Annotated in this window: 43 protein-coding genes and 9 pseudogenes; 26 read left to right on the forward strand and 26 right to left on the reverse strand. The window is 35.1% G+C overall.

Features of this window, described 5'->3' with window-relative positions:
* A partial coding sequence (locus DMC01_RS13250; RefSeq protein ID WP_185908704.1) for a hypothetical protein occupies positions 1-474 on the reverse strand: 474 nt, incomplete at its 3' end.
* Positions 475-502: 28 nt separating this feature from the next.
* Positions 503-1,243, reverse strand: a complete 741-nt coding sequence (locus DMC01_RS13255; protein WP_185908706.1) for a hypothetical protein — start codon at positions 1,241-1,243, stop codon at positions 503-505.
* A gap of 592 nt (positions 1,244-1,835) precedes the next feature.
* Between DMC01_RS13255 and DMC01_RS16475 the strand changes: the two are divergent.
* Both DMC01_RS16475 and DMC01_RS16480 read left to right on the forward strand, forming a co-directional pair.
* Positions 1,836-2,165, forward strand: a pseudogene (locus DMC01_RS16475) (IS1595 family transposase); the annotation flags it as partial.
* Positions 2,166-2,204: 39 nt separating this feature from the next.
* Positions 2,205-2,443 (forward strand): annotated as a pseudogene (locus DMC01_RS16480) (IS1595 family transposase); the annotation flags it as partial.
* On the opposite strand, the gene DMC01_RS04730 reads toward DMC01_RS16480, so the two are convergent.
* The 5 genes from DMC01_RS04730 to DMC01_RS04760 form a co-directional block, all read right to left on the reverse strand.
* A complete protein-coding gene (locus DMC01_RS04730) occupies positions 2,395-2,940 on the reverse strand; it encodes a hypothetical protein (RefSeq protein WP_142693144.1) in 546 nt (181 codons plus the stop codon). The pseudogene DMC01_RS16480 and the gene DMC01_RS04730 sit on opposite strands and share 49 nt — an antisense overlap.
* A gap of 8 nt (positions 2,941-2,948) precedes the next feature.
* Complete coding sequence (locus DMC01_RS14890) at positions 2,949-5,054, reverse strand: Tle-like phospholipase domain-containing protein (RefSeq protein ID WP_246059019.1); 2,106 nt, start codon at positions 5,052-5,054, stop codon at positions 2,949-2,951.
* Positions 5,055-5,068: 14 nt separating this feature from the next.
* On the reverse strand, positions 5,069-5,578 hold the full coding sequence (locus DMC01_RS04745) for a hypothetical protein (RefSeq protein ID WP_142693145.1): 510 nt from the start codon (positions 5,576-5,578) through the stop codon (positions 5,069-5,071).
* A 420-nt stretch (positions 5,579-5,998) separates the two neighbouring features.
* Positions 5,999-6,163 carry a hypothetical protein gene (locus DMC01_RS13265; protein ID WP_185908708.1) on the reverse strand — a complete coding sequence of 55 codons (165 nt, stop codon included), beginning with the start codon at positions 6,161-6,163 and terminating at the stop codon, positions 5,999-6,001.
* A gap of 569 nt (positions 6,164-6,732) precedes the next feature.
* Positions 6,733-7,188 (reverse strand): hypothetical protein, encoded by a 456-nt coding sequence (locus DMC01_RS04760; RefSeq protein WP_142693147.1) that lies wholly within the window; start codon positions 7,186-7,188, stop codon positions 6,733-6,735.
* Between the two features lie 128 nt (positions 7,189-7,316).
* Here DMC01_RS04760 and DMC01_RS13270 point away from each other — a divergent pair, with 128 nt between their 5' ends.
* Positions 7,317-7,481: a hypothetical protein gene (locus DMC01_RS13270; protein WP_185908710.1), complete on the forward strand. Its 165-nt coding sequence runs from the start codon at positions 7,317-7,319 to the stop codon at positions 7,479-7,481.
* Here DMC01_RS13270 and DMC01_RS13275 read toward each other — a convergent pair.
* The 8 genes and pseudogenes from DMC01_RS13275 to fliW form a co-directional block, all read right to left on the reverse strand.
* Positions 7,462-7,632, reverse strand: a complete 171-nt coding sequence (locus tag DMC01_RS13275; RefSeq protein ID WP_185908712.1) for a hypothetical protein — start codon at positions 7,630-7,632, stop codon at positions 7,462-7,464. The two genes, DMC01_RS13270 and DMC01_RS13275, sit on opposite strands and share 20 nt — an antisense overlap.
* Before the next feature lie 605 nt (positions 7,633-8,237).
* Positions 8,238-8,372: a hypothetical protein gene (locus tag DMC01_RS15840; RefSeq protein WP_282432253.1), complete on the reverse strand. Its 135-nt coding sequence runs from the start codon at positions 8,370-8,372 to the stop codon at positions 8,238-8,240.
* 50 nt (positions 8,373-8,422) lie between these two features.
* Positions 8,423-9,213, reverse strand: a pseudogene (locus DMC01_RS04780) (IS1595 family transposase).
* A gap of 110 nt (positions 9,214-9,323) precedes the next feature.
* Positions 9,324-9,767 carry a hypothetical protein gene (locus tag DMC01_RS04785; RefSeq protein ID WP_142693149.1) on the reverse strand — a complete coding sequence of 148 codons (444 nt, stop codon included), beginning with the start codon at positions 9,765-9,767 and terminating at the stop codon, positions 9,324-9,326.
* The gene (locus DMC01_RS04790; RefSeq protein WP_185908714.1) at positions 9,764-10,507 is read right to left on the reverse strand and encodes a type II secretion system protein; all 744 of its coding nucleotides are present in this window, start codon (positions 10,505-10,507) and stop codon (positions 9,764-9,766) included. Before DMC01_RS04790 ends, DMC01_RS04785 begins: the two co-directional genes overlap by 4 nt.
* A complete protein-coding gene (locus DMC01_RS04795) occupies positions 10,464-10,775 on the reverse strand; it encodes a type II secretion system protein (protein WP_142693151.1) in 312 nt (103 codons plus the stop codon). The genes DMC01_RS04790 and DMC01_RS04795 overlap by 44 nt, the downstream gene beginning before the upstream one ends.
* A complete protein-coding gene (locus tag DMC01_RS04800) occupies positions 10,772-11,512 on the reverse strand; it encodes a pyrroline-5-carboxylate reductase (RefSeq protein WP_142693152.1) in 741 nt (246 codons plus the stop codon). Before DMC01_RS04800 ends, DMC01_RS04795 begins: the two co-directional genes overlap by 4 nt.
* Positions 11,509-11,919 carry a flagellar assembly protein FliW gene (gene fliW, locus DMC01_RS04805; RefSeq protein WP_142693182.1) on the reverse strand — a complete coding sequence of 137 codons (411 nt, stop codon included), beginning with the start codon at positions 11,917-11,919 and terminating at the stop codon, positions 11,509-11,511. The genes DMC01_RS04800 and fliW overlap by 4 nt, the downstream gene beginning before the upstream one ends.
* 133 nt (positions 11,920-12,052) lie before the next feature.
* Between fliW and bamD the strand changes: the two genes are divergently transcribed.
* Complete coding sequence (bamD, locus tag DMC01_RS04810; protein WP_142693153.1) at positions 12,053-12,688, forward strand: outer membrane protein assembly factor BamD; 636 nt, start codon at positions 12,053-12,055, stop codon at positions 12,686-12,688.
* A gap of 796 nt (positions 12,689-13,484) precedes the next feature.
* Positions 13,485-15,857, forward strand: coding sequence for an endopeptidase La (lon, locus tag DMC01_RS04815; RefSeq protein ID WP_142693154.1), 2,373 nt, complete (start codon positions 13,485-13,487; stop codon positions 15,855-15,857).
* A gap of 17 nt (positions 15,858-15,874) precedes the next feature.
* Here the strand turns inward: lon and DMC01_RS04820 are convergent, their stop codons facing one another.
* The 6 genes from DMC01_RS04820 to aspS form a co-directional block, all read right to left on the reverse strand.
* Positions 15,875-17,338, reverse strand: coding sequence for a DASS family sodium-coupled anion symporter (locus DMC01_RS04820; RefSeq protein WP_142693155.1), 1,464 nt, complete (start codon positions 17,336-17,338; stop codon positions 15,875-15,877).
* Between the two features lie 756 nt (positions 17,339-18,094).
* Positions 18,095-19,264 (reverse strand): 4-hydroxythreonine-4-phosphate dehydrogenase, encoded by a 1,170-nt coding sequence (pdxA, locus tag DMC01_RS04825; RefSeq protein ID WP_142693156.1) that lies wholly within the window; start codon positions 19,262-19,264, stop codon positions 18,095-18,097.
* A complete protein-coding gene (locus DMC01_RS04830; protein ID WP_142693157.1) occupies positions 19,254-20,030 on the reverse strand; it encodes a pyridoxine 5'-phosphate synthase in 777 nt (258 codons plus the stop codon). The genes pdxA and DMC01_RS04830 overlap by 11 nt, the downstream gene beginning before the upstream one ends.
* Positions 20,031-20,059: 29 nt before the next feature.
* Positions 20,060-20,581, reverse strand: a complete 522-nt coding sequence (gene ppa / locus DMC01_RS04835; RefSeq protein ID WP_142693158.1) for an inorganic diphosphatase — start codon at positions 20,579-20,581, stop codon at positions 20,060-20,062.
* A gap of 11 nt (positions 20,582-20,592) precedes the next feature.
* A complete protein-coding gene (locus DMC01_RS04840) occupies positions 20,593-21,162 on the reverse strand; it encodes an adenylate kinase (RefSeq protein ID WP_142693159.1) in 570 nt (189 codons plus the stop codon).
* The gene (aspS, locus tag DMC01_RS04845; RefSeq protein WP_142693160.1) at positions 21,159-22,910 is read right to left on the reverse strand and encodes an aspartate--tRNA ligase; all 1,752 of its coding nucleotides are present in this window, start codon (positions 22,908-22,910) and stop codon (positions 21,159-21,161) included. Before aspS ends, DMC01_RS04840 begins: the two co-directional genes overlap by 4 nt.
* Positions 22,911-23,035: 125 nt before the next feature.
* On the opposite strand from aspS, the gene DMC01_RS04850 reads away from it, so the two are divergent.
* From DMC01_RS04850 to mrdA, 12 genes and pseudogenes are all read left to right on the forward strand, one after another.
* Positions 23,036-23,920 (forward strand): NAD(+) kinase, encoded by an 885-nt coding sequence (locus DMC01_RS04850; protein ID WP_142693161.1) that lies wholly within the window; start codon positions 23,036-23,038, stop codon positions 23,918-23,920.
* A 17-nt stretch (positions 23,921-23,937) separates the two neighbouring features.
* Positions 23,938-25,446 carry a DNA repair protein RecN gene (locus DMC01_RS04855; protein WP_427846094.1) on the forward strand — a complete coding sequence of 503 codons (1,509 nt, stop codon included), beginning with the start codon at positions 23,938-23,940 and terminating at the stop codon, positions 25,444-25,446.
* 47 nt (positions 25,447-25,493) lie between these two features.
* Positions 25,494-26,741: a bile resistance response regulator CbrR gene (cbrR, locus tag DMC01_RS04860; RefSeq protein ID WP_142693163.1), complete on the forward strand. Its 1,248-nt coding sequence runs from the start codon at positions 25,494-25,496 to the stop codon at positions 26,739-26,741.
* Positions 26,732-27,532, forward strand: coding sequence for a TatD family hydrolase (locus tag DMC01_RS04865; protein WP_142693164.1), 801 nt, complete (start codon positions 26,732-26,734; stop codon positions 27,530-27,532). Before cbrR ends, DMC01_RS04865 begins: the two co-directional genes overlap by 10 nt.
* Positions 27,529-28,635, forward strand: a pseudogene (locus DMC01_RS04870) (lytic transglycosylase domain-containing protein); the annotation flags it as partial. The gene DMC01_RS04865 and the pseudogene DMC01_RS04870, both read left to right, overlap by 4 nt.
* 781 nt (positions 28,636-29,416) lie before the next feature.
* The gene (locus tag DMC01_RS04875) at positions 29,417-30,241 is read left to right on the forward strand and encodes a septal ring lytic transglycosylase RlpA family protein (RefSeq protein ID WP_142693165.1); all 825 of its coding nucleotides are present in this window, start codon (positions 29,417-29,419) and stop codon (positions 30,239-30,241) included.
* A gap of 1 nt (position 30,242) precedes the next feature.
* A complete protein-coding gene (locus tag DMC01_RS04880; protein WP_142693166.1) occupies positions 30,243-30,725 on the forward strand; it encodes a KdsC family phosphatase in 483 nt (160 codons plus the stop codon).
* Positions 30,716-31,216 (forward strand): hypothetical protein, encoded by a 501-nt coding sequence (locus DMC01_RS04885; protein WP_142693167.1) that lies wholly within the window; start codon positions 30,716-30,718, stop codon positions 31,214-31,216. Before DMC01_RS04880 ends, DMC01_RS04885 begins: the two co-directional genes overlap by 10 nt.
* Positions 31,204-31,662, forward strand: coding sequence for a lipopolysaccharide transport periplasmic protein LptA (gene lptA, locus DMC01_RS04890; protein WP_142693168.1), 459 nt, complete (start codon positions 31,204-31,206; stop codon positions 31,660-31,662). The genes DMC01_RS04885 and lptA overlap by 13 nt, the downstream gene beginning before the upstream one ends.
* Positions 31,659-31,850, forward strand: a pseudogene (locus tag DMC01_RS04895) (GTPase); the annotation flags it as partial. The gene lptA and the pseudogene DMC01_RS04895, both read left to right, overlap by 4 nt.
* Before the next feature lie 930 nt (positions 31,851-32,780).
* Positions 32,781-33,287 (forward strand): hypothetical protein, encoded by a 507-nt coding sequence (locus DMC01_RS04900; protein ID WP_142693169.1) that lies wholly within the window; start codon positions 32,781-32,783, stop codon positions 33,285-33,287.
* Positions 33,284-35,071, forward strand: coding sequence for a penicillin-binding protein 2 (mrdA, locus tag DMC01_RS04905; RefSeq protein ID WP_142693170.1), 1,788 nt, complete (start codon positions 33,284-33,286; stop codon positions 35,069-35,071). Before DMC01_RS04900 ends, mrdA begins: the two co-directional genes overlap by 4 nt.
* 743 nt (positions 35,072-35,814) lie before the next feature.
* Here the strand turns inward: mrdA and DMC01_RS04910 are convergent.
* From DMC01_RS04910 to hemW, 4 genes and pseudogenes are all read right to left on the reverse strand, one after another.
* Positions 35,815-36,957 (reverse strand): S-adenosylmethionine:tRNA ribosyltransferase-isomerase, encoded by a 1,143-nt coding sequence (locus DMC01_RS04910; protein ID WP_142693171.1) that lies wholly within the window; start codon positions 36,955-36,957, stop codon positions 35,815-35,817.
* A complete protein-coding gene (gene tatC, locus DMC01_RS04915) occupies positions 36,950-37,687 on the reverse strand; it encodes a twin-arginine translocase subunit TatC (RefSeq protein ID WP_142693172.1) in 738 nt (245 codons plus the stop codon). The genes DMC01_RS04910 and tatC overlap by 8 nt, the downstream gene beginning before the upstream one ends.
* 255 nt (positions 37,688-37,942) lie before the next feature.
* Positions 37,943-38,204: pseudogene (tatB, locus tag DMC01_RS14895) on the reverse strand (Sec-independent protein translocase protein TatB); the annotation flags it as partial.
* 125 nt (positions 38,205-38,329) lie between these two features.
* Entirely contained in the window at positions 38,330-39,490 is a 1,161-nt protein-coding gene (gene hemW, locus DMC01_RS04925) for a radical SAM family heme chaperone HemW (protein ID WP_142693174.1), read from the reverse strand.
* A 519-nt stretch (positions 39,491-40,009) separates the two neighbouring features.
* Between hemW and DMC01_RS04930 the strand changes: the two genes are divergently transcribed.
* The 7 genes from DMC01_RS04930 (at position 40,010) to ligA (ending at position 47,524) form a co-directional block, all read left to right on the forward strand.
* Complete coding sequence (locus tag DMC01_RS04930; protein WP_142693175.1) at positions 40,010-40,483, forward strand: RNA pyrophosphohydrolase; 474 nt, start codon at positions 40,010-40,012, stop codon at positions 40,481-40,483.
* The gene (locus DMC01_RS04935; RefSeq protein ID WP_142693176.1) at positions 40,483-41,682 is read left to right on the forward strand and encodes an aspartate kinase; all 1,200 of its coding nucleotides are present in this window, start codon (positions 40,483-40,485) and stop codon (positions 41,680-41,682) included. Before DMC01_RS04930 ends, DMC01_RS04935 begins: the two co-directional genes overlap by 1 nt.
* Complete coding sequence (locus DMC01_RS04940; protein ID WP_142693177.1) at positions 41,682-42,212, forward strand: HobA family DNA replication regulator; 531 nt, start codon at positions 41,682-41,684, stop codon at positions 42,210-42,212. Before DMC01_RS04935 ends, DMC01_RS04940 begins: the two co-directional genes overlap by 1 nt.
* A gap of 282 nt (positions 42,213-42,494) precedes the next feature.
* Positions 42,495-43,094 (forward strand): nitroreductase family protein, encoded by a 600-nt coding sequence (locus tag DMC01_RS04945; protein ID WP_142693178.1) that lies wholly within the window; start codon positions 42,495-42,497, stop codon positions 43,092-43,094.
* A 446-nt stretch (positions 43,095-43,540) separates the two neighbouring features.
* A complete protein-coding gene (locus DMC01_RS04950) occupies positions 43,541-44,095 on the forward strand; it encodes a DNA polymerase III subunit delta' (protein WP_246059023.1) in 555 nt (184 codons plus the stop codon).
* Positions 44,092-45,237 (forward strand): dihydropteroate synthase, encoded by a 1,146-nt coding sequence (gene folP / locus DMC01_RS04955; protein ID WP_142693180.1) that lies wholly within the window; start codon positions 44,092-44,094, stop codon positions 45,235-45,237. Before DMC01_RS04950 ends, folP begins: the two co-directional genes overlap by 4 nt.
* Positions 45,230-47,524, forward strand: coding sequence for an NAD-dependent DNA ligase LigA (ligA, locus tag DMC01_RS04960; RefSeq protein ID WP_427846093.1), 2,295 nt, complete (start codon positions 45,230-45,232; stop codon positions 47,522-47,524). Before folP ends, ligA begins: the two co-directional genes overlap by 8 nt.
* 147 nt (positions 47,525-47,671) lie before the next feature.
* On the opposite strand, the pseudogene DMC01_RS04965 reads toward ligA, so the two are convergent.
* A pseudogene (locus tag DMC01_RS04965) lies at positions 47,672-48,420 on the reverse strand (IS1595 family transposase).
* Positions 48,421-48,464: 44 nt separating this feature from the next.
* On the opposite strand from DMC01_RS04965, the pseudogene DMC01_RS04970 reads away from it, so the two are divergent.
* Both DMC01_RS04970 and DMC01_RS04975 read left to right on the forward strand, forming a co-directional pair.
* Positions 48,465-49,042: pseudogene (locus tag DMC01_RS04970) on the forward strand (aspartate-semialdehyde dehydrogenase); the annotation flags it as partial.
* An 84-nt stretch (positions 49,043-49,126) separates the two neighbouring features.
* Positions 49,127-49,402: pseudogene (locus tag DMC01_RS04975) on the forward strand (IS1595 family transposase); the annotation flags it as partial.

Genomic DNA, 49,402 nt, shown 5'->3' on the forward strand with positions numbered 1-49,402 from the left:
GTAGCTACTACTCCAATATTTATCACTTTGTATTCTTGCTAATACATTTTGATAAAATTCATTTCTAGCTATTTGATATTCACTTGACACATTTCCGTAATTATATTTATGATAAAGCCTTTGTGAAAGTGTTTTATCCTTAGAGATAAAAATAAAAGGTGCAAATGTGCAAACTGAAAAATTATAAGCAGGATTGCTTAGGTCAAATGCTTTTTGAGTGTAGGCTTGATAACCGTGCTCTTTGTCTAATACTTTCTTATTTTGTGCTACTTCGTCCCAATAAACAAAAATAAAATTGCCTTTTATATTTTTAATATCAACATTTTTTAGCATTGATTGCAAAATTTTATCAAGTTGTAAATATACAAGCGAAATACTCTCTATAAGTATTACAGACCTTTTACTGTTTGGTATTCTATTTGATTGCACTTTGTTTTCAACGACAACGCAATAGCTTTGCATAAAACGATTCATACCATCTAACAGCTTCCTAGCCCATAGCCTAACCTTTTATGGATTCTAGATTCTCATCGATTGCTTGAAATTTGAGGAAGGTGGAGTGAATTTTTTGAATATGACTAAAAATATCCATCAAACTACCGGGAATTGTATAATATTCATCAATCAATTCTATGCCTATATTTGAAAGTTTTTGTATGACCCAATTAATGCAGTTGTTGTTTGTTATGTGATACCGTAAATCATAATGCACATATTTTTTTGTATTGGGCTTTACTTCCCTTGTAGCCTCAAAATCTTTTTTGATATTTCCCAAAAGAGTATTATATTGTTCTTTAGAAATTTCTAATACACAACGATTGGTTTTTGAAAAAGTATTTGTTGAGCGTAATTTTTTCACATTATATGTGTTTGTTTCTACATTATTATCAACTACATAGTGATTATTTTTAAATACTTTCCCAGCTGTATCAGTTATGTTTATAGTCCCTGTCCCAAATCCCCAAAATCCATCGTTATATTCATTTATTTCTTTTGCGTGATACCATTTTTTATCAATATCTATCCAATCTGCATTTTTAAGCTTTTCATCATTTGTTTTTTTGTCCATTTCATCTAATTCATCAGGGCTTTTACCTTTGGTAAGTCCCAAAAATGCGTGAGTTAAGTCGAGTTGCTTTTGAAATTCTTTGAATTTTAGTTTAGTAATAAGTTTGAAATCTGCATTTTTATATAGTTCTTGTTCCAATAATTTATCTATGTAAATAGTTACATAATATTTCATCTTTCACTCCTTAATTTTACCTAGCTAAGCTATACATTAGCGATATTAACCCATAGGCAACACCATAGACAATCGCACTTAACAACACATAAATGATAAGTTGTTTGTAAAAAATACAGACAAAAGATAAGGTGCATAAACATACTACAACAATATATAATTTATGTTCCAATATAAGGCAAAAAGCTATCGCAAACGCTACAATGATAGGTATTGCATTTCTAATATAAAATAAATTAAAGATGAAAATTAGCAATAAATTAAACCATATAAATTCGTAAAGATTTTCATATAAAGTTATAAAAAAAGCATTATAAAAATTGCCAATGATTATATTATAAATACAACTTATCACAAAAAATATTATTATAGGCACAACAACACTACACACAAACCACGCAATTTGTCCGCTTGTAATAGAATCTAGTCCTTTCAATTCTAGTTTTGATTTGATTTGTGTATAAATGGGAATTTTCAAAAATATGTCCTTTTATTTTCATTGCTTTCGCGAGTCTTAAGAATTATACTCAAACAAACTTTAAAATATCAAAGGCTCAAGACACTTTAATCTGATACAAGATCATTTTAAAGTATGGAGAACAAAATGAAAAATAAATATATGATTCATTCCAGAATTGTCTCAAAAGAAATTTAAGGAATTTTAAAGTATTTCTGCCTTGATTTAGAGGCGAAAAAACGCTCAAATTTGCCAAATTTCACAACAAAGTTTGTGTAAAATTTTCAAAGAAATTCGCATTTTAATTGCAAAAGAATGCGAAAAAATCTCTAAAATGAGTGGCGAGATTGAAGTTGATGAGAGTTATTTTTTACTTCGCCTTACGGCTCGTAACTGCTAGCAGAATGGGCAAAAAGGGTGCGTGGCAAGCATGGGCGTGGAGCTGGCAAGAAAACGCCTGTGTTTTTACTTCGTGCTATGCGTCTTGTAATTTTGCAAGAAGTAGCAAAGGCACATTATAGGGTAATGCAAATGAGCTGGCAAAGGGACGAAATCATATCAATGAGATAGATAATTTCTGGGGCTTTGCGAAGTTGACACTTGTCAAATTTCATGGCTAAAAAGAAAATTTTGTTCTTCACTTAAAAGAAATAGAATTTAGATATAATACGAAAAATTTAGGACAAAATCTTTATCAAATTTTATTAAAATTGATAAGAGAAAATCCTATTGGAGTATCTTGAGCCATAGTGTAAAATAGAATATGTATAGCATTATCAGATTCATCATATTCTAAATAATAAATAGGCTTTGTTTGATCTAAATCGTTGTTTGAATCTTTTGAAGTTCTTGTGCTTGAATTTAAATCATTTACAATTGGATTCTTGTTCAAATTTCTTGCATTTGAATTATTGTTTGAATTTAAATCACTTGAATTTAAAACATTAAAATTTGAATTCTCATTTAAATTCAAACTCCCAAAGAAACATTCATTATGTGGCAGTGTAGATTCTGTGCCACCTGTGAGTAAAATTGAATCTAAAAATACATAGATCTTATAACCTTGTAAATCCTCTTTTGTAATGTTTTTAAGATTATTAGATTCATCATTTATTGTATTATTTTTTATGGATTCATAGATTTGATTATGGATTGTGCGGCAATCTATGGTTGCGTTATTATTGCAAAATAGATAAACACTATTTTTGCTTACACTAATTGAAATGATAAAATTTTCCATTATAGTGCCTATGAAGCGATAAAAATTTTAGTTTTACCACCAAAATATAAGCCCTGTATGATTTTACATTTTCCGCCCAAACATTGCTCTTCCCATATTTGATTGAGGCTTGAATATGTGCTTGAATTGTAGCCGTAAATTTGTGAAATATTATCAGCATTTTCAAGGCATTTGCCATTTTTATCTACTGCTACAAATATTCTAAAATTATCTATGGCTACTTTATAGGCTATATTTTCCTTGTCGTTAATAAATGTGCAATCCTTTCTTAATTTGTTAATATCGTCTTTATTTAGAATTAAAATATATTTTTGTTTTTCTTGCATTTTTAATATAAAGTCTATGATTTGCTCATTTTGTATGCTTGTTTGCAAATAGTTTTCATTGTAATTGTTAAGCTCTCGCTTTCTTTCACTCATCATCACTGCTATTTTTGATAAAAATAATGCCAAAAAGTTAATCTCTTGTGGCCTTTGTTTTATAAGTGTCAATGGTCCATTTTTTCTAGTAAAATTTTGCGTGTTCATTTTATTTGTTTTGGTAACAAAAGCACTAAGATAAGTTTGAATATTTGACATAAAAGCATTTAGATTATTAATAGTATCTTGCGAGGTATTATTTTGTGCGATTTTATTGTAGTTGCCTTTAAGTTCTAAAAGATAAGAGTAAAAATAAAGGGTTTGAGTAAGTGGGATAATGGAATGTGTATCGGATTCCACTTGTATTTCACATCTTGTGCCTAAAGTTTTTATGCCTATATCTCCTATTGTATCAAAATTATCTTTTGAATCTTTAGATATACTATGATATATTTGATTGCTTGATAGCGTATTTGGCAAGTATATATTTTGGTTTCGTAATGCTTTTAGTTGATTTAATAGATTATTATATGGTGTATTTAAATCATAGCCTAGTATAACAAATTTAGATTCAGATATTTTTATTTGTGTGGTTTGGTTGATAAAGGCATAAGCATAGTATATATAAAATGTATTTTGCTGATATTTTTCTATATTGTATGCGATTGTATCATACAGCTTTTTAGCTTCTTGCTTCATACTATTCATATCAAATGTTTGATATATGCCATATCTAACATTATGTAAAGTAACTGCTTCCAAACTCATTTGTAAAAAATATGGAATAGTGTGGCACAGCTGGTTATATACATCATCATTGCCCTTAATATTGAGTAGTCCCCTACTATTAGTTTTATAGCTTTCTAAACGACTAAATAATTTTCTATTCATTTCTAACATTCCACAGTATAAACCCGAATCTTTATTGTTAGATAATATTTTATATGGCGTTAAATCTGCTGTCTTAAATTGAAGTATGCTTGTAATTATATCCATTATAGAGGGATTATATAATTCCAATAATACAAAGCCAATATAAATATTTTGAGCAATCTTTGTAGTTGTATCGTTAAAAATTCCCGGTGCATTATAAGTATAAACACCACTTATTAAATCGTAATAAGTTAAAGAGCACATTTGCGCCAAATATCCGCCTAGAGAATGCCCTGTAACAATAAATTTTTGATTAGACTTTTTTAGTATGGGTTTAACTTTTGATTCTACAAAATCTATCATATCAAAATATTGTCGTGGTATTTGATTTGTAGCTAATAGAATATCTGTCTGTAAATCATCAATCATTTGTTTAAGTTTCTTTAATGAAATTTCTGTGTCACGAAATGATATTATAAATTCTTTTGTAGATTTATCTTGAAATAATGTTGCAGAGAATCCTGAATCTGTATTTGGACAATGTTCTATCAAATCATATTTTTCAAAAAATTGTTTGGCTTGAGTGGGAGTGAAGTCGCCACCAAGAAATTTATCATTATACCACGAATCTTTTGATTTGTCATTTTCATCTTTATAGTATTTGTATTCTATGTTTAGGATGTCAACTGGAGTGGGACGAAAATTTTTATCTAAATCTTTGCCAAGTTCTTTTTTCTTAATGTTTGTAAAGACATCAAATTTCTTTTTGTCTTTGTCTGAATCAATCTTAAACTCGGGATTAACATAATGAAAGTATCCATAACTTGCCCACGCAAGTTCCGCGCAATCTTTAAGTTTTTGTATTTGTTTTCTGTTACCCATTTTAACTCCTAATTTTATTCATAGTTGCATACTTTAACACCATTCTTGTAATGGCAATAAAATTCAAAACAATGCATCCTATCTCCGCTAAAATAAAATCCGCTTCCCTCATTGCCTTCTAATGCTGGTCTTAAATTTCGCCATTGAGCCAAGAAGCTAGTGTTTTTAATATTGTCTTTTGTTGTTTTTTCATCATTAAACCATATAGTGAAGCTAAAATTGATTCTATCGCCAAGCCATTTTTCAAACCAATATGAGTAGTATTCTTTATCATCGCTTACAATCAATGTGCTTACATTAGACATATTATCCAAGCTTGTATTAAAATATGCCAACACTCTATTGTAATATTCCTCATCTAATTTGCCACCTTTGGCTTGATATATTTCAGGGTCTAATTCACATAACTTCTTAAATTCCCAATAGCTAGGCTCAAAGCTATATGGCATAAACCATCGCCAAAATCCACTAATGATAAGGACAAGCAAAATAATAAATAATGATATTATAAGTGCTTTTTTCATCTACACTTTCCTAGATTTAAGGCTGTATTATACTAATAACAAACTTAAACATACGCTTTTATATTATCCACCAAATCAAAATATCCATAAGAAGCCCAAGCCAACTCTGCATAAGCTCTTAAATCATCAATTTTTTGTTTCATTGCATTTCCTTTGTCCTTATATAATTCTTGTTAAAGCTAAAATAAGAATAAATGGATAATACGAAAAAAATATTAAAAAATTACTTAAATATTTCTTATTCCTTTTCATTGCAAAAAGCCATAAATTAACTATCATTGGCGGAAATATTATCCAACCTAACATAATAAAAAATTCCTCAACCCTATTTGGATTATGCCCTATGATAGGGGATATAAACCAACCTATAATACAAAATATCACCCAACAAAGATAAAGCATGTTTAGTGTTTTCATTCTTTATAGCTTATATGATAAGTTTTCATCTTTAATTTTATCTCCCTTAGAATCTAGCTCATAAATTTTTCTAGGATTGCCCTTAAAATCTTCAAGCAAGTCAAAGTAAAAATAACTCGCCCACGAAAGTTCTGAGTAGTCTTTTACATTATTAAGTTGAGTTTGCATTAATTTACTCCTTGCAAGAGCTAAGATTTTTATATAATAAAGTATTTAAAAGCCATATAGCAACTGAATTATTTTGTGGTAAATATATACTATAACATCTTTATCAAACAGTATTCGTATCCATTCTATTTCATAATATACATTAAAAATATGTAAAAATATGTAAAAATACGCCATGATATGTAATAATATGCAAATACATAGTCTTAAATTTAGTTTAAATTTATATAAAATTATAGCTATGCAAATAATCTTATATGAAGTAACTATTATAAAAAATTCTAAAAACCTATCACTTGAATATATAAAACTAAAATAATGAGCAAGAACTACAAAGAATAAACAGTAACAAAAAAGAGCAACAAAGATATTTTTAGTTCTTGTTTTTGCATAAATTAAATAATAAAAATAAGGCAATAGAGGAAAAAGACATAATGCAAAATACAAAAACAACATTTCTATAAGAATTTCACCGCTTGTTCTATATCCCCAATGCCCCATAAAAATACCCAAAAGACAAGCAAGTCCCCAAAACACCATCCAGCAAATATAAAGTATCTTTAATAATTTCATTGTGTCCCTCTAAATCCAAGCACAAATCTATCTTTTTGAGTGTCATAAAATAAAGTAGCACTAAAACCTGATACAGTATTTGCTTGATGAAAGTAAATTTTGTATCTTTTGATAAATTCCTTTGCTTGCAATTCCCCAAATTCGCCATTGAGTGTATCAAAGTTAAATTTTTCATCAAGCGAATTCAATAACTTAGATTGCCAAGTATCATCTTGCTTTAAATTTATTAAAACCTCTTGTCCACTATATTTGCTACTTACTATGTGTTCTAAGTTAAGTATTAGTTCCTTATATCCTCTTGAATAACTTTCATCTTTGATTTTATTGCCCTTAGAATCTAACTCATAGATTTTTCTAGAATTGCCCTTAGAATCTTTGAGTAAATCAAAGTAGAAATAACTTGCCTGTGCTAACTCTGCATAGTCTTTTAAGTTGTTGATTGTTTGTTGCATATTAAGCTCCCACAAAACTCATTCTAGTAATAATTGCAAAGAGAATATATCCTAACGGATAATATAAAAACAATACACAAAACATCATTAAATATTTCTTATTCCTTTTCGTTGCAAAAAGCCATAAATTGACTATCATTGGCGGAAATATTATCCAGCCCAACATAATAAAAAATTCCTCAACCCTATTTGGATTATGCCCTATGATAGGGGATATAAACCAACCTATAATACAAAATATCACCCAGCAAAGATATAGCATGTTTAGTGTTTTCATTTTATGCATCCCCTAGGATAATTTTCACCTTTTATCTTTTCCCCATCAAAATCTAATACATAAATTTTTCTAGGATTACCCTTAAAATCTTTAAGTAAATCAAAGTAAAAATAACTCGCCCACGCAAGTTCTAAGTAGTCTTGTAAATCATTAAGCTCTCTTTTCATCATATGTTCCTTTTTCCATATAAATAATGCTAAATGTTACAATATGAACAATAATAGCCACAATAAGATAAATAATATCTTCGGTCTTGTTTAATACCATAACTACAAAACATAATAAGTAGCAACAAATAATAATGAACAATAATAAATAACAAAAAAGAGCAACAAATATATTTTGAGTTCTTGTTTTTGCATAAATTAAATAATAAAAATAAGGCAATAGAGGAAAAAGGCATAATAAAAAATACAAAAATAACATTTCTATAAGAATTTCATCGCTTGTTCTATATCCACAATGTCCCATAAAAAGACCCAAAAGACAAGCAAATCCCCAAAACACTATCCAGCAAATATAAAACATATTTAATAATTTCATTGTGTCCCTCTTACCGCAAATATAAATGCTTTTGTGAATTTATTTTGAAATAAAGTGGCAGAAAAGCCTAATTCGGTGTTTAGGTTATTGAATAAGTAAGTCATATTTTTCAAAGAAGTATTTCGCTTGAGTGGGAGTGAAATCTCCTTTTAGTTTTTAAGGTTTATAAATGTGATATATTCTGTGGTTACATAGCCATTATAATACATATTCAATATGTCAGTTAATGTTATTTGTTTTTCACTTTTATCACCATAGCATTATCGCTGTTAAATCGTTTGCCTAACAAATGAAAATATCCATAAGCCACTTGTGCCAACTCTGCATTTTCTGCAATTTTTTGTATTTGGTTAATATTATTCATTATTTACCCTTTTATCGCAAAAGATTCTTTGATTATCTTTAAAATAAGGCTCAACTAAACTTAAGCACTTTATTTCTTATCATTTTTAGCAAGATTTTATACAAAGCTTGATCTTGAATTTTCGTCTTAATTGCGTTTTTTTAAAGCAAAACAAGAAATTTTCTTTTTTAAAGCCTTTAAATTTAGCAAGTCTATGTTTAGCAAAGCCCTAAAAATTCACAATTTTGTTGATATGATTTCGTCCGTTTTCAAACTCATTTTTTGAGTGTTTTACTCTATAATGCTCTTTAGCACCTTCTACTACGCAGTTGCAAGTAAAAACGAAACAAAAAATCTACAAGTCCATCATAAGCTTTCCAACAATCACTATAAATGATAGATTCTTGCAAATTGCTCAAATCTCACAATTAAGCAAAAGCTAGCTAGCAAAACAGTTTTTTATGATTTGGGTATAAACGCTAGCCTAGCATTTAAGATCCATTTTTACAAAGATCTAAGACACATAGCAAGAAGTAAAAACATAGAAGTTTTTATGTTGTTTACTCTCCTTCTTTTGCCACACACTCTTTTAGCAGTAAAATAACTCTCAACAATTTCTATTTCACCTTGAATTTTAGAGATTTTTTCACATTCTATTGCAATTAATACTCTAATGTTTTTGATTATTTTATTGATACTTTGGCGAGATATTTTGCTAAATTTTGCAATTTTAGAGGCTTTAATATCAAGGCTTCCCCAAAAATTGCAAGTGCAAGGATGCAAAAAAATACTTCAAAATCTCTTTAAATTCAGCCTCTAAAATTCTAAAACAATCAATACACTTGTTTTTCACCTTATAAATTACAACTTGAAGCTACTTTGTTAGAGTTTAAGTTTAAGAGAGCCTAAAACATTTTAAGATACTTAGCCTAAAATAAACAAAAAACAATGCTTGTTGATAAAAATGCCAAGTTAAAAATCCTCATTTGGATAAAGCACTTCTTTGCGATTTACAAAAATTTCCTCATTTACCCTACTTTTGCCATTTAAAAGCACTGAGATATTTACTATGATAAGATTATCTTTGCTTAAATTTGCGTCCTTATTTGTGCTGATAAATTGAAAGTTTTTGCATTCTTGCAGGGGGTAAAAATAATCAATGCGAATTAAATCATTTGCTCTTGGGTAGTTAAATTCGGCATAATCAAGGCATTCTTTGTTTTGTTTTTTTGCCTGAATTAAAAAATACTTCGCCAAATTTAGGCCATTTTGTGCAAGGATTTGAGCCTGAGTATAAAGACTTAAATCCCTTATGTGGCGGGGCGTGTAGCTTGAAATTTGAAGGTTTAGCACCACAAAAAAGCTAATGAAAACGAGCAAAAGTAGGCTCATTAACAAGATAAAACCCCTTTTCATCGCCAAACCCACTTTTGAATGCAGTTTTCTTTGCTTAAACAAAGCTTAACTGTGAATTCACCGGCACTTGCACTGATTTTAAGGCTATGAAGCCCATCAAGCAAAACGCCACTGTGCGAAATGCCAGTAAGATAGGGTGTGTGGTGATAAATTAGCTCGCCGTTTTCTAAATTTAGGCTAACTTTGGCTTCAATGAGTGCGTAAAAGCCTGTGAATTCGCCGTTTAAAAACTCAAGTTTTTCTCTGTCTAAAACCCTTGCCTTATGAATTTTTTTGTCTTTTAAATCATAGAGAAATAAAAATTCATTGTTTTTCACCCCTTGCAAGTCGTTGTAATTTGCCAAAACGCCAAAATTCAAGCCTTCCTTTGTGTTGTAGATAAAATTGCTTTTTGGAGCATAAATGTTTGAGTTTTCATCCTTAAGCAAAACGCCGCTATGCCCTATGAAAGCGGTGTTTAAGCGGTGCAAAATTAAATTATCGCTATCCTTTAAAATGCACTCAAAGCCTGAATTTAAGGGGGAAAATTCAAGGCAGCGTTGTAAAATCTTTTCTATGATTATAAGTGTAGAGTTTGCATTTATAAGGGCTTGGCTGTTTTGTTTGCCGTAAAATGCCCCTAAATTCAGCAAGGGCGTGGCAAAAAGCACGAAGCAAAGTCCTAGCATTGTCATAACCACAAGCATTTCAAAGAGGCTAAAGGCTTTTTTCATCTTTAAAATAGCCCTTGTAGCTTTCATCGATGGGCTTTAAGCCCTTGAATTTAAGCCTTGAAGCCTCATCATAATGTTGCAGAAATGGTAAAAGTCCCAAATTTTCAACCAAAATTTCAATTTTTTGCGTGGGTGCCTTTTTCAAAGCCCCTTGTTCGCTGTAAATGGTTTGCGTTTGAAAGATATAAGAGTGATTTTTCGCCACCCTTGCCGTGCTTTCGTAAAAAAAGGCAAAGATTAAGCCCAAAATCACAAGGGCAAAAAGGGTTTCTATGAGAGAAAAAGCCTGTTTCACCGCGTAGCACTTGTGCTTATGGCTTGGTAAAAGGCACTGCGAACGGCATTGTCCTCTAAAATTTTAACGCCCTTTATGGTTACGCCGCCCGGAGAGCAGATCTTTTCTTTGATGATGGCTGGATGTTCGTGTTCTAAGAGCTTAGTAAAGCTCTCAAATAGGCTTTGTGTGAGGCTTAGGCTTAATTCCCTCTTTAAGCCCTCATAAACGCCCCCGTTTGCTATGCTCTCAGCCACTACCGCCAAAAACGCCGGCGCACAGCCACTTATAGCCATAGCAGCACTCATAAGCCTTGCATTTTCAAGCTCGAAAGCCTTACCAAAGGCTTGTAAGATTGCTAAAATCTCATCTTTGTAATTTTCATTCTCGCAAACAAAAGGCGTAGTCGAAGCCTTGTAAAAAGCAGCGGTGTTAGGCATTGCTAGGACGAAGTTTTGTGCCTTAAAAGCAGCTTGCAAGTCTTTAAAATCCTTATTTGCCAAAACGCTTATTATTACTCTTGCCTTGCCTGTAAGCCTTTGAGCTACTTCATCAAGGGCGTAAGGCTTAAAGGCTAGGATTATATCTTTGTTTTCGGCCTTAAATTCATCATAAAGCAGGGTTTGAAAGCCTTTTTGTTTGAATTCAGCTAATTTTTTAGCGTTTCTGCCTACGATGAAAACTTCGTAATTGTCTTTCAAGCCACAGCCCAAAGCCCCTGCCATAGTACCTGAACCAAGTATGTAAAGGGGTTTCATTCTTTTGTCTTTTTTTCTGGCTTTCTCATATAATTAGAAATTTTATCCATTTGCAAAAAATCAGGATAGGCATTAGGATCCAAGATCACCTGAGCAAGGCTCTTATTGTCCCAATTTATAACAATGGGAGCTAGGAAATTCAAGGTAGAATCATTAATATCCTTATGAATAGCCATAATGATAAAGGCTTGTCTGCTTGAATCTTTGTTTAAGCTTAAAAGCTCTCTATAATAATCAGGTATATCAAAGTCATACCCAGGTCTAATCAACTGAGGATCTATAAGAACAAAGGTAAAGTCTTTACCGTCCAAGCTTTTAAGCTTTATAAAGATCTCATCAACGCGGATGAACTCCATACTCTTAGTATCCTCAAAGCCCAAGATAGGACATTTGACAGTTAAAACAATTTGCTCTTCACTCATTTTTTCTCCTTCTTTCTATTGCTTTGCAGAAAATAAGCAAAAATAATTCCAAATTTTTAGCCCATTTAAGAACTTGTCTTATAATTATAATAAAAAATCTTTAAAATAGGCAAAACAAATGATTAAAACAAGCCTTCTTTTTATCTTAGTCTTATTTTTTGCTGCTTGTTCTAGCAAGGACGGCGAGCTTTATAATCTTAGTGCAAAACAGTGGCACAAGCAAATCATTAAGGATTTACAGTCTAGGGACTTAGAAAAAGCAGATGAGCATTATATCTCTATGGCAAGTGAGCATGTGGCTGATCCCTTGCTTGAGCCTATACAGCTTATCTTAGCACAAGCTCACATAGAGGAGGAGGAGTATAAGCTTGCGGATTTTTATTTAGAGGAAAATGCAAAGAAATTTGGCAATTCAAAAAACATAGACTTCATTCGCTACCTACAAATCAAGGCTAAATTCAAGGCTTTCAAGCAGCCAAATAGAGATCAAGGCCTCTTGCTTGAGGGCAAGGAGCAAATTGATGAGTTTTCTCTTAATTATCCTAGTGCAAGATATGATCCCCTTGTTAAGACTATGTTAGCTAGGTTTAATCTAGCCATTTATGCCCTTGATCAAAACATAGCCTCTTTGTATAAAAGAACAGGCAGGAAAGAAAGCTATGAGGTATATAAACAAAGGCTTGAAGAATCAGACTTTGTAGGAGTGCCTATGAAGAAAGCAAGGGTGCCTTGGTATAGATGGCCCTTTGAGTAGAGGCTTGAATTTTTAAAATGCTAATTTTATAATTTAAATTTTTAGCCAAAAAATTTGCCTTGTGGCTTGTTAAAAAAAGTTTTTTTGTTTTGAGAAATTTCTTTTTTTAAAGAAACTGAACCTTGACTAAAAAGCTTTTGTATTTTGAGTAAATTTAGTTTTTCAAAGAAACCACACTTTTACAAAAAGGCTTTTTGTTTTGAGAAACTTTATTTTTTAAGAAATTGCGTTTTAAAAGCTTTTTAAAGAAACTAGGCTTTACTAAAAAATATACCTTGCTTGTAGAAACTAAGTTTTGTCAGCTAGGCTTTTAGCCACTTAGTTGCCCCAGTTAAAATGCTTTTTTTAATTTTAACGCTTTTAAAAGACGGTTTAAATTTAAACTGCGTTTTACAAAATTTAAGATTTAAATTTAAACATAAAATTCAAGGCTTTTTGTCATAAAGCTTAAATTTTTAGCTAAATTTTAGTAAAATTCACATAAAAATTTAAGCAAGTTAAATTTAGGCTTGAATTTGAAATTTTGCAAGGATTTGAGTTTGCTTAAATTTTAAAATTTGCAAAGCTTTAAACTTGCTTGAATTTTGTAAATTTGCAAAGGCTAAATTCAAAGGCTTTTTGAAACTTGCTAAATTCAAAAACAAGTTTTACATTAAAGAACTTGTGAATTTAAAAAGCTTGTTTTAAGGGCAAAAAAGTCTTGTGAATTTAAAAAATTCAAGGTAGTTTTTAAAAAGAGCAAATTTTAAAAAGCTTGCTTACATACAAGCTTGAATTTAAATTAAAAGGACAAAATATGAATGTAGAGCAAAACAAAACTTATCCAAGCGAACTTCCTGTGCTTGTAGAAGATGAGCTTTTTTTATATCCCTTTATGATAACGCCCATTTTTTTAAACGACATTGCAAACATTAAAGCACTTGATCTTGCTTTAAAAAACGAGACTATGCTCTTTGTCGCCCCTTCTAAATTTGAGGGTGCTAGAAGCTTTGATGAGATCTATGACTGTGGTGTAATAGGCACTGTTATGAGAAAGGTGCCTTTGCCTGATGGGCGCGTCAAAATACTATTTCAAGGCTACACCAAGGGCAAAATCATAAAGCAAATAGGCTCAAAGCCATTAAGGGCATTAATTGACATCATCCCTCAAATAAACACAGACGGTGCCAAAAACGAGGCACTCTTAGCAGTTTTAAAAGAAAAGGTAAGAGCCCTTGCTAATATAAGCCATTATTTTTCCCCAGACTTGCTTCGCACCATCGAAGAGGGCGTAGATAGCGTTAGAATTTGTGATCTCATACTAAATACCATTCGGGTAAAAAAACAAAGTGCTTATGAATTTTTCATAGAAAGCAATGTAGAAAAAAAGATCATGGAGCTGATAAATTTAGTAGCAGAGGAGATAGAGGCAAATAAATTACAAAAGGAGATAAAAAATAAGGTTCACTCAAAGATAGATCAGGTAAATAAAGAGTATTTTCTCAAAGAACAAATCAAACAAATTCAAAAAGAACTTGGCTCAGACACTCAAAAAGAAGACGACACCAAAGAGTACTACACCCGCCTTGAAGCCAAGAAAAAATTTATGTATGAGGAAGCCTACAAGGAAATTAAGAAACAAATTGAAAAATTTGAAAGAATTCACCAAGACAACTCCGAAGCCTCGATGATACAAACCTACATTGAAACAGCTTTGGATGTGCCTTTTGAAAAGATGGCGAAAAAAAAGCTTGACATTAAAGAGGTCGCAAAACAGCTTGATAAGGATCACTACGCTCTAACAAAGCCCAAAGAACGCATTGAGGAATACTTCGCCGTTAGAGAGCTACTTGAAAAAAGGGGCATTGAGGATAAAGACGGTGCAAAGGTAATAATGTGCCTTTATGGACCGCCGGGCGTTGGTAAAACCTCGCTTGCCAACTCTGTGGCAAAGGCTTTAAAAAGAGAGCTAATCCGCATAGCCCTAGGGGGTTTAGAGGATGTAAATGAATTAAGAGGACACCGTAGAACCTACATAGGTGCTATGCCCGGACGCATTGTGCAGGGGCTAATCGAGGCAAAGCAGATTAATCCTGTCGTGGTTTTGGACGAGATAGATAAATTAAATCGCTCTTTTCGAGGGGATCCAAGTGCCGTGCTTTTAGAGATCTTAGATCCTGAGCAAAATGCGAAATTTAGGGATTATTACCTCAATTTCAACATTGATTTAAGTAAAATTATCTTTATCGCCACGGCGAATGATATAGGCTCGATTCCAAGCCCACTGCGTGATAGGATGGAGTTCATTGAGCTAAGCTCATACACGCCAAATGAGAAGTTTGCCATTATGCAAAACTATCTAATCCCTGATGAAAAGGCAAAGCACGGCTTGAAAAAGGACGAGCTTTCCATAAACAAAGAAGCTTGCGAGCTGATAATTAGCGAGTACACCAGAGAAAGTGGGGTTAGAAGCCTTCGTAGAAAGATAGCCGAGCTTTGCAGAAAAAGTGTGAAAAAATTACTCTTAGAAGATACAAAAAAGGTCTTAGTAACTTCAAAAAATTTAAGTGAATTTTTGGATAAAAAGGTCTATGAGCTTGAAAAACAAAACGGACAAAATGCCGTAGGACAAGTAAACGGCCTAGCTTGGACGGCTGTTGGAGGAGAGGTTTTAAAGATAGAAGCCATTAAGATCAAGGGCAAGGGGCAGCTAATGCTTACAGGCTCAATGGGCGATGTGATGAAAGAATCAGCACAAATTGCCTTTAGTTTGGTAAAAACCCTCATCGACAGTGGCACAGTAAAGCTTCCTAAAAAACTAGCCAAATTAAAGGAAAATGTATATGATCTTTACAATATACATTTGCATATACCCGATGGGGCTACTCCTAAGGACGGCCCAAGTGCTGGGATCACTATGTGCGTGGCACTGGCTAGCATTTTTAGCGAAAGGAAGGTTAATGCAACTGTGGCTATGACAGGAGAGGTTGATCTAGTGGGAAAGGTTTTGCCAATAGGAGGCTTAAAAGAAAAGTTAATAGCAGCTTATAAAGCCGACATAAAAACAGCCCTAATCCCCACGAAAAACTATGAAAGAGACTTAAAAGATATACCCCTTGAGGTGCGAGAAAGCTTAAAAATCATCCAAGTAACTAGAATAGAAGAGGTCTTAGAATACGCTCTCATATAGGCACCAAACTTGGTGCCTTAAAGCCAGATATGGGCTACATACTTAACCCAAGGAATACAAAGAACTAAAAAAACCACCAAATATATAAAACCAAAGATCAGCCCCAATCTCCAAAAATCCTTACTTTCAATATAATGAGTGCCATACCAAACAGGACTAGGTCCTGTGCCATAAGGGGTGATAATGCCAACAATGCCAAGTGTGAGCATTAAAAACAAGGTAAGTTGTTGTAGATCAATGCCATTTATCCCACTTGCTACTGTGATAAACAGTGCCAAAAGTGCGGTTACATGTGCTGTTGTAGAGGCAAAGAAATAATGAAGCACATAGAAAAATACAATCAAACCTATAAGTGCAAGTGTGGGCTCTAAATTTCCCAAATATGCCCCTCCTATCCTTGCTATAAAGTCCAAAAAGCCTACATTTTTAAGCCCACCTGCCAAGGTTACCAAGGAGCCAAACCAAGCCAAAACGCCCCAGGCTGCCTTATTTGCCAAAATATCATTCCACTCAATCACCCTTAAAAGCACCATTAAGATCATAACAGTTAAGGCAACAACAGTGGCATTTACCCCAAAGCTATCTCCAAAGATCCAAAAAATTAGAGCAAAAACGGCTAAGATTATCATGGTGTATTCTTTAAGGCTCATAGAACCTAGCCTTGATAACTCCTCCCCAGCCCATTTAGAAGCATCCGCAGAACCTTTCAAGCTTGGCGGATAAAACACATAAGCAAGCCAAGGAGTAGCAAGAAACAAAACGATCCCAGCAGGTAAAAAAGCCATAAACCAGCCAAACCAGCTAATGGGTGCTACCCCGCTTTTAACAGCCGTTTCCATAGCAAGTAAATTTGGAGCAAGGGCTGTAAAAAACATAGAACTTGTTACACAAGTAGCTGCTAATGAAACCCAGACCAAATAAGCTCCTAATTTTCTAGGATCCTTATCAGGATGAGAATCAACCATAGGAGGAATTTGACTAACTATGGGATAGATTATGCCCCCGCTTCTTGCTGAATTTGAGGGTATGAAAGGAGATAAAATGCCATCTGCTATGCTAATGGCATAACCAAGTCCAAGAGAGGTCTTGCCAAGCGTTTTCACTAAAAATAGGGCTATTCTCCTACCAAGTCCGCTTTTTTGATAGCCAAGCCCTATCATAAAGGCTGCAAAGATGAGCCAAACTGTGGAATTAGAAAAGCCAGCAAGTCCCCAATTTACAGCCTCACTAGACTTGATTATAGTTTCAGAATTTCCACTTCCAACAGGTCCAAGCTTAAGCCATATACACACCCCAACCCCAATCAAACCAACCAAGGCAGAAGGCACAGGCTCTATGATAAGCCCCACAATAACCCCAACAAAGATAGCAAAATAAAGCCAAGCATTAAAGCTTAAACCCTCAGGCACAGGACAAAGCAAAATCAAAAGTGCTACAATGATAGGAGAAAAGGCTTTTAAAAATTTAGCCACATAATGCATAGGAACTTCCTTTGAAGTTTAGTTTTAAAGTTAATAATTTTGACACAGTTTTAAGGAAAGATTTTTTAATGAGCTTGATATTTTTATCTTATTTTAAACATTTATCATTTTAAATTCAAAATAAATTTTTTATTTGTTTTAAAAATTCAAAGCTTTTCTTTACTATCTTTAAATTTAGCTTGAAAAAAATGAGAGATTATATAAAAATAAATCTTAAATAAAACTTAAATTTTTAAGATTTATTTAAGCTCTAATAAACCCTAGCATAAATTCAAGGCATAAATTTTAAACTCTTTTAAAAAGCTTTTAAAAAATGAAAAGGCTTTACGCTAAAAGCTTGCTGTGAATTTTTATGTAAATTTGCTTTTTAAGTAGCAGTTTAAATCTAAGTATTGGGCTCTTTTTTAAAAAAGTATTGATTTTAGACAAAATATCATATTTGTCATTGTGAGACTGTGCCAAAAATACACGAATTTATGGAGAAGTGCCTTGAATTGACGGCTTCTTCACCCATAAATTCGCCAATGGCAAATCAATACTTTTCTTGAAAAAGAGCTAAGTAATAAAAGCAAAGGCTTTTTTGTTTAAATTTAGAACTGAGTTTTAAATTTTAGTAGCAAAAAAAGATTTAAAGATGGTTTGAAAGGATAAAACAGTGTAAAATTAGCATTTAAAATTAGCCTTACTAAAATTTACAAAGCTAACAAAAAGTCTTTTGTATCTTGAATTTTATTTTAAGCTTTTTTTAGCATTTCACTAAGCTTTATTTTTCTTTTTTATTATAAGCTTTAAAGCCACAGCTATGGCTTCTTTGTAGCTTTTTGTGGAAATTTTGGCATTTTTGTAAGCCTTGTCAAAGGCAGTGCCGTGATCAACGCTAGTGCGGATTATGGGTAAATTTAAGCTCACATTGACGCTTTTTTCAAAAAATAGTGCCTTTAATGGAGCTAGGGCTAGATCGTGGCTCATAGAAATAAGACGGTTGCACTGTTTGAGTGAATTTTTCGTAAAAGCAGTATCAGCTACAAGGGGATTTGGTAAATAAAAATGCTTGAATTTCGCCTCTTTTTCAAGGCTTTGACTTAAATTTGAAAGCAAAATTTCATCATCAAGCAAACTTTTAAGCAGATTTTCAAATTCTATTTTATGATGATTTAAAAATCTTTTTTGACGAGTGTTTGAAAGGGTTTTGACATTTAAAAAAACATTAGTTATTTTAAGAGCCCTTGAAATTTCAAGCTCTTCTTTGCCTCCTATGGTACCAAAGTCGCTAGCGTGGGGGTTAAAAGATAAAACCCCTATCTTTTTAAACCGAGTTTCTTTGTAAAAGGTGATTAAAAATTCACAAAGTTTGGGTGCTTTTATCTTAAAGCTAACCTCGCTTAAAGGGATATGCTCGGTAAAAAGCCCTATAAATAATTCCTTGCAACCAAGCATCATAATGGCTTGTCGCCCAAAAAACTCACCTAAGGCCTGAGTATGTCCCTTGTAGGTAAGTCCTGCCTCGCTCCAAGCCTTTTTGTGAATGGGTAGGGTTATTAAAGCCCTTGCAAAGCCCATTTTGACAAACTCACAAGCAAATTTAAAGCTAGCAAAGCTATAAGATCCACTATTTGAGTCTATCTTTCCTGCCTTAATCTTAAATTTTTCGTTGGTTTGACAAGCTAAATTCGCCTCAAAGCACAAGCTGTCCTTATGCTGTCCTTTGATAAGGCTCATTTTAGAGGCGTTTGAAAATTCAACGCAAGTAAAATGCTTTGGTTTCTTTGAATTTAGCCTTTTCAAAGCCTGATTTAAGAGGCTTTCGTGTATGAAGTAGTAGGGCGTGCAGTATTTTGAGATGAAGTTGTGGCTTTTAAGTGCGATTTCAAGCCCTATGCCATTTATGTCGCCTATGCTAATGGCTATTTTTGGCTTAGCTAGCATTCATCAAAGCCTTCATTTCTTTGATGGCTTGTTCTAAACCCACAAAAACAGCCCTTGCCACTATGCTTTGTCCTATGTTTAGCTCGCAAATTGCCTGAATTTTAGCAATCTCTTCTACATTTTTGTAATTTAGTCCATGTCCTGCGGCGATTTTAAGCCCTAAATTCAGCCCCAAATTTGCTGAGCTTTTGATTCTTTCAAGCTCTTTTTCAAGCCTGGATCTAAGCTCAAAACGCGACAAATCAAGCTCTTTGATCTTATATGGGGTTTTTAAAATGTTGGTGTAAAAGGCACTGTGTAAATTTGCGTAAGCACCTGTGTGTAATTCCACAAAGTCAGCCTTAAGCGCGGCAGCTTTTTTAACACTTGCCTCGTTTGGATCTATAAAAAGAGAAACCTCTATATCGTGGCTTTTTAAGGTATCTATGGCTTTTAAAATGCCCTTGCTTTCTAAATTCAGCCCACCTTCTGTGGTTAATTCCTCTCGTTTTTCAGGCACCAAAGTTACTCTATGTGGAGCAAATTCACAAGCCAAAGAGAGCATAGCCTCATCGTTTGCGCATTCTAAATTTACAGGACATTTGCAATGCTTTAAGATCGTTTCAAGGTCGTGTTCCTTGACGTGGCGACGATCCTCTCTTATATGAAGTGTAATTTGTTCGGCATTTCTTGCTACTATCAAGGCTGCTTCAAGCACATTGGGCTCATCAACCTGCCTAGCCTCCCTTAAAACAGCGATATGATCTATATTTACTCCCAAAAGCATAAGAAAACCTCAAAGGGCTTGATATAGTTTCAAGCCTTATAATTTGCAATAGCCTTGTTTAATATTTTAACAGCCTCATCAAGCGGCTTAAAATCTTGCACCTTTACCCACTTGTCCTTTTCTAAGATCTTATAGGTTTCAAAGAAGTTTTTGATCTTAGCCAAACTAGCCTTTGGCAGATCATCAAGGCTTTTGATCTCATCATATCTAGGATCTACCTTGCTTGTTGGAACAGCTAAAAGCTTTTCGTCCATCCCACTTTCATCCTCCATAATGAGAACTCCTATGAGACGGCAAGGAAGCACAGCACCAGCTTGCACAGCATACTCGTTAAGCACGAGTATATCTACAGGATCCCCATCATCTGCTAGGGTATTTGCTATAAAGCCATAGTTTGCTGGGTAAAAAACAGCAGAAGCCATCACTCTATCAACAAGCACTGCACCGCTATCCTTGTCAAGTTCGTATTTAACGCTAGAACCATAAGGTATCTCAATGACAGCGTTGATCTTATCTGGGATTGAGCCCACCTTTATCTTAGAAAGATCCATCTTTGCTCCTTTTAAAGTAGTTTTTGTATTAGCTTTTTCATCTCAGCTACTATTTCTTCTATGCTTCGCTCACCGTTTATGGTGTAAAGCACCTTTTTTTCACTATAAAATTTGCGGATCTCACTCAAAGGCTCGGTAAAAACTCGCATTCTGTTGTTAAAAACCGCTTCATTATCATCATCCCCTCTTGATCTACCAAGCACTCTGTCCTTGGCTACTTGCTCACTTACTTGCACCTCGATCACAGCTCTTAGATCAATTTCCTTGTTCTTTTGCAAGACCTTGTCAAATTCCATCATCTGCTCAACGCTTCTAGGATAGCCATCTATGATCACAACTTGAGTGGCTGAATTTTTTAAGGCTGAAACTATGGTGTCTATGACCACAGTTAAAGGCACCAACTCGCCCTTTGAGATAAAGCCATTGATTAGCTTTCCAAGCTCAGATCCACTTGCAACCTCATCTCTCAACAAATCACCAGTGGAATAATGCGTAATATCAGCACCTTCTTTGGCTATGATGCTAGCATCCGTTGTCTTGCCACTACCCGGCGCTCCTATAATAAAAAATAGTTTTGTCATTGTAATTTCTCCCTTAATTTTATACCAAGTTCCCTTAACTGCTCTACGCTCACACTTGCTGGTGCTGCTGTCATTAGGCACTGAGCCCTTTGAGTCTTAGGAAAGGCTATTACCTCCCTAATGCTTGAAGCCTTGCTAAGTAGCATTATAAGCCTATCAAGCCCTATGGCAATGCCAGCATGCGGAGGGGCTGCGTAACTTAGAGCATCAAGCAAAAAGCCAAATTTTTCTCTTTGTTCGCTTTCATTTATATTTAAAAGCTTGAAAACCTTTTGCTGGATGTCTTTTTTGTGAATTCTAACACTCCCACCTCCAAGCTCAACGCCATTTAACACCACATCGTAAGCCACAGAGCTTATGTCCTCGATATTTTCCTCATCAATGTTTTTTGGCATAGTAAAGGGATGATGCATAGCAGAAAATTTTCCATCCTCATCCTCTTCAAACATAGGAAAATCCACCACCCACAAAAATTCAAGCACATTTTCATCAATAAGCTTCATCTCATTTGCCAAAAAAACACGAAATCGCCCCATATAATCAAGCACGGTTTTTTTAGCCCCTGCTCCAAAAAACACCACATCCCCAACCTCAAGCCCACATCTTTTAACAAGCTCGTCTAAATCGCTTTGAGTAAAGAATTTAAGCAAGGGACCCTTTAAGCCGTCCTCTTTTACCTGAATGAAGGCAAGTCCTTGTGCTCCAAATTTTCGCACAAAGTCCTCAAAGCCTTGCATTTGGCGCTTAGAAAAAAGCAGATCTCCCTTTGGCACACGCAAGGCCTTGATACGGTTTTTCTTGCTGTCTTTGGCAATACTAGCAAAAATTTCATTATTTGATCTAGCAAAAATATCCAAAACATCAATAAATTCAAGCTTAAAACGTAGATCAGGCTTATCTGAGCCATATTTTTCCATAGCATCCTTGTAGCTCATCACCTTAAAGGGTGTTTGAATTTCCTTGCCACAAGCATTGAAAATATCCTTTAAAAAGCCTTCTGCTACCCTAATGACATCTTCTTGAGTACAAAAGCTCATTTCTACATCAATTTGCGTGAATTCAGGCTGTCTGTCAGCCCTTAAATCCTCATCCCTAAAGCATTTTGCGATCTGAAAATAACGATCAAATCCTGCACACATTAAAAGCTGCTTAAAAAGCTGAGGAGACTGAGGCAAAGCGTAAAATTCGCCCTGATGAACGCGTGAGGGCACTAGATAATCCCTTGCTCCCTCAGGAGTAGCCTTTGTTAAAATAGGCGTTTCAACCTCCAAAAAGCCCATTTTAGAAAGAGAGTTTCTAGCTGCTATGCAAGCCTTTGAGCGAAGGGCGAAATTCTCATAAAGCTTTGAATTTCTAAGATCTAAAAAACGGTACTTCAAGCGAAGCTCCTCATTAACGCTCTCATCGCCTATTTCAAAGGGAGGGGTCAAGCTTTCATTTTCAATTACAAGCTCGCTTAATACCACCTCAATCTCGCCTGTTTTTAATTTAGCATTTCTAAGCCCCTCGCCCCTTGCACGCACTCTGCCTTTGGCAATTAACACGAATTCATTTCGCACTGTCTCTGCTATTTTATGAACTTCCTCGCTATCCTTTGGATCACAAACTAGCTGAATCAGTCCACTTCTATCTCTTAAATCAATGAAAATTATGCCTCCGTGATCCCTATATGAATTCACCCATCCACAAAGGCTCACAGTGTCGTTTATATTAGCTATGCTTAAATCAGTATTATAATGAGTTCTCAACATTTATCCTTAAAACTTATTTTGAAATTATAATATTTTATGCTTTACATTTTGTTAAATTTATCTTAAAAAATTTCACCAAGCAAGAAATTTAAATTTATCAAAACTTTGATATAATTTCATCTATGAAAGAACTGATCGACTATAAAAATATCCGTAAAATAGGACTTGTGGCTCGTTTAAATACAGATCTTAGCAGTGAAATTTTAATCCTACAAAACATTTTCAACAAAAGAGGAATTGAACTTTTATTAGAAAAAAACTGTATTTTAAGCTCAAATGAGATTAATAAAAAAAAGCTAGTCTGTTCGGGCTTTGAGCTTGATGAGTTGTTTCAAAGCTGCGATTTTATCATATCTTTGGGTGGAGATGGCACCCTTATATCCTTGTGCCGCAAGGCTAATGAGTATAAAAAGGCATTACTTGGCATACACGCAGGAAGACTTGGCTTTTTAACAGGGCTTGTCATACAAGAAGCACAGGGCTTTTTTGATGAGTTTTTTTCAGGAAACTTCCTTGTAGAAGAGCCCTTTTTGCTAGATCTTAGTCTAAAAGATAAAAATGGCAACTTGCTTGAAAAAACAGCCTTTAATGATGTGGTTTTTTCTCGTTTGCAAGATTATTCTATGGCTCATATAGAGGTGTTTAGAGACGGTAAGCTCTTTAATGAGTATTATGGAGACGGTTTAATAGTAGCAAGTGCTGCTGGATCAACTGCTTATAATCTAAGCGTAAATGGACCCATAATCTACACTCTTTCTGAGGTTTTTTTACTAAGTCCAATTTGTGCTCATTCTCTAACGCAAAGACCCATAGTGTTGCCAAGGGGCTTTGAGCTTGAAATTAAGGCCAAAGAGTGTTCCTTTTTCATTGACGGTAGAGAACAGCTTTTTGCCAAGGATTATGCGAGTATAAAATTAAGCCTAAGCGAAAAAAGAGCAAGGCTTATTTATCCACAAAATAGGGATTATTTTCAAATTTTAAAAGAAAAGTTAAGCTGGGGCAATTGATGATTTATAGAGTTTTTATGCGTGAAAATGTTGGTTTTAAGGAGGCTAGGCTTGACATTGAGGGGGGATTAACTGTTTTTACAGGACTTAGCGGGGCCGGAAAATCTGTGCTTTTTAGGGGGATCTTATCAGCCTTTGGACTTGTTGAAAGCGAGGCTAAATTTGTGGAGCTAAGCCTTGATGATAAGCTTGATCTTAATGAGTTTGGCATAGAAGAGGATGATGAGCTTATCTTTAAGATGCTAAAAGATAAGAGTGCGAAGTATTTTATAAACAGTCAAAGTATTAATAAAAAATCCTTGATGAATTTAAGCAAAAGCTTTGTGAAATATCTTTCCGTAAAGGATAGCAATGAATTTCAAAGCGAAAAACTATTAATCCTACTTGATGCACTTGAAATGAAACAAAATCCAAGCTTTGCTGAATTTAAGCAAGAATTTGCAAGTAGCTTTAAAGAATTCAGCAAATTGCAAGAAGCCTTGCAAAAAGTAAATGAGGAGGAGAGGCGAGTTGAGGAGCTAAAAGAACTGGCTAGTTTGCAAATTCAAAAGATAGAGGATATAAATCCTAAAATAGGCGAGTATGAAGAATTAATGGCTTTAAAAAAGAAATTAGCCAAAAAAGATAAGATTGAAGAGGCTTGGAGCAAGGCAAGGGCTATCTTTGAGCTTGAGCCCTTGGTTATAGAAGCCTTGAATTTAAGCGAGGTCAAGGGCGATTTTTTTAGCGAGTGTCTAAATGAGTTAAGAGTTATAGCAGAAAGTCAAAGCTTTGAGGATTTAGATCTTGACATAGAAGGGCTTTTAGATAGGATAGAAAGGCTTTCAGGTCTCATTAAACGTTATGAAAGCATAGAAAATGCCCTTGTGGTGCTTGAAGAAAAGAAGAAAGAATTAGCACATTATGAGAATTTAAGCTTTGAAAAAAAAGAACTTCAAGCTAAAATTTCAACGGTTTCAAACAAGCTTCAAGGCTTATCAAACAAGCTTACAAGCACCAGAAAGTCTCATTTAAAAGAGCTTGAAAACTTGATAAATTCATATCTAAGCAAACTTTATATGAAGGATCTTAGCTTAAAGCTAGAAAAAACCGAACTTTGTGAGCTTGGAAAAGATGAGGTGCAAGTTAGCATAAGCGATACTAGGCTTAAAAATTTAAGCTCAGGTGAGCTAAACCGCTTGAGACTAGCCTTCATAGCTACTCAGTGTTTTGTTTTAAATTCAGGCAAGGGGCTTATCTTCTTAGATGAGATCGATGCAAATTTAAGTGGCAAGGAGGCTATGAGCATAGGAAAGGTTTTAAAAGAGCTTTCAAGCTTTTATCAGATCTTTGCCATATCTCATTTACCTCAGCTTTCCTCAATAGCAAATAATCACTTCTTAGTGGAAAAAAAAGACAAGCAAAGCTTTGTTAAAAAATTAAATTCACAAGAAAGAATCAACGAACTTGCAAGGATGGTAAGTGGGGATAAGATCACAAGCGAGGCAATAGAGTTTGCAAAAACTTTGCTTGTTAAACAAAACTAAGCTTAAAAATGCTATAATCTTAGCTTTATTTTCAAAAAAGTAGGTTTATTATGAAAAAAATTCTAATCATTGATGATAATAAAATGCTTGCAAAGCTACTTGCAAAAAAGATCACAAGCTCCTTTGGCTTTGAGGTGGATCTGGCTTTTAATTTTGCTGAAACCTTGAATTTAATCGAAGAAGAGGCTTATTTTTTAACCTTTGCTGATCTTTGCCTTCCTGATGCTCCCAATGGAGAGGTGGTTGATCAGATCCTAGCAAAGAATTTACCTGTTGTAGTGCTAACAGCAAGTAATGATCAGGCTACAAGAGAGCTTTTCTTACACAAAGACATACTAAGTTATATTTATAAGGAAAGTGAATCTTGTGTAGATCAGATGATCTCTACCATAAAACTACTTGACGAGCATAATAAAGAAAAAGTGATCTTAGCTCTTAGTAAATTAGATGAAAGAAACAATCTTAAAAAAATCCTAAATTTAAGGCTCTTTGAGGTCTTAGCTTGTGCTCACGGAGAAGAAGCTCTTAATTATCTTAATGACAATGCTGATACAAGGCTTATAATTTGCGATGCTAAGATGCCTGTTATTGATTCTTTGGAGCTTCTTACTCAGGTTAGAGAAAAGTATCCAAAATCAGAGCTTGGTGTCATAGTCTTAGGAGAAAAGGATGATGATTTAGAAGCAAAGCTCTTAAACGCAGAGGCAAATGAATTTATCGCAAAGCCCTTTAATAAAGAGCTTTTTAGTGCTAGATTGGATAAATGTCTAAGGGCTATGAGTGATTTTAGACTAATGACTGTGTTTAAGGACTTAGAGCCTCTAACAGGGGCTAAGACCTCTTTGGCTTTAAGAAATGAATTTGAGGACTATGTGAGAGAGCTTAACGAAACAAATGAGGAATTTGCCTTTGCATTCTTAGAGCTTGATAATTTAAAGAGCATAAATGAAGAATATGGCTATCATATAGGAAATTTAATGCTTAAAACAGCAGTTAAAGAACTTTTCAACGAAACTATGGGAAGGGACATAATAGGACATTTTAGCTCTGAAAGAATTTGCATAGTGCTTAAAAATACAAGTAGCGAAAGGGCTATTAAACTGCTTTCTTTGATCCGTGTAAATATTAGAAACAAGGGAGTTTTGGTGTCCTTGGATGAGGTATTTTTTACCGTTTCCATAGGGCTTAGCTTTGGCAAGGCAGGAAGTTCTTTCACAGAACTTGCCACAAAGGCAAGTGAGGCTTTGAGTTTAGCCAAGGCAAATGGCAGAGATAGGATAGAGGTATGTTTTTAAGCACTGAATTTAAAGATAGCGAGAAGATTATAGATACGCATTGCCACTTAGATGATGAGAGTTTTTTTGATGATCTAGATGAAATTTTAAGGCATTCTTTTGAAAACAGCATAGAAAAGATCATCATCCCAGCTGCAAATCCAAAGGATCTTCCAAGGGCTGTGGAGCTTTGCGAGGCTTATGAGGGGCTTTTTTTTGCTGTAGGAGTTCATCCTAATGAAAGCAAGAGCTTTGATGAGGACTTTTTGCGTAAATTTATTACCCATAAAAAATGCGTTGGTGTTGGCGAGTGTGGGCTTGATTACTACTATGAAAGCACTGATACTGTAAAAAAGATACAAAAAGAAGCCTTTATAGCACAGCTTGAACTTGCTTGTGAGTACAAAAAACCTGTAATCATTCATAGCCGTGAGGCAAATGAGGATACCTATGAGATCTTAAAAAAATACGAGCAAAGACTTGTAGGAGGGGTTTTGCACTGCTTTAATGCAAGTGAGCTTTTGCTAAATTTAAAAGAAAACTTTCATTTTGGCATAGGTGGGGTTTTAACCTTTAAAAACGCCAAAGAATTACCTCTCATCTTACCCAAAATTCCACTTAATAGATTGGTACTTGAAACAGATGCACCCTATCTTAGCCCTCAGCCCTTTCGAGGCAAGAGAAATGAGCCTATATTTACGCATTTTGTAGCCACTAAGATGGCTGAAATTTTAAGGCTTGATAGAAATGAGCTTATTAAAATTTGCACGGCAAATTCAAAGGAGTTGTTTTTTAAGGAATTAGCTGTATGAGATTTGTATTGATTTTGGGGCTTTTTTTAAATTCACTACTTGCAAATGTATTTAGCCTAGAATATTACGAGGCTCAAACCCAGCTTCTTAAAAAATTTGATATACAAAGTTCTTATCTTAGCGATCTAAGCTTTGTAGAAAACAAAGAAAATATCAAAAAACTTCACTCAAAGACCCTAGCTCACTCAACAAAGCATTATTATGAGTTTATACCTGCTATTAGAAAGATCATCAAGGAAAATGATCTGCCTGAGGAGTTTTTGTATCTAGCCATTGTAGAATCTGGCTTAAAGGCTAAGAGTTCATCAAGTGCAAAGGCTGTTGGCATTTGGCAATTTATGGAAAAAACCGCTTTAAGCTTGAATTTAAGAGTGGATAAATATGTAGATGAAAGAAGGGATCCCTTTAAGTCAACTCAGGCCGCGGCAAATTATCTTAAAGATTTAAAAAGCGAGTTTGGCAAGTGGTATCTAGCCATACTAGCTTATAACTGCGGAAGCGGTAAGCTAAAACAAGCCATCAATGAAGCACAAAGCGATGATTTAGCCATCTTGCTTGATGAGGATAAAAAATACCTACCCCTAGAAACAAGGCTATTTATCAAAAAAATTCTCACCCTAGCCTTTCTAGCAAAGAATGAAAATTTTTTATTCGAACAAGATAGAGCCATTAGCAATCTTAGCACAGTTAATGAATTTATCAAGGTTCAAGTGCCCTCAAGCGTATCTTTGAAAGAACTTTCACTTTTTGCAAGTTTGCCCCTCGATGAGCTAAAAAGATATAATCCTCATTTTAGATATGATTTTACTCCTCCTGGGCCAAATTATTATATGTATATACCGCTTAACAAGGGGCTTGATTTTGAAAAAAACTATGATCCTACGAAGTTAGCAAAGCTTGATATAAAAATTTCTGATACAAAAATTTACACAGTTAAGGCAGGTGATACCCTAACAAGCATAGCCAAAAAACACGGCATCACAGTAGCTGAGCTAAGAAAGCATAATAAAATAAAAAATGATCATTTAAGCCTTAAACAAAGATTAGCTATACCATCAAAACTTGCAAAACTTGAACTAAGCTACACCAAACAAAATAGCAAGGACCTACCAAAACTGGGTAAAAACTCAAAAATACAAAAATCACCCCCTCAAAAAAGCCCTCAAACAAAAATTTACACAGTTAAAGCAGGTGATACCCTAACAAGCATAGCCAAAAAACACGGCATCACAGTAGCTGAGCTAAGAAAGCATAATAAAATAAAAAATGATCATTTAAGCCTTAAACAAAAGCTAATCATTCCCATTAAGATGACAAAATATGCTAGGGTTACAAAATAAGCCTTTTGGCTGAATTTAAACTTAGCTTTGAATTTTAAGTGTAAATACGTTTTTGAATTTTAAGTGCAAAATTAGGTGTGGTTGAATTTAAGCACAGCTTCAATCTTAAAATTTAAAACTTTTTAGTAACTACTTTTAAATCATAAGTTCTGTGAAATCCAAAGCCTAGCTAAGACAAATAGCTCTTTTTCAAAACAGTGTTGATTTGTCATTTTGAGCTTAGACTAGAAAGCCAAAAAGCTCTAAGCTTGTCATATTGAGGGAGTAAAACAACAAAAATATCTCTTTGAATTTAGAGTTTCTGATCACACGCTGGGAATGACAAGGGCTTAGAGTTTATTCATTGTCGTTTAGAATGACAAATATGGTATTTTATCTAAAACCAATAGTTTTTTAAAATAAAGCCAATAAAAATTAAATAACTTGTAACAAAAAGCCATTAAAAAATTCAAATTACAAACAAAAGATCCTTTTAGCTAGGCTTATTAATTTAAATAAAATTTTTTTTTGTTACAATTATGCAAAAATTAATCAAGGTGTAGCTATGCAAATTCAAACAAAGATAGCAAGAATTTTAAGTTTAAGCCTAGTGGTGCTTTTTCTCAGTGCTTGCGGGGCAAGCAAGGGTTCTCAGGGTAGCCTTGGAGGCTATTCAAGTAGGGATTTTAGAAGTGATAGAACTAGCACTTCCTCAAACGCCAAAGGCACTATGAAGCCTTATACCATCAATGGCAAGACCTATTATCCCACTGTTGTGGAGGTTGGAGAAACAGCTGATGGTATAGCTAGTTGGTATGGACCTGGCTTTCACGGCAAAAAGACAAGCAACGGAGAAACCTACAATCAAAACGCCCTCACAGCTGCCCACAAAACCCTACCTATGAATACCATTTTAAGAGTAACAAATCTCAACAATGGACAAAAAACAACAGTTCGCATCAACGACAGAGGTCCCTTTGTGGATAATAGAATCATAGATCTCTCAAAGGCAGCAGCCTCTCAGATCAATATGCTACAAAGTGGCACAGCACCCGTTCGCTTGGAGGTCATAGGCTTTGGTGCCATTGATAAAAGCCACAATATCATAGAACAAAATGTGAATTTAGGCTCAAGCGGAGAGATAGTAGGAGGAGGTAGGGTCTATGAGGGCGGAGGCTTTATGGTTCAAATTGGGGCATTTAGGTTTGAAGAGGGTGCTAAGAGCATAGCAAATAAGTATCAAAAATACCAAAACTACAATGCTGTTGTCAAAAATAGCCCAAAAGACGGCTTAAATAGAGTCTTCTTAAAGGGCTTTAAAAGCGAAGAAGAGGCAAAGGACTTTGCAAAAAGTGGGATCTTCACAGGTGCCTTTGTGGTAAGAGAGTGAAATGATAGAGCTAATTTTCTTAGATGTAGATGGCTGTTTAACAGATGGCAAGATTATTTACTCAGCAAATGGGGTTGAGCTTAAAGAGTTTAATGTCAAGGACGGTGCTGCCATTGAGGCCTGGCTTAAACTTGGCAAAAAGGTAGCCATCATCACGGGAAGAAATAGTGAGTGCGTAAATTTAAGGGCAAAGGATCTAAAAATAGATCTGCTTTATCAAGGGGTAAAGGATAAACTAGCTTGCGCTAAAAACATACTTAAAAGCTTGAATTTAAGCTTCTTGCAAAGTGCTGCTATAGGGGATTATTACAATGATCTAAGCCTTTTAAATGCCGTTGCTTACGCCTTTACCCCAAAGGATGCTCATATAAGCGTTGGAGAAAGATTGAGGCTAAGAGGAGGAGAAGGGGCGATCTCCTTGATGATAGAAAGGCTTATAAGGCACAATAAAATGCAAAAGGAGTGGGATAAACTTTGGCTATAAGGCTTTTTTCCACTTTGATGCTCTTTCTTTCTCTTGCCTTGGTTTTTATGAGTGTGCAAGATTTTTACTCCATAGAGCTAAGTCCAAATGAGCTTAATTTTAAAAACATCATAGCAAGAAATATAGATCTTTACGAGCTAAACTCAACTCAGATCAAGTCAAACTACAAAGCAGATCAATGGACTAGGTATGAAACTAGGGATCTTTTTGATGAGGCTGTGATTCTTGGCTATGATTTTAATCTAAGCACGAAAGAGCTTGTGCTAGAAAAAACTGTAGCTATATTTAATGATGACACCATATATGAGGATCTAAATAAAACCAAAATCGAGGCTAAAAATTTGCTTTATGATAGGGTGAAAAAGGAACTTAGCACCAATTTACCCTTTAAGGCTTATAAGGATGATGATCTTTTGATGGGTTCTTTTTTGCATTATGACTTAGAGAAAAAAAGGCTTAATATCCAAGGGGTTAAGGCGTGGTTAGAATAATATTAATATTTTCTTTGTTTTTTGTGTGCTTATTTGCTAAGCCTATAGAACTTAGTGCTGATCGCTTTTATGCAGATGAAAAAAGCGGGGAAAATGTATTGAGCGGAAATGTTGTGGTAAAAAAAGATCAAGACATACTACACTCAGCCAAGCTTTTAATCACCACAGATTCAAAAAGAAAGCCTACCAAATACAAGGCAAGTGGCAATGCTAGCTTTAATATCATCTTAAAGGACAAGCACTACAAGGGTGGGGGCAATGAGCTCATTTATGATGTCTTGCAAGATAGATATGAGATCACCGGAAATGCTTTCATACAAGAACTTGTCGAAAAAAGAAGGCTTTATGGGGATAAGATCATCATAGATAAAAAGCAAGAAAAATACGAGGTTATAAGCGATAAAAGTAAGCCTGTGAGATTTATTTTTGAGGTTGAGGAAAGATGATAGTAGAGGCTAGGTTTATCAAATCAGCAAGTAATATAAAAGAAGCCTTAAATGAAGATCTTTTGGAAGTAGCCTTTTTAGGCAGATCAAATGTAGGCAAAAGCTCTTTAATCAATGCCCTAACAGGACAAAAAAATTTAGCTAAAAAATCAGCCACTCCCGGCAAAACAAGGCTTATTAATTTTTTTGAGCTAACTTTTAGCTTAAGCCTTGATGATGCTTTGAATTTTGGCTTAGATTTAAAAAAGCTTAATCTTTTAAATTCACAAGAAGGTTTGCATTCTAAGATAATAAATTTAAATGAGGCTATAAATTCTAGCTCAAAGTTAAGTAAGACTGTAAGTGCTAAGCTAGCCTCAAGCAAAATTACAAGCCTAAATGAAAACTTGAAGCTAAATTCAAAGGACACTGTGAATTTAAAGATAGACGAGGCTGTGAATTTAAGGACAGATGAGCTTGTGAATTCAAAGGAAAATTCAAGCAAGGAGCCGAGTTTAAATGCAAATTCAAGGCCAAATTCAAAGGAAACTGTGAATTTAAATTCAAATAAAACTGTGAATTTAAATTTAAATTCAAATCAAACCCTCGCCTCACTATCAAGCTTAAATGAAAAAAAGATGAGGCTTAAAAAAATTGCATCTTCTAAATCAAGCTGCAATTTAGAGGAAAAAGGCTTAAAATTCACGCCTACCTTAAATGGCGAGTTAAATCAAGCTAAGCTTAATTTAAAATTAAATTCAAAAGAATATAAAAATATAAGATTTAAGCTAGGCTTTGTGGATTTGCCAGGCTTTGGCTATGCTAGGATAAGCAAGGAAATTCAAAAGAACTGGGCTAGAAATTTGGATGAGTTTTTAAGATCAAGAAGCTCAATAAGGCTTTTTTTACACCTTATCGATTCAAGACACGAGAATTTAGAACTTGACTGTGAGATAAATAAATATTTAAACTCAGTTAAAACCAAGGATCAAAAAATATCTAAAATCTTCACAAAAGCAGACAAGCTAAATCAAAGTCAAAGAACTAGATTAAAAGATGAATGCCTAGTTTCAGCCACAACAAAACAGGGACTAAAAGAGCTTAAAGTGCATATCATCAAACAAGTCTTAGGATCATAAATGCCAAAGCAAAGAAGATATGCAAGCACTCAAAAGCACCGTTTTATAGATGGAGGCTATGTTTTTTGGGCAGCCTTTTTTGTGCTTTATCAAATTTTTAGCTCCATTTTTCCCTTGCCCATCTTGCTTGGCTTCTTTTTTTGCTATACTTTAAGCTTGATTAAAGAAAGTGAGCTTAATCTTTACGATCTGGATTTTCGCTACTATTTTGCCCTGCTTTATCTTTTATTCATTGACATTACTCACGATTTTTATCTTTTTTCATCCTGGATAGCCTTTTTTATCTTTTATTATTTTTTCGTAGATTGGCTAAGAATCACCTTTAAGATAGGCAAACTTTTACCCATTTTTTTCACCCTTTGTGCTTACTTGATCTTTTATGTGCTTGATCAGATTCTATCCTATGTGGATACCTCTAAGCTTGATCTTTTAGGAAAAGAGTATTTTATCTACGCTCTTATTGAAGCCTTTATTTGCTTTTTTGTTTTCAAGGATAAATTAAGATGAGAATGCGTTTGGTTGTAGGCTTTATCTTTTTATTTTTTGTCTTGCTTTTAAGTAGGGTTTATTATCTTAGCATCAAATCTAATGTATATTATGAAGAAATGGCAAAGCAAAATGCCATAAAAACCCAACAAATCGCCCCAACAAGAGGGCTTATCTATGATAAAAATAACTTAGTCCTAGCAAACAACAACCTAGGTTTTAGCATCTCAATAAAGCCCTATCTTAGCATAAGAAAGAAAAATCAAGCCATCTTAGATGAGGAAATATCCATCTTAACTCAGTTTTTTCCAGATCTAAATGCAAGCATTTTGCATAGAAATTACACGAAAGAGGATTCTTATTACAATCAAAACTTCATAGAAGTAATAGACTTTGTTTCTTATTATGATATGATTGTGCATTATTCTGAGCTTCAACTAAGAGAAAATTTACAAATCACTCCCATAGTAAAAAGATTTTATCCTTATAGCCACATAGCAAGTCATATACTAGGCTACATAGGCAAGGCAAATTTACAAGATATGAACGAAAACGAGCTAGCAAAGCTTACTAAATATGTAGGAAAAAGCGGCATAGAAAGACATTACAATGAGCTTTTACAAGGAGAAAGAGGAATTAGAGAGGTTAAGGTAAATGCCTTTAACAAAGAAATAGAAGAGCTTTTTTACCAAGAGCCTAGCTCAGCTGATCTTAAACTAACAATAGACATCAAGCTTCAAGAGTTTTTATCAGAGCTCTTCGCTCAAAATGCTGGTGCAGCGATAATTATGGACACTCAAAGCGGTGCCATCCTAGCAGCTGGAAGTTATCCTGAGTATGATCTAAATCCCTTTGTCTTAGGCATTTCAAACAAGGAGTGGCAAGATTTGGTAAATCATCCTGATCATCCTTTTACAAATAAAATGATAAATGGGCTATACCCTCCTGGTTCTGTTGTGAAGATGGGCGTTGGGCTTTCTTTTTTAAATTCAAAAAATATCAACAATGCTACGAATTTTGTTTGCACAGGAGCTGTTAATCTTGGAGGTAGGGATTTTAGATGCTGGAACAGAGGAGGACATGGGCATATGAATCTAAAACACGCCATTCAGCACAGCTGCGATGCGTATTTTTACGAGGGAGCCTTGCGTGTTGGCATAGATACCATAAGCTCAACCCTTTCAAACATAGGCTTTGGAGCAAAGACAGGAGTTGATCTACCAAATGAATTCGTAGGCACAGTTCCAAGCAAAGAATGGAAACTTCGCCGCTACAACAAGCCTTGGTATAGGGGAGAAACCCTAAATACCAGCATAGGACAAGGAGATTTCCTAGTAACCCCTATGCAAATAGCCAAATACACAGCCCAAATAGCCTCAGGCAAAAAAATCACCCCTCATTTTGTCCAAGGTGCCAAGCAAGATGATGAGGAGGAGCTTTTTAACCCCTTTGAAAAGGCTCAGCTACCAGCCATAAGAGAGGCTATGCTTGCAGTAACGACAGAGCCAGGAGGAACTGCTTTTAGGTACTTTTACGGACTTCCTTTAAGCGTGGCAGGAAAGACAGGAACAGCCCAGGTCATAGGCTTTTCTCAGGCTGAAAAGAAAAACATAAGAGAAAAGGATCTTGCATACTATACAAGATCCCACACCTGGCTTACAAGCTTTGCTCCCTATAATAATCCAAAATTCGTAGTAACAGTTTTACTTGAACACGGAGGACGCGATATAGCCTCAGGTCCTCTTACAAGAAAAATTTATGAAAAATTAATAGAACTTGGCTATCTTGAAAAAGAAACAAAATAGATATTTTGCTTTTTTTCAAATAAGGATCAATTAAACTTAAAGCTTTTTAAGTTAAAGCCTATGAAACATAAAAATTTGTTTTTGTATTTCGCTAAAGGGAAATTTGAAAGCATTTTTTACTTAGCCTTTCGTCTCTCCCTTTGTAAGAAGTCCTAGGTTTAGAGGCGAAAAAATTGCTGAATTTTGTCAAATTCCTCATCAATGTTTGTGTAAGATTTTCAAAGAACTTCGCATTTTGATAGCCAAAAAATGCGAGAGGTTTTCTAAAATAAATGGTAAAACACTCTAAAAACTAGTTTGCACACTCGCAAAATCATATCAATGAAACTGTGAATTTTTTAGCTTCGCACTCTTGCAACTGCAAACAAAAAAAGCCTTGCAAGGTTTAAATTTGCTAAATTCAATGGCTAAGAAAATTTTAGCCTTAACTTAAAAAACAAAATTAATACAAAAATTTTAAGACAAAATTCTCATCAAAATTTACCAAAATTGATAAGGCAAAATCCTCTTAAAGTATATTGAGCCTAAGATAAATACCGTTTTAAAAAGCGTCAAATAAACATTTAGCTACTTGCATTAAAAAGTGCTTAGCTTGAATTTAAAAAGCTTTAAGAGTATTTGACTTATTAAAGCTTGAATTTTTTTAAATTCATAAACTCACTCAAAGGCAAAACTCACAAAATCTAACTTAAACTGTCAAGATAAAATTCAAAAGATAAAAACTAAGGCTCAATTTAACAACGCTAAATTATAAGCATAGCATCCCCATAAGAATAAAAGCTATAGCCTTTTTTTATAGCTATCTCATAAAGCTCTAAGGTCTTTTTTCTGCCTATAAAGCTTGCTACAAGCATTATGAGTGTGGATCTTGGAAGATGAAAATTTGTTAAGAGATAATTTTGACGAAGTGGTGGATTTTTAGGGTGTAAAAAAAGTTCGCACTGTGAATTTTGCAGATGGGTTCTAGCATAATTTTCTATGCAGCGAGCTACTGTTGTACCTACTGCTAAAAGAGGCTCTTTGCTATCAATCACCCTTGCAAGCTCATCATTTATAAAATAATCCTCGCTATGCATCTTGTGAAGCCTTAGATCATCTACTTCCACACCCTTAAAGGTGCCAGCTCCTATGTGAAGGGTGAGGGTGTAAATTTTATGTGTCCTTGTAAGTTTTTTTAACAAGGCCTTTGAAAAGTGCAAACTAGCAGTAGGAGCTGCTATGGCACCAAGATTTTTAGCAAATATGCTTTGATAGTCCTTACTGTCAGATTTTGTATCTGCTCTTTTTATGTAAGGAGGAAGGGGAATGTGTCCTATTTTTTCAAGCATAAATAAAAGCTCTTTATCGTTTAAAAGCCTTGAATTTTTGGGTAAATTTAGGGAATTTTCATTGAATATTGCTGAATTTTTTGCCAAACTCACATCTTTTTCGCATTCAAACTCGCTTTTTGTCAAGTTTTGGCTAAAAAATTCACCCTTTTTGTCTGCAAAAAAGCAAACCTCCCTTGTGCCATCCTCATTTATGCTGAAAATTTTAGCACTTACTCCATTTTGAAAGCACAAAATTTCGCCCTCTTTCACTCGTCCTTTAATTTGCACCAAAAAGCTAAACTCACTTAAAGCCTTGTGAAATAAAAGCTCGCACCTAGCACCCCCACTTTTAACCCCATAAATTCTAGCCTTAATAACCTTGGTATCATTAAAAACCACAGCACAAGGTGGTAAAAATTCACATAAATTGCCAAATTCAGTGTGGGTGATTTTATTTATCTTTCGCTCAAAAACAAGCAGCTTCGCCCTTTCTTTTGGCTTTGTAGGCCTTAAGGCTATGCAAGATTTAGGCAAGGCATAATCATAGCTTAAAAGCCTTAGATCCTCATCAAACATCAGTGTTCTTAGGCTTTGCTGGATTGATTTTCTTAGCTATCATTATGGAAAGTAAATATAATAAGCAAAGAGGGATGGCCATTAAAAACTGAGAGATTACATCAGGTGGCGTCATCAAGGCAGCAAAGATAAAAATTAGCAAGATAGCTACACGAAAGTGTCTTTGTAAAAAAGCATCATCTATGAGATTTAATTTTGCTAGAAAATAAGTAAGCACAGGTAGCTCAAAAGCAAGTCCAAAGGCTATCATAAGCTTGATAAAAAAGCCAACATAAAGCCCAAGGCTTATTAGAGGGTTTAGATCCTGTATGTTTGCTCCAAAATTTATAAGAAAATTAAAAGCCATAGGCACAACTATGAAATAGCAAAAACTAGCCCCAAGCAAGAACATAACAGTAGCAAAGAAAACAAAGGGCAAAACAAGCCTTTTTTCATGCTCATAAAGGCCAGGTGCTACAAATTTCCAAAACTGCCAAAAGATCACAGGCAAGGCCAAAATAAAACCGGCAAAAAAACTCACCTTCATAGTGGTAAACAAAGGCTCTGTAAGCTCGACAAAGGTAACTTTTTTTGAAAACTCAGGAAGAGCTTCCTTCAAAGGAGAGGTTAAAAGATCTAAGATATGCTCGCTAAAAAAAAGAGAGACAAAAAAAAGCACTATCACGCAAAGAACGCTTATAAAAAGCCTTTTTCTTAACTCAACTAAATGCGGTCTTAGCTCTTCAAACATTTGTTTTTTCTGCCTTAGTTCGGCTTGTAGCTTGATTTGAATTTAAGTTATTGTCTGTGGTTTTTGTCTGTGAATTTGCTATTTCATTTGACTGTAAATTTAAGGGCTCTTGTGTCGTTTTAATTTCGCTCTTTGAATTTAAGGGCTTTGTTTCTTCTTTGAATTTTAAATTGCTAGTTTCTTCTTTGAAACTTTTTTCGCTTGCATTAAAACTCATAGTTTCTTTTATGCTAGCTAGTTCCTCATTAACAGAGTTTTTAAGCTCGTCAAATTCCTCAAAACTAAGCTTTTTTCTAAGATTTTCATTATGCTGGCTAAATTCGTTTTTGTATTTATCAGCCTCTTCTTTAAGCTCACTAATTCTAAGCTCTTTTTCTATGCCCTCCTTTGCCTCATCAACTTGCTTTTTAAGTGCCTTAAAGATCTTAGCAATTTGCACTATAAAGCCTGGTAATTTCTCAGGTCCTAGCACCAAAATAGCGACAATTAAAATGACGATTAACTCGCCCATACTCATATTTTATCCTTAAATTCAAAGGCTCTTTGTGCTGTTGTTTTAGCAAAAGATAGGCTTGCACTTTACACGCTAGATAAAAGAGCCATTTAAATCCTAATTTTACACAAATTTGATTAAAAAAGCTTTTAACTTGCCAAAAATAAAGTAAGCTCATCAGCAAGCAAGAAATTCGTGCTAAAAAAACGAGGTTTTTGAGAATTTTTTAAATGAAAATTAGCCTTAAGTTTAGTAGCAAACTCGTTTTTGCTAATATCTTTAAGCTCATTTTTAAAAAAGCCTTTTAAATGGGTATCATAGCGAAGCTTACCGCTTTTAACAAGCAAAAAAGCCCTTTGTCTTTGTCCTTCATTTAATCTTTCCTCCTCAATGCCAACAACGCTACGAAGCCCCAAAAATAAATGCTCTAAAAGCAAATCCTCCTCACTCAGACTTTCAATGTGCCTAAAATGAGGCTCTTTTATATAGCTTTTAAGATCCTTGTGTGTATAAAAACGGCTTTTATCATAAAAACTAACCGCACTAAGCCCGCAACCAAGGTAGTTTCGCCCTTGCCAGTAGGCAAGATTATGCTTGCAAGGCTCGTTTTTGGTAAAATTACTCAGCTCATACTGAAAAAAGCCTAAATTTTCAATGCCCCTTATGAAAAAACGCATTAAATTTGGCGCATTTTTTTTGTAATTTAAATGCCCCCAAAAGGCTGTGTTTTTTTCAAGGGTCAAATGATAAGCACTAAGATGACTAAGCCCCATTTTAGTTAAGATGGCTACATTTTCAAGCTCAAATTCAAGCATTTTTTTACTATCAAGCTTGGTATCATAAATAAGATCTATATTTATCTTAGAAAAGCCAGCCTTTGTGGCATTTTCAAGGCTTTTAAAGATATCTTTTTGACTATGGGCTCGTCCTAAAAAGCCAAGCTTTTTTTCATCAAAGCTTTGAGCTCCAAAGGAAAGGCGGTTTATGCCAAAGGCTTTCATATGTTCAAGCCATTCTAAGTTACTTGAATGCGGATTTGCCTCTATAGAACATTCACAGTTATCATCCAAATAGGTGCTTAAAAATTTAAAAAGCGGCTCATAAAGCTTAAAATTCACCACACTAGGCGTGCCACCTCCTATAAAAAGGCTTTTTATGCCTTTAAGCTCTAATTTGTCAAAATGAAAGCTCATATCTTCAAGTAAGGCTTTAAAATATGCCTCTTGCAAACTATCATTAGCTTTTAAGGAGGTAAAGGCACAGTAAGAACACTTGCTAAAACAAAAAGGCACATGCAAATATAAGTGCATAGTTTATCCTTGATAGCTTGAATTTTAAATTCACAAAAGCATAAAAAAGCAAAATTAGGCTTTTGTGAATTTAAAATTCAAAAGGCTTGAATTTTAAAAAATTTAAAGCTTTTAAATTTAGGGACTTATTTTAAATTCACAGTTTAAAAATTTTATTCCTCATTAAACAAAATGGCTCAATTAAAAAATGCAAGATTTAAATCTACAAAAAAACTATATTTTTATAAAAACTTAAATTTGAGGCTAAATTCATATGCCTTGCTAAAGCTTTGTTTGTAAATATTAATTTTCCTAAATATACAATAATATCCACTTTTATATACACAAGGATATGAAAAGCTATTAAAGAGCCTCATTTAAGGCACATAGACTTTTAAACTTCTTAGCAAGGCTTTATGACAAAAACAACTTCTTTAAATGCCTTTGGGGGTAAAAATTTCATCATTATACTTAAATTTGTAAGGCTTTGTAAAAGAAATTTGGCTAAAATACCCTTTTAAATTTAAGAAGGATAAGCTAGTGGAGAAAGAAAAAAAATACCGCCCAAATGTCGCTGCTATCGTGCTTTCACCAAAATATCCTCTTGAGTGCAAGGTGCTTTTAGCAAAAAGAAACGATATGGATAATATTTGGCAGTTTCCACAAGGTGGCATTGATGAGGGCGAGGATGCCAAAAAGGCCTTATTTAGAGAGTTAAAAGAAGAAATTGGCACAAACAAGGTTGAGATCATAGCCACCCATCCTGAGTGGATAAATTATGATTTTCCTCAAACAACAGCCTTGAAAAAAAGATACAATTTTGACGGACAAAGTCAAAAGTATTTTCTAGTTCGCCTAAAATCAGGTGCAAAGATAAACATAGACACAAAGCATCCTGAGTTTAGTTCCTATCAGTTTGTCAGTATGAAGAAATTATTTGATCTAATCACTCATTTTAAAAGACCCATTTATGTAAGGGCTATTCAGTATTTTCAAAACCAAGGATACCTCTAATGCTCATAGTTCAAAAGTATGGAGGCACAAGCGTTGGCAACTTAGAAAGGATAGAAGAGGTTGCAAAAAGGGTGGTTGAAGCCAAGTGGGCTGGGCATGATCTAGTAGTGGTGGTATCTGCTATGAGTGGGGTAACAAATTCTCTCATAGAACAAGCGGAGTATTTCAGCAAAAGCCCAAACGCTCAGGATATGGATCTACTTTTATCTAGCGGAGAAAGAATCACCTCAGCCCTTTTATCCATAGCCCTTAACGCAAAGGGCTACAAGGCTCTTGCCTTTTCAGGACGCAAGGCTGGCATACTAACAGATAGTATATTTACAAAGGCTAGGATAGAAGAAATTAACGCACAAGCTATCAAAGAGGAGCTTAAAAAGGATGTCATTGTCGTAGTGGCTGGCTTTCAGGGTGTGGATAGGCAAGGAGTTGTTACTACCTTAGGGCGAGGGGGAAGTGATCTAAGTGCTGTTGCCCTTGCAGGTGCTTTGAGTGCTGATCTTTGTGAAATTTATACAGATGTGGATGGGGTTTATACCACAGATCCTCGCATAGAACCAAGGGCAAAAAAGCTTGATAAGATCTCTTATGATGAGATGTTAGAACTTGCTAGCCTTGGTGCAAAGGTGCTTCAAAACCGCTCTGTTGAACTTGCAAAGAAATTAAATGTGCAAATTATAACCCGCAGCAGCTTTAATAAAAATCAAGGAACACTCATTACAAAGGAAGAAGCGATGGAACAAGCATTAGTTAGTGGCATAGCACTTGATAAAAACCAAGCTAGAATCACCCTAAGACAGATCAAAGATGAGCCAGGAATAGCAGCTGAAATCTTTTCAGCCCTTGCAGATCAAAACATAAATGTAGATATGATCATTCAAAATGTAGGCATTGATGGGGCTACAAATTTAGGCTTTACTGTGCCTGAAAATGAACTTGATCTAGCAAAAGATACTATGAAAAAGGTGCTAAAAGACATCATCATAGAAAGCGATAAAGAGATAGCAAAGGTTAGCATAGTGGGGGTGGGTATGAAAAGCCACTCAGGTGTAGCCTCAAAAGCCTTTAAAACCCTTGCCAAAGAGGGCATAAACATAGGTATGATAAGCACTAGCGAGATTAAGATCTCAATGATAGTGCAAGAAAAATACGCCGAGCTTGCCGTTAGAGCCTTGCACGAGGCTTATAGGCTGGATCAGTAATGGATTATTTAAGATTTTTACTTGAAACCATACGAAGCGGTGGGGTCTTTATGTCCTGGCTAGAAGCAAGAAGGCTTGAATTTGCACCGCTTATGTCGGCTAAATTTAGCCTAATGCTTGAGGGCAAGAGCTTTGTTTTAATTTGCGATGAGAAAAGAGCTTGGTATGAGAGGTATTTTTTGCAAAAGATTAACGCAAAATCCTACCGTCCCTTTGTCCCCATCTTTTCGCTTGATAATTTCTATGCGCATAGAATCAAAAATAGCGAGGACATAAGCTTATTAAACGATCTGCTTGAAACTGCCTTTCCAAATGGCTTTGTGTATTTTTATGTAGGAGAAAAAAATAGCAAAAATTACGAAATAGCCAGAAGCCGCGATGAAAGCCTACTTTGGCTCTTTGATGAGCAGCTACAAAATAGTTTTTTTTTAGACTCAAAGGATGCAAACCTAGATGAAAAGCTAATCACCCTTTATAAGCTTTTTGATAAGAGCTTGGATGCTGTTTTGTTTTCTAAGGTATCTTTGTAGCTTTGATAAATTTTTAGCTTAAATTCAAGCTCTGTGGCTGAATTTTTGCGATCTTCGCTTGAATTTTAAGAATGATTGAGTTTTAAGAATGCTTGAGTTTTTACAATGCTCTGACTTTTGCTTTAAATTTTATGAATGCTTTGCTAAATTCAAGCCTAGTGTGCATTTTGATCTTATAAAATCTTTCATTTTAAACCTTTTATAGCAAAGCTCACATCAAAAAGGCTTTAATTTTAAAACTAAATTTGTGAATTTTTAATATAATCTTTAAAAGGAGTTAAAATGCTAGAACTTTTTCAAAAACGTTATTCTTGCCGTGAATTTTCTGCACGCAAAATTAAAGATAGAGATCTTCATCAGATCCTAGAGGCTGCAAGGCTTAGCCCTAGCTCGCTTGGGCTTGAGCCTTGGAAATTTTATGCTACAAAGGATAAAGATAAAATAGCACAGCTAGGAAGCATTTGCAATGAACAAGCACAGGTAAAATCAGCTGCCGCTCTTGTTATCATCACTTCTAGGCTTGATTTTAAGGATTATTTTGCCAACAAGATCAGATCTCGCAAGGGTATGAGCGAGGAGCAAAAAGAAAAGCGTATAAATAATTACGGCAAACTTATCCATTCTATGAGCGAGGAAAAAACAAGATTTTATGCTAGAGAACAAGCCTTCATAGCCCTTGCTAATCTAGCCCTAGCTGCTACGCTTTTAGACATAAACTCTTGCATCATAGGAGGCTTTGATGAAAAAAGGCTAAATGAGTATTTAAGGCTAGATTTAAGCAAAGAAGTATCCACCATAGTAGTAGCACTAGGATATGGTCTAAGTGCTGAGATACCAGAAAAATCTCGCTTTGACTTTGATGAGGTGGTGAAATTTATCTAAGAACGAGTTTTAAATAGCTTCTTTGCTAAAAATGATGAAGCTTAGATAAATATTATTTGCCATTTTGGGAAAAGAAGCTGGGCATTCTAGCAAGTAAATGCCACAAAATAAGCACACAAAATGCGAGAGTTTAAGCTTTTTTGCAAAAGAGCTGGATTTTTGGGGAAGATTATTCTTGCCAAAGTCCTTGATCATTTGTTATTTAATGTTTTCAAAAATGACAAAATAAGACGAAGGCTTTTTAGACTTTATTTTTTGAAGCTGTGAATTTGAGAAAAAAGATTTTTACCAAGGTAAATTTTACTTAGCTATCTTTGTAGCTTAGCTGAGCTAGGGCTTGAATTTTTAAGTTTTAAACCGTGAATTTGTTGAATTTAAAGGAAGAAACCGTGAGTTTTACAAGCAAAATTTTAATCACCGGCGATTTTGAAAGCATTAAGGAGCAAATGATCAAGGACTTTGGCAAGAATAATCTTCGCTTCATACCCAAAAATCCAGCTGTTGATTTTTTGATGGATGATGCAAGGGCTGTTGGAAAGGAAAGCTACATAGCCGAACAAAGCGAGAAGATCATCATAATAATGGCAAATGCCTTTCGGGTCGAGGCTCAAAATTTCTTGTTAAAGCTCTTTGAGGAACCTCCTAAAAATGTGAAATTTTTAATAGTTTGTCCGTCTAAAAATTTACTTTTGCCAACGGTTCGTTCTCGATTTATTTGTGAGATTTTAAACAAAAAAAAGACAAGAAGCCCTTTGGCTATTGATTTAGTGGGGCTTGATTATAAAAAAATGCTTGAGTTTTTACAAGAAAATGAGACGCTTGATAAAATTACCTTGCAAGAAATGATAGCAAACTTTGCTTTGCAAAGCTCTAAAACACACGCTTTAAACGAAAGGGATTTAGAGTTTTTCTACAAGGCTTATGAGCTTGCCCGCCTAAATGGCAAAGCTAGTGTAATCCTAGCCACCCTACTTTTAAATCTATATGAAAGCAAAAAATGAAAATCTACAAAATCAACTCAAATACCGATTTTAACGAGCTTTGCAAACACATAAAGCCACATAAAATGGGGCAAAAGATAATGCAAGAAAAGGCTAACATTCATTTTTTCTTGCTTAAAGATTTAAGCAGCCCAGCTGCAAACATACTAAAACAAGATGCTTTAAGCGTGGGAGCAGAGCTACTTACTCACAATGATACCATTTTAGGCACCTTGCCTCCCTCCAATGCTCTTTTAATGGCTACAAATTCGCAAATTCAAAGGCTTGCCGAAAAAGAAAGCAAGCAGGACTTTGGCTTGAAAGAACTTGCCAAATTTTTAAAATGCAAATTCGCCAAGCCCAAACGCGCCAAGCTTATGGCGGTTGTAAATATCAACGAAGATAGCTTTAACCCACGAAGTCGCGTGAAATTTGCTGAATTTGAAGAGCGTTTAGAAAATTTACTCGCTTTAAAGCCCGATTTTATCGACATAGGAGCGGTATCATCTCGCCCAGGAAGCCTTTACTGTGGAAGCGATGAGGAATTTAAGCGTTTAAAAGAGCCTTTGGAGTTAATTTACAAAAATAATTATTACGACAAAGCCATATTTAGCCTTGATAGCTTTGATGAAAAAAGCCTTGATTACGCTTTAAATAGGGGCTTTAAGCTAATCAATGACATTACAGGGCTTAAAAATGAGGCTTTAATAAAACTTGCAAAAAGCTATAATGCCAGCTACTGCCTAATGCACATACAAAATGAGCCGCAAAATATGCAAGATAATCCACATTATGAGGATTTGCTTGGAGAAATTGATGAATTTTTTGCTTCAAAGCTTGAGCTTTTAGACAAATTCAGCCTAAAAGATGTGATTTTGGATGTTGGCATAGGCTTTGGCAAAACCCCACACCATAATATGCTTTTAATCAAGCATTTGGAGCATTTTTTACGCTTTGAAAAGCCCTTGCTTGTGGGGGCTAGCCGAAAAAGTGTTGTAAATGCTTATTTTAAAAGCGAGGTTGAAAGCCGCCTTGCAGGGTCTTTGTATTTGCATTTAAAAGCCTTTGAAAACGGCGCTAGCATTATCCGCACGCACGATTTGTATGAGCACAAACAAGCCTTTGCCTTGAATTCAGCTATGAGGGAGCTAGGCTATGAGTGAGAGTGAGTATTTACAGGGTGTTGCAAGGGCTAATGAATGGATGAGAGCCTACTATGAAAGCGATGAGCCACTTGCTAGCGATGAGGAATATGACGGTTTAATTAGAAAGCTACGCGAATTTGAGCAGCAAAATCCTAGTTTAGTAAGTGCTAATTCGCCTACTCAAAAAATCGCCCCACAAATTCAAAGCGAATTTAGCAAGATTAAGCACGGTGCAAAAATGTGGTCTATGGAGGACATTTTTGATGAAAACGAGCTTTATGCTTGGGCAAAAAGGGCAAAATGCGAGGATTTAAGCCCTGCAAATACGCTTTTTGAAAGCTCAAATAACGCTACAACAAAAAGCGAGAATTCAAACAAAACGCTTTTTGATAATCTAAACAATGAAAAAAGCACAACCTTTGAAAACTCAGACGCCAAAACAACACTTAAAAATTCAAGCACAGCTACAATAAAAAGCGAAAATTCAAGCACCCCCACGCTTTTTTCAAACTCGGACAACAAAAATATCACGCTTTTTGAAAACACCACAAACGACACCTTCTTTGTCGAGCCTAAATTTGACGGAGCGAGCCTAAATTTAACTTATAATAAAGGCGAGTTAGTAAGCGGTGCTACCCGTGGAGACGGCGAAGTTGGCGAGGATATAACCCTCAATGTAAAAGAAATTGCTAGCATTCCAAAGCGTATAGATTACGAGGGCAAGATAGAAATTAGAGGCGAGATAGTCATCTTAAAAAAAGACTTTGAAGTCATCAATGAAAAACGCATACAACAAGGACAGCCGCCCTTTGCAAACCCCAGAAACGCAGCAAGTGGGAGCTTGCGTCAGCTTGATACTAGCATTACCAAAGAGCGAAATTTGATGTTTTATCCTTGGGGGGTGGGCGAGAATTCGCTGAAATTCACAAAGCATAGCGAGATAATGGACTTTATAAGAAGTCTTGGCTTTTTAAAGGATGAATTTATAAGGATTTGTGGCAGCTTGCACGAGGTGATAGCTTGTTATAAAGAGCTTTTGGCACAAAGAGAGCAAAAAAAGATGATGATGGATGGGATGGTGGTGCGGTTAAATGACTTAGCAAGGTGTAAGGAACTTGGCTACACGGTGAAATTCCCACGGTTTCAAGCTGCTTTTAAATTCCCAGCCCTTGAAAAAACTAGCACCCTTTTGGATGTGAATTTGCAAGTGGGGCGAAGCGGAGTCGTTACACCTGTGGCGGTTTTAGAGGCTGTGGATATAGACGGGGTCAAGGTTCGCTTTGCTAGCCTTCATAATTTTGATGAAATTGCTCGTTTAAATGTCAAAACAGGAGACACTGTTAGCGTGATAAGAAGCGGGGATGTCATACCTAAAATCACAAAGGCTTACACAGAAAGACGAAAGGGGGATGAAAAAGACATAGCCCGTCCTACGCATTGCCCTGTGTGCAATGAGCCACTTTTAGATGAGGGCACCTTGATAAAATGTCAAAATTTAAGCTGTGAGGCAAGGGTTGTTGGGGCTATAATTTATTTTGTCTCTAAAAAATGCCTAAATATAGAGGGCTTGGGGGAGAGCATAGTGCAGCTTTTGTTTGAAAGGGGCAAGATAAGAAGTGTGGAGGATATCTTCTTTTTAAAAGCCTCTGATTTTGAGGGCTTGGAGGGCTTTAAGGATAAAAAAATCAACAAGCTCTTAAATTCCATAAAAAATGCTCGCAAAACCCAGCTACACCGCTTCATAAACGCACTTGGTATCGAGCATATCGGCGAAGTAGCAGCCAAAAAGATAGCAAAGAGCTTTGGCACAGAGTGGATAGATAAAAGCCAAAGCGACTTTCTCGCCCTTGATGATTTTGGCGAGATTATGGCAAAATCAGTGTGCGAATTTTTGCGCGTAAATTATGAGCGTGTGAAAAAATTCTACGAAATACTTGAATTTGAAAGCCAAACAAGTTTGCAAGGCGAGATGATAGCACAAAGCAAGAGGGGTGTGGAAAATGAGACGAGTTTGCAAGGTGTAAATTTTTCAAACAAAAATTCACATAACTCAGCCAAGCAAGATTTAAATTTCACAAATTTAAATGACAAAACATTTGTCATCACAGGCACACTCTCAAAGCCTCGTGAATTTTTTGCTGAACTTATTGAAAATCTAGGCGGCAAGGTGAGCTCAAGCGTGTCAAGCAAAACGCATTTTGTGTTATATGGAGAAAAGGCAGGGAGTAAATTTGACAAGGCTAAAAGCCTTGGAGTTACTTGCCTTGATGAGGATGAGTTTTACGCACTCATTGAGGGTGAGTAGCACTCAAATTCGCACAAAGGGTGTGAATTTTTAACAAAATAAATACAAGTCTATCTTGGAATTTGTATAAATTTTGTAAAAATTCACAAAAAATACCAAAATTCACGCAAAATTTAAATCAAATAATAAGACAATAAAAACTTAGGCTCAAGATACTCTAATAGAATTTTCCCTTATCAACTTTAATAAATTTTGATAAAGATTTTGTCCTAAATTTTTCGTCTTAATTGCGTTTCCTTTAAGTGAAGGACAAAATTTTCTTTCTTAGCCTTTAAATTTAGCAAGTGTCAACTTCGCAAAGCCCCAGAAATTCTATATTCCATTTATGTGATTTCGTCCCTTTGCAAACTCGTTTTTAGAGTGTTTTACCCTATAATGTGCCTTTGCTCCTTCTTGCAAAGTTGCAAGACAAAACGAAGCAAAAAATCCACCAAGGCACCGTAGGCTTTGAAGCTGTTGCTGTAAATTTCACTTTCTTTAAGCTCCGCAAAGTCCCTTATAATAGGCAATAGCTCTTTCGCAGAGCAATGCTTGACGATCTGCGTATAAACTCGTGCGATTGCATTTTAGCATTCCTTCTCACAGAGTTACGAGTGCATAGCACGAAGTAAAAACACGGGCGTTTCAGCCCCACGCCCACGCTTGCCACGAACGCACTTTGCACCGAAATAACTCTCATCAACTTCAACCACTCATTTTGCTAATTTTTTCACACTCTTTGGCTATTAAAATGCGAATTTCTCGTAAAATTCTATTCACACAAGGACGAGTTATTTTGCAAATTTCGGCGATTTTTTCGCCTCTAAATCAAGGCAGAAATACTTTAAAATTCCTTAAATTTCTTTTGAGACAATTCGGGAATGAATCATATATTTGTTTTTCATTTTATTATCCATACTTTAAAATGATATTGTATCAAATTAAAGTATCTTGAGTCAAAATTTATAGTGTCGCCTGTGCCACAGGTACTGTGGGCGAGGAACTTCTAAATGTTTTAGATGAGCTTGACTTTCCTGTATCAAGCATTTTACCCCTTGCAAGTGCGAAAAGTGTGGGCGTGGAAGTGGAATTTAAGGGGCAAAGCTACAAGGTGCAAGAGCTTACCGAGCAAGTGTTTGCTCAAAACTATGTGGATATAGCCCAGTGCTGGCGGCTCTGTGTCAGCCAAATTTGTGCCGTTTGTGATCAAGGCAGAGGCCTTAGTCATCGACAACACAAGCCATTTTCGTATGCAAGAAAATATCCCCCTTGTCATGCCTGAGGTAAATCCCAAGGACATTTCGCAGTGGCGCGAGACGGGCATCATCGCCAACCCAAACTGCTCGACCATACAAATGGTGCATATTTTAAAGCCCCTTGATGACGCCTTTGGCTTGCAGTGCGTTGATGTGGCGACCTATCAGGCGGCGAGTGGTGCTGGCAAAGAGGGTATGAACGAGCTTGCGTGAATTTTTTGCCTTTAGGCTGGATGGCTTCAAGCCCACGACTTTCCCGCACACACTCGCACTCAATGTCATCTAGCATATCGACATTTTCGAGCCAAACGACTACACAAAAGAATGGCGATTGATACTTTTAGCTGATATAATTACGGCTGAAAGGTTGGTAAAATCGATGTTAAACAAGTATATATTTTTGCCCTACATTTCGGAGCGAAAATTTAGGCAGATTTTAGAGTGTTTTTGTGCTGACATTTGCGTAAGCAAAATCGCTGTTTTGTGTAAGGTTTCTCGCCCTTGTGTTAATAGAATAGTGCAGCAAATAAGGCTTTTAATCGCAAAAGAGTGCGAAAAAATCTCAGCGGTGAAATCGAAGAGGGTGAGAGTTATTTTGGAGCTAAAAGAGTTCGTGGAAAGCGTGGGCGTGGGGCTGGAAAAA

Origin of the sequence: Campylobacter troglodytis (assembly GCF_006864425.1) — a bacterium.
In the GTDB taxonomy this organism is placed as follows: domain Bacteria; phylum Campylobacterota; class Campylobacteria; order Campylobacterales; family Campylobacteraceae; genus Campylobacter_D; species Campylobacter_D troglodytis.

Coding starts and splice junctions, on each gene's coding strand:
- DMC01_RS13255 (WP_185908706.1), bottom strand. CDS start 1,243: ATGAAATATTATGTAACTATTTACATAGATAAATTATTGGAACAAGAA.
- DMC01_RS04730 (WP_142693144.1), bottom strand. CDS start 2,940: ATGGAAAATTTTATCATTTCAATTAGTGTAAGCAAAAATAGTGTTTAT.
- DMC01_RS14890 (WP_246059019.1), bottom strand. CDS start 5,054: ATGGGTAACAGAAAACAAATACAAAAACTTAAAGATTGCGCGGAACTT.
- DMC01_RS04745 (WP_142693145.1), bottom strand. CDS start 5,578: ATGAAAAAAGCACTTATAATATCATTATTTATTATTTTGCTTGTCCTT.
- DMC01_RS13265 (WP_185908708.1), bottom strand. CDS start 6,163: ATGCAAACTCAACTTAATAATGTAAAAGACTACTCAGAACTTTCGTGG.
- DMC01_RS04760 (WP_142693147.1), bottom strand. CDS start 7,188: ATGCAACAAACAATCAACAACTTAAAAGACTATGCAGAGTTAGCACAG.
- DMC01_RS13275 (WP_185908712.1), bottom strand. CDS start 7,632: ATGAAAAGAGAGCTTAATGATTTACAAGACTACTTAGAACTTGCGTGG.
- DMC01_RS15840 (WP_282432253.1), bottom strand. CDS start 8,372: ATGAATAATATTAACCAAATACAAAAAATTGCAGAAAATGCAGAGTTG.
- DMC01_RS04785 (WP_142693149.1), bottom strand. CDS start 9,767: ATGAAAAGGGGTTTTATCTTGTTAATGAGCCTACTTTTGCTCGTTTTC.
- DMC01_RS04790 (WP_185908714.1), bottom strand. CDS start 10,507: ATGAAAGCTACAAGGGCTATTTTAAAGATGAAAAAAGCCTTTAGCCTC.
- DMC01_RS04800 (WP_142693152.1), bottom strand. CDS start 11,512: ATGAAACCCCTTTACATACTTGGTTCAGGTACTATGGCAGGGGCTTTG.
- bamD (WP_142693153.1), top strand. CDS start 12,053: ATGATTAAAACAAGCCTTCTTTTTATCTTAGTCTTATTTTTTGCTGCT.
- lon (WP_142693154.1), top strand. CDS start 13,485: ATGAATGTAGAGCAAAACAAAACTTATCCAAGCGAACTTCCTGTGCTT.
- DMC01_RS04820 (WP_142693155.1), bottom strand. CDS start 17,338: ATGCATTATGTGGCTAAATTTTTAAAAGCCTTTTCTCCTATCATTGTA.
- pdxA (WP_142693156.1), bottom strand. CDS start 19,264: ATGCTAGCTAAGCCAAAAATAGCCATTAGCATAGGCGACATAAATGGC.
- DMC01_RS04830 (WP_142693157.1), bottom strand. CDS start 20,030: ATGCTTTTGGGAGTAAATATAGATCATATCGCTGTTTTAAGGGAGGCT.
- ppa (WP_142693158.1), bottom strand. CDS start 20,581: ATGGATCTTTCTAAGATAAAGGTGGGCTCAATCCCAGATAAGATCAAC.
- DMC01_RS04840 (WP_142693159.1), bottom strand. CDS start 21,162: ATGACAAAACTATTTTTTATTATAGGAGCGCCGGGTAGTGGCAAGACA.
- DMC01_RS04850 (WP_142693161.1), top strand. CDS start 23,036: ATGAAAGAACTGATCGACTATAAAAATATCCGTAAAATAGGACTTGTG.
- DMC01_RS04855 (WP_427846094.1), top strand. CDS start 23,938: ATGCGTGAAAATGTTGGTTTTAAGGAGGCTAGGCTTGACATTGAGGGG.
- DMC01_RS04865 (WP_142693164.1), top strand. CDS start 26,732: ATGTTTTTAAGCACTGAATTTAAAGATAGCGAGAAGATTATAGATACG.
- DMC01_RS04875 (WP_142693165.1), top strand. CDS start 29,417: ATGCAAATTCAAACAAAGATAGCAAGAATTTTAAGTTTAAGCCTAGTG.
- DMC01_RS04880 (WP_142693166.1), top strand. CDS start 30,243: ATGATAGAGCTAATTTTCTTAGATGTAGATGGCTGTTTAACAGATGGC.
- DMC01_RS04900 (WP_142693169.1), top strand. CDS start 32,781: ATGCCAAAGCAAAGAAGATATGCAAGCACTCAAAAGCACCGTTTTATA.
- mrdA (WP_142693170.1), top strand. CDS start 33,284: ATGAGAATGCGTTTGGTTGTAGGCTTTATCTTTTTATTTTTTGTCTTG.
- DMC01_RS04910 (WP_142693171.1), bottom strand. CDS start 36,957: ATGTTTGATGAGGATCTAAGGCTTTTAAGCTATGATTATGCCTTGCCT.
- tatC (WP_142693172.1), bottom strand. CDS start 37,687: ATGTTTGAAGAGCTAAGACCGCATTTAGTTGAGTTAAGAAAAAGGCTT.
- hemW (WP_142693174.1), bottom strand. CDS start 39,490: ATGCACTTATATTTGCATGTGCCTTTTTGTTTTAGCAAGTGTTCTTAC.
- DMC01_RS04935 (WP_142693176.1), top strand. CDS start 40,483: ATGCTCATAGTTCAAAAGTATGGAGGCACAAGCGTTGGCAACTTAGAA.
- DMC01_RS04940 (WP_142693177.1), top strand. CDS start 41,682: ATGGATTATTTAAGATTTTTACTTGAAACCATACGAAGCGGTGGGGTC.
- DMC01_RS04945 (WP_142693178.1), top strand. CDS start 42,495: ATGCTAGAACTTTTTCAAAAACGTTATTCTTGCCGTGAATTTTCTGCA.
- DMC01_RS04950 (WP_246059023.1), top strand. CDS start 43,541: ATGATCAAGGACTTTGGCAAGAATAATCTTCGCTTCATACCCAAAAAT.
- folP (WP_142693180.1), top strand. CDS start 44,092: ATGAAAATCTACAAAATCAACTCAAATACCGATTTTAACGAGCTTTGC.
- ligA (WP_427846093.1), top strand. CDS start 45,230: ATGAGTGAGAGTGAGTATTTACAGGGTGTTGCAAGGGCTAATGAATGG.